Here is a 57,671-nt window from a genome sequence, read left to right on the forward strand (position 1 = left end):
ATGGAAAATATTTTGGATCTGTGGAATAAAGCACTTCAAAAAATAGAGACAAAATTGAGCAAACCTAGTTTTGAAACATGGATGAAGTCCACTAAAGCCCATTCTCTTCAAGGAGATACGCTGACTATTACTGCACCTAATGAATTTGCAAGAGACTGGCTCGAGTCAAGATACCTTCACTTAATTGCAGATACCATCTATGAACTGACAGGCGAAGAGCTCAGCATCAAATTTATCATTCCTCAAAATCAGGACGAAGAGGAAGCCATGCCAAAATCTCCAATCAAAAAAATGTCGAAAGAAGAACCCGTTGAAATTCCACAAAATATGCTGAATCCAAAATATACATTTGATACTTTTGTTATTGGTTCAGGCAACCGTTTTGCTCATGCCGCTTCACTTGCAGTCGCAGAAGCACCAGCAAAAGCATATAACCCGCTTTTTATTTATGGGGGCGTTGGTTTAGGAAAGACTCACTTAATGCATGCGATCGGTCATTACGTCATCGACCATAATCCATCAGCCAAAGTGGTCTATCTATCATCTGAAAAATTTACAAATGAATTTATCAACTCAATCCGGGACAACAAAGCAGTCGATTTCCGTAATCGCTATCGGAATGTAGATGTGCTTTTGATAGATGATATTCAATTTTTAGCAGGAAAAGAACAAACACAAGAAGAGTTTTTCCATACATTCAACACACTTCACGAAGAAAGTAAGCAAATCGTCATTTCTAGTGACCGGCCGCCAAAGGAAATTCCGACACTTGAAGACAGATTACGCTCTCGATTCGAATGGGGCTTAATTACAGACATTACCCCGCCAGATCTAGAAACGCGTATTGCGATCTTACGTAAAAAAGCAAAAGCAGAAGGTTTAGACATTCCGAATGAAGTCATGCTTTATATTGCCAATCAAATCGACAGCAACATTCGGGAACTGGAAGGTGCTTTGATTCGTGTCGTTGCTTACTCTTCTTTAATTAATAAAGACATCAATGCTGATCTAGCAGCTGAAGCCCTAAAGGACATCATTCCTTCATCAAAACCTAAGGTGATTACAATTAAAGATATTCAAAGAATTGTAGGGCAGCAATTTAATATTCGATTAGAAGATTTCAAAGCGAAGAAACGTACGAAATCAGTTGCTTATCCAAGACAAATTGCGATGTATCTCTCTAGAGAAATGACAGATTCCTCTCTACCTAAAATCGGAGAAGAATTTGGTGGACGAGATCATACGACCGTCATTCATGCTCATGAGAAAATTTCAAAATTAATCGTTGAAGATGAACAGCTTCAGCAGCATGTCAAAGAGATCAAAGAACAACTAAAATAATCAAGCTGATAAGATAAGTACGGGAAAATGTGAATAACTAGAGCATAGTCATACACAGTCTGTCCACATGTGGATAGGCTGTCTTTCCTTTCTTTCTACTGACTTATCCACATATTCACAAGCCCTACTAGTACTTCTACGATTTTTATTAAATAAATATATATACATGTCATTAAGAAAAATTAGGAGGACCACTATGAAATTCACGATTCAAAAAGATCGTCTTGTTGAAAGTGTCCAAGATGTATTAAAGGCCGTATCCTCTAGAACAACGATTCCTATTTTGACAGGGATTAAAATTGTTGCATCTGACGAAGGGGTTTCTCTCACAGGGAGCGATTCTGATATCTCAATCGAATCTTTTATTCCTCAAAGAGATGGAGATTTAGAAGTCATTACAATTGATCGACCAGGAAGTATTGTGCTGCAAGCCCGCTTCTTTAGCGAAATCGTTAAGAAACTGCCTATGTCTACTGTCGAAATTGAGGTAGAACAAAATCATCTAACCATCATCCGCTCTGGTTCAGCAGAATTTAATTTAAACGGCTTAGATGCTGAAGAATATCCGCATCTGCCACAAATTGAAGAGCATCATGCTTTTCAAATTCCAACAGATTTGCTTAAAAACCTTATCCGTCAAACGGTTTTCGCAGTGTCCACCTCAGAAACACGACCTATCTTGACAGGTGTAAACTGGAAGGTTGAAAAAGGTGAATTAATATGCACAGCAACGGATAGCCATCGCCTTGCTTTAAGAAAAGCGAAGTTGGATATTAACGAGGAAAGCTCGTACAATGTGGTCATTCCTGGAAAGAGTTTAACAGAGCTAAGTAAAATTCTTGATGATGGACAAGATCTTGTGAGCATCGTCATTACGGAGACACAGGTTCTCTTTAAAGCACAGAACGTGCTGTTCTTCTCAAGATTGCTGGATGGTAATTACCCAGATACAGCTCGCCTCATTCCGCAAGAAAGTAAAACGGATGTAGTGGTGAATACGAAAGAATTCCTTCAAGCGATTGATCGCGCGTCACTTTTAGCAAGAGAAGGTCGTAACAACGTTGTGAAGCTTTCTGCTGATCCTGCGCAAAGCCTTGAAATCTCTTCTAATTCGCCTGAAATCGGTAAAGTAGTTGAAACGGTGCAAGCAGATGACATTAAAGGGGAGGATCTCAAAATCTCTTTCAGTCCGAAATATATGCTTGATGCTTTAAAAGTATTAGAGGGAACAGAGATTCATGTCAGTTTCACTGGCGCAATGAGACCATTCCTATTGCGCACGCCAAATGATGATTCCATTTTGCAATTGATTCTTCCAGTTAGAACGTATTAATTTGGTCTAAAATGGCTGCTGTGTGAGCGCACAGCAGCTTTTTTCCTCATTTCCTCTGCTTTCTTTCATCCCAGTTCGCTTTCCCCCTTTCCTTCTGGTCTTGTTTTTTAGTACAATTAGATATTAGTGATATTGAAAGAGGTCGATACAATGCCTAATCTGATAACGATTGAAACAGAAATGATTACATTAGGGCAGTTTTTGAAATTAGCCGAAGTCATTCAATCTGGTGGAATGGCGAAGTGGTTTTTAAGTGAACATGAGGTGTTCATTAATCAAGAGCCAGATAATAGACGGGGACGCAAATTATACCCAGGAGATGTTGTCGAGATAGAAGGTCACGGCACATTTCAAGTTGTGAATTAGAAACGGGTGACAATACATGTACATTCAAAGTCTGGCGTTAACTTCATACCGAAACTATGAACACACCGAGCTTCAATTCGACAATAAGGTGAATGTAATGATCGGTGAGAACGCCCAAGGTAAAACGAACCTGATGGAAGCGATCTATGTATTGTCGATGGCAAAGTCTCATCGTACGTCAAATGATAAAGAACTTATCCGATGGGACGAAGACTATGCTAAAATAGAAGGTAGAGTCATCAAAAAAAATGGTCCACTCCCCATGCAGCTCGTGATCTCAAAAAAAGGAAAAAAGGGCAAGGTCAATCACATTGAACAACAGAAACTCAGTCATTATGTTGGTGCCTTGAACACCATCATGTTTGCACCAGAGGATCTCAGTCTTGTGAAAGGTAGCCCGCAAATCCGCAGAAGATTCCTCGACATGGAGATTGGACAAGTGTCTGCTGTCTACTTGCATGATTTATCGCTCTATCAAAAAATCCTCACTCAGCGAAATCATTACTTGAAACAATTGCAAACAAGAAAGCAAACGGATCAAGCGATGCTGGAGATTTTAACAGAGCAGTTGATTGATGCGGCAGCGAAGGTCGTCAAAAGAAGACTTACTTTTACGAAACAGCTCGAAAAATGGGCGCAGCCTCTGCATTTTGGGATTTCAAGAGAGCTGGAAACGCTCACGCTCCAATACCAGACGGCAATAGAGGTATCAGAAGCGTCAGACTTGTCGAAAATAAAGAATAGCTATGAAGAATCGTTTCAGAAACTAAGAGACAGAGAAATAGACCGAGGGGTGACGCTATGGGGGCCTCACAGAGATGATCTTCTTTTCTTTGTGAATGGTCGGGATGTTCAGACATATGGCTCTCAAGGGCAGCAAAGAACAACAGCTCTTTCACTAAAGCTGGCAGAAATTGATCTGATTCATGAAGAAATCGGTGAATACCCAATTCTTCTACTCGATGATGTTTTATCTGAACTTGATGATTACAGACAGTCTCATTTGCTCCATACCATTCAGGGACGTGTACAGACCTTTGTCACCACTACGAGTGTTGAAGGCATCGATCACGCCACCCTGAAAGAAGCGGAAATTTTCAGAGTAGCCAGTGGAAAAGTAATTGACTGATAAATGAGGTGTGAGTCTTGTATATTCATTTAGGTGATGATTGTGTTGTTTCTACACGAGAGATTGTCGCAATTGTTGATTACAAAATGAGGTCATCTTCTGTTGTAGAGGAATTTCTTCAAAAACAAGAAGAACAAATCATTTCGTTGTCACATGGGACACCCAAATCCATCGTCGTCACAACTGAATCCGTGTATTACTCTCCTCTTTCCTCAAGCACGCTCAAAAAACGTGCTTCATTTGTGATTGAAATTGAAGTCTAAAAGCTCAATTCATATAAATATATCGTTTAAGAAAAGTGTAGGTGAATGTACGTGGCAATGGAACAGCAACATAATAGTTATGATGAAAATCAGATACAGGTGCTCGAAGGACTAGAAGCGGTTAGAAAACGTCCAGGAATGTACATTGGGTCAACCAGTGCAAAAGGGCTTCACCATCTTGTATGGGAAATTGTCGACAACAGTATTGATGAGGCTTTAGCTGGTTATTGTACAGACATTACAGTGCAAATTGAAAAAGATAATAGCATCACAGTGAAAGATAACGGCCGCGGAATTCCTGTTGGGATTCACGAAAAAATGGGACGTCCTGCTGTAGAAGTGATTATGACGGTTCTTCACGCTGGTGGTAAATTTGACGGCAGCGGTTATAAAGTATCTGGCGGTCTGCATGGTGTAGGGGCATCTGTTGTTAATGCGTTATCTACGACCTTAGACGTGACCGTATACCGTGATGGAAAAATTCATTACCAGCAATTCAAACGCGGCGTTCCAGTTGGAGATTTAGAGGTCATTGGTGAAACAGATGTAACAGGGACAACGACTCATTTTGTGCCAGATCCAGAAATTTTCACTGAAACCATTGAATTTGATTACGACACACTTGCTAACCGTGTACGTGAGTTAGCTTTCTTAACAAAAGGCGTCAACATCATCATTGAAGACTTACGTGAAGGCAAAGAGCGAAGAAACGAATACTGCTATGAAGGCGGTATTAAGAGCTATGTAGAACATTTGAATCGCTCGAAGGAAGTCGTTCATGAAGAACCAGTTTACATCGAGGGTGAAAAAGACGGAATCACCGTTGAAGTGGCACTGCAATACAACGATTCCTATACAAGCAATATTTATTCTTTCGCCAACAACATCAACACATATGAAGGCGGAACACACGAAGCTGGCTTTAAAACCGGTCTGACGCGTGTCATCAATGATTATGCTCGTAAAAATGGCGTATTCAAAGATGGAGACTCGAATTTGAGCGGTGAAGATGTACGAGAAGGCTTAACAGCCATTATCTCTATCAAACATCCAGACCCTCAATTCGAAGGACAAACGAAGACAAAGCTCGGTAACTCAGAAGCAAGAACCATTACCGACTCCCTTTTCTCCGAAGCACTTGAGAAATTCCTCTTAGAGAACCCTGATGCTGCAAAGAAAATTGTGGAGAAAGGTGTGATGGCAGCTCGTGCAAGAATGGCTGCCAAAAAGGCACGTGAGCTGACAAGACGTAAAAGTGCACTGGAAGTCTCTAGCTTGCCTGGGAAACTGGCAGACTGTTCTTCTAAAGATCCTTCCATCTCTGAGCTTTATATCGTAGAGGGAGATTCTGCGGGCGGATCTGCTAAGCAAGGTCGTGATCGACATTTCCAAGCGATCTTACCGTTAAGAGGGAAGATCCTAAACGTTGAAAAAGCACGACTAGATAAAATTTTATCTAACAACGAGGTTCGTTCAATGATTACAGCGCTAGGGACTGGAATCGGAGAAGACTTCACTTTAGAGAAAGCACGTTATCACAAAATTGTGATTATGACTGATGCTGATGTTGATGGAGCGCATATTCGGACGCTACTCCTAACATTCTTCTATCGCTACATGCGTGAAATCATTGAAAACGGTTATGTGTATATTGCACAGCCGCCTTTATATAAAGTGCAGCAAGGAAAGCGTGTTGAATACGTGTATAACGATAAACAGCTAGATGAACTGTTAAAAACACTGCCTCAAACACCAAAACCTGGACTTCAGCGTTATAAAGGTCTTGGAGAAATGAATGCTACTCAGCTTTGGGAAACAACAATGGATCCTGATGCGAGAACACTTCTTCAAGTTACACTTGAGGATGCAATCGATGCTGATGAGACTTTTGAAATGCTAATGGGAGATAAAGTAGAGCCGAGACGTAACTTTATCGAAGAAAATGCACAATACGTAAAAAATCTTGATATTTAGATAGGTATCCCCCCTTGAGAGCAACCTTATTTCTTGTTTGGAATAAGGTTGTTTTTCAAGAAACAGGGGCGTGAAACGAATGTCCTGGTTTTCTGCGTTTCGTCGATTTTCTAGTAAATAAATGTGTATAAAGGCAAGATTATTGATATAATGGAGAATAGTCTTGTGAAGATAAATACATATTTTACTCCCACATAATTTATTTCATGTGATACGTAAAGGGAGGTTCTTATAGTGAGTGAACAACATACACCAAATGTACGCGAAGTAAATATTAGCCATGAAATGCGTACGTCCTTTTTAGATTATGCAATGAGTGTTATTGTTTCGCGTGCATTACCAGATGTGCGAGACGGATTGAAGCCCGTGCATCGAAGAATTTTGTATGCGATGAATGACCTAGGTATGACAAGTGATAAACCATTTAAGAAATCTGCACGTATCGTTGGGGAAGTTATCGGTAAGTACCACCCTCACGGTGATAGCGCTGTATATGAAGCGATGGTTCGGATGGCGCAAGATTTCAACTATCGTAATATGCTGGTTGAAGGACACGGGAACTTTGGTTCTGTCGATGGAGACGGCGCAGCAGCCATGCGTTATACCGAGGCACGTCTTTCTAAAATTTCGATGGAGATCCTGCGTGATATCACAAAGGACACCATTGATTATCAAGATAACTATGATGGCAGTGAAAGAGAGCCAGTCGTTATGCCTGCTAGGTTCCCGAACTTATTAGTGAACGGGGCAACAGGAATCGCTGTAGGGATGGCAACGAATATCCCGCCACACCAACTAGGTGAAGTGATTGATGGGGTATTGGCAATTAGTCAAAATCCTGAAATGACGACACAGGAACTAATGGACATCATTCCAGGTCCAGACTTTCCAACTGCAGGACAAATCATTGGCCGAAGCGGTATTCGTAAAGCGTATGAAACAGGACGCGGCTCTATTACATTACGTGCAAAGTCAAACATCGAAGAAACATCTAGTGGTAAGCAGCGCATTGTCATCAACGAGATTCCTTATCAGGTTAATAAAGCTCGTTTGATCGAAAAAATCGCTGATCTTGTTCGTGATAAAAAGATTGATGGCATTACAGATCTTCGTGATGAATCTGACCGTAATGGAATGAGAATTGTCATTGAACTGCGAAGAGACGCAAACGTCCATGTTCTATTAAACAATCTTTATAAACAAACGACACTTCAAACGTCCTTCGGTATTAACTTGCTTGCACTTGTGGATGGACAGCCGAAAGTGTTGTCTCTCAAACAATGTCTCGAATATTACCTTGAGCATCAGAAAGTGATCATTCGTCGAAGAACGGCGTATGAATTGCGTAAAGCAGAAGCAAGAGCTCATATTTTAGAAGGCTTAAGAATTGCGCTTGATCACTTAGATGAGGTCATTGCCTTAATTAGAGGCTCTCAAACTGCTGAAATTGCAAGAAATGGTTTGATGGAAAACTATAGCTTGTCTGAAAAACAAGCACAGGCCATTCTCGATATGCGACTCCAGCGTTTGACTGGTTTAGAAAGAGAGAAAATAGAAGATGAATACAAAGGGCTTGTTGACTTGATTGCTGAATTGAAAGCCATTCTAGCAGACAATGAGAAAGTTCTAGAAATCATTAGAGAAGAATTAACAGAAATCAAAGAACGCTTTAATGATACGCGTCGCACAGAAATTGTGACAGCGGGTATAGAAACAATCGAAGACGAAGATTTGATTCCTGTTGAAAATATTGTGATCACACTGACTCATAATGGTTATATTAAGCGCCTGCCTGCATCAACATACCGCAGTCAAAAAAGAGGCGGTAAAGGTGTACAAGGAATGGGAACCAACGAAGATGATTTCGTTGAACAGCTGATTTCAACATCGACGCACGATACGATTCTCTTCTTCTCTAATAAAGGGAAGGTCTATCGAGCGAAGGGCTATGAGATCCCTGAATTCGGACGAACAGCGAAAGGGATTCCGATTATTAACCTTCTTGAAGTAGAAAAGGGAGAGTGGATAAACGCCATTATTCCAGTCAGCGAATTTGATAAAGATTCGTATCTCTTCTTTACAACAAGACACGGTGTATCGAAACGAACGTCATTGTCTCAATTTGCAAACATCCGTAACAACGGTTTGATTGCACTCAGCCTGCGTGATGAAGATGAACTGATGGCTGTTCGTTTAACCAACGGTGAAAAACAAATCATCATCGGAACGAAAAAAGGAATGCTCATTCGTTTCGACGAGACAGATGTTCGTGAAATGGGACGTACAGCAGCTGGAGTTAAAGGGATTACACTTTCTGAGGATGACATCGTCGTTGGAATGGAAATCCTTGAGCCAGATGCAAACGTATTGATCGTAACTGAAAAAGGTTATGGTAAATTAACGCCTGAAAAAGAATATCGTGTCCAAAGCCGTGGTGGTAAAGGTCTGAAAACGTGCAAGATCACTGACAATAACGGTCCGCTTGTTGCGGTGAAGGCGACTAACGCTGAAGCTGAAGAAGACTTGATGATTATTACAGGCAGTGGTGTCATCATCCGTATGGCTGTTTCAGATATCTCCACAACTGGCCGAGTCACTCAAGGTGTCCGCCTGATCCGTCTAGGTGATGATGAACATGTCGCTACAGTGGCATTAGTAGAACAATCACCGGAAGACGATGAAGAGAATAGTGAAGAAAACGTAGAGTCAGATCAAGAGCAATCAGAGTAAAAATAAAGCCGGTTTTTCACCGGCTTTATTTTTTTATGAAAAAACATGATTTTTTTTGAAATTAATAATGCTTTTTTCATAGATATGTGTTAATCTTTCAAAGGAGCAAAAAGAGGCTCTATTTTTTATCTCTTTTACAACAAAACTTCTTAAAAAAATAAAATGTTTTTCAAGAAAAATGTTGACTGTTGATAGAGATATATGATATATTTAAGTGGTCGCTTTGAGAGAGTGACAAACAAGTTCTTTGAAAACTAAACAAGACAAAACGTACCTGTTAATTCGAGTTTTTATAAAAAATCCTATGATATTTCATAGGTAGTCAGTCAAACTGGCGAAAAACAAAACTTCGGTTTTGAACTTTTTCGGAGAGTTTGATCCTGGCTCAGGACGAACGCTGGCGGCGTGCCTAATACATGCAAGTCGAGCGGACAGAAGGGAGCTTGCTCCCGGATGTTAGCGGCGGACGGGTGAGTAACACGTGGGTAACCTGCCTGTAAGACTGGGATAACTCCGGGAAACCGGAGCTAATACCGGATAGTTCCTTGAACCGCATGGTTCAAGGATGAAAGACGGTTTCGGCTGTCACTTACAGATGGACCCGCGGCGCATTAGCTAGTTGGTGAGGTAACGGCTCACCAAGGCGACGATGCGTAGCCGACCTGAGAGGGTGATCGGCCACACTGGGACTGAGACACGGCCCAGACTCCTACGGGAGGCAGCAGTAGGGAATCTTCCGCAATGGACGAAAGTCTGACGGAGCAACGCCGCGTGAGTGATGAAGGTTTTCGGATCGTAAAGCTCTGTTGTTAGGGAAGAACAAGTGCAAGAGTAACTGCTTGCACCTTGACGGTACCTAACCAGAAAGCCACGGCTAACTACGTGCCAGCAGCCGCGGTAATACGTAGGTGGCAAGCGTTGTCCGGAATTATTGGGCGTAAAGGGCTCGCAGGCGGTTTCTTAAGTCTGATGTGAAAGCCCCCGGCTCAACCGGGGAGGGTCATTGGAAACTGGGAAACTTGAGTGCAGAAGAGGAGAGTGGAATTCCACGTGTAGCGGTGAAATGCGTAGAGATGTGGAGGAACACCAGTGGCGAAGGCGACTCTCTGGTCTGTAACTGACGCTGAGGAGCGAAAGCGTGGGGAGCGAACAGGATTAGATACCCTGGTAGTCCACGCCGTAAACGATGAGTGCTAAGTGTTAGGGGGTTTCCGCCCCTTAGTGCTGCAGCTAACGCATTAAGCACTCCGCCTGGGGAGTACGGTCGCAAGACTGAAACTCAAAGGAATTGACGGGGGCCCGCACAAGCGGTGGAGCATGTGGTTTAATTCGAAGCAACGCGAAGAACCTTACCAGGTCTTGACATCCTCTGACAACCCTAGAGATAGGGCTTTCCCTTCGGGGACAGAGTGACAGGTGGTGCATGGTTGTCGTCAGCTCGTGTCGTGAGATGTTGGGTTAAGTCCCGCAACGAGCGCAACCCTTGATCTTAGTTGCCAGCATTCAGTTGGGCACTCTAAGGTGACTGCCGGTGACAAACCGGAGGAAGGTGGGGATGACGTCAAATCATCATGCCCCTTATGACCTGGGCTACACACGTGCTACAATGGACAGAACAAAGGGCTGCGAGACCGCAAGGTTTAGCCAATCCCACAAATCTGTTCTCAGTTCGGATCGCAGTCTGCAACTCGACTGCGTGAAGCTGGAATCGCTAGTAATCGCGGATCAGCATGCCGCGGTGAATACGTTCCCGGGCCTTGTACACACCGCCCGTCACACCACGAGAGTTTGCAACACCCGAAGTCGGTGAGGTAACCTTTATGGAGCCAGCCGCCGAAGGTGGGGCAGATGATTGGGGTGAAGTCGTAACAAGGTAGCCGTATCGGAAGGTGCGGCTGGATCACCTCCTTTCTAAGGATATATGGAGCAGCGTACGTTTTTCGTCTTGTTTAGTTTTGAAGGAACTTGCAAAAGATCCTACAACATCATATCTTCGATATGAAAGATGGGCCTGTAGCTCAGCTGGTTAGAGCGCACGCCTGATAAGCGTGAGGTCGGTGGTTCGAGTCCACTCAGGCCCACCATCTTCTATTAAATCGGGGCCTTAGCTCAGCTGGGAGAGCGCCTGCCTTGCACGCAGGAGGTCAGCGGTTCGATCCCGCTAGGCTCCACCAACGTGTTCTTTGAAAACTAGATAACAATAAGTAATACATTCACATTGAATGCAATGCAAAGTTCATCACACATAGTGATTCTTTCTAAAGTAAGAAATGGTTAAGTTAGAAAGGGCGCACGGTGGATGCCTTGGCACTAGGAGCCGATGAAGGACGGGACGAACACCGATATGCTTCGGGGAGCTGTAAGCAAGCTTTGATCCGGAGATTTCCGAATGGGGAAACCCACTGCTCGTAATGGAGTAGTATCCATACTTGAATACATAGAGTATGAGAAGGCATACCCGGGGAACTGAAACATCTAAGTACCCGGAGGAAGAGAAAGCAAATGCGATTCCCTGAGTAGCGGCGAGCGAAACGGGAACAGCCCAAACCAAGAGGCTTGCCTCTTGGGGTTGTAGGACACTCTATACGGAGTTACAAAGGAACGATATAAGCGAAGAGGTCTGGAAAGGCCCGCCAAAGAAGGTAACAGCCCTGTAACTGAAATGTTGTTCTCTCCAGAGTGGATCCTGAGTACGGCGGAACACGTGAAATTCCGTCGGAATCCGGGAGGACCATCTCCCAAGGCTAAATACTCCCTAGTGACCGATAGTGAACCAGTACCGTGAGGGAAAGGTGAAAAGCACCCCGGAAGGGGAGTGAAATAGATCCTGAAACCGTGTGCCTACAAGTAGTCAGAGCCCGTTAACGGGTGATGGCGTGCCTTTTGTAGAATGAACCGGCGAGTTACGATCCCGTGCAAGGTTAAGCAGAAGATGCGGAGCCGCAGCGAAAGCGAGTCTGAATAGGGCGCATGAGTACGTGGTCGTAGACCCGAAACCAGGTGATCTACCCATGTCCAGGGTGAAGTTCAGGTAACACTGAATGGAGGCCCGAACCCACGCACGTTGAAAAGTGCGGGGATGAGGTGTGGGTAGGGGTGAAATGCCAATCGAACCTGGAGATAGCTGGTTCTCTCCGAAATAGCTTTAGGGCTAGCCTCAAGGTAAGAGTCTCGGAGGTAGAGCACTGATTGGACTAGGGGCCCCTACCGGGTTACCGAATTCAGTCAAACTCCGAATGCCGATGACTTATCCTTGGGAGTCAGACTGCGAGTGATAAGATCCGTAGTCGAAAGGGAAACAGCCCAGACCGCCAGCTAAGGTCCCAAAGTATACGTTAAGTGGAAAAGGATGTGGAGTTGCTTAGACAACCAGGATGTTGGCTTAGAAGCAGCCACCATTTAAAGAGTGCGTAATAGCTCACTGGTCGAGTGACTCTGCGCCGAAAATGTACCGGGGCTAAACGTATCACCGAAGCTGCGGACTGTTCTTACGAACAGTGGTAGGAGAGCGTTCTAAGTGCAGTGAAGTCAGACCGGAAGGACTGGTGGAGCGCTTAGAAGTGAGAATGCCGGTATGAGTAGCGAAAGACGGGTGAGAATCCCGTCCACCGAATGCCTAAGGTTTCCTGAGGAAGGCTCGTCCGCTCAGGGTTAGTCGGGACCTAAGCCGAGGCCGAAAGGCGTAGGCGATGGACAACAGGTTGATATTCCTGTACCACCTCCTCACCATTTGAGCAATGGGGGGACGCAGGAGGATAGGGTAAGCGCGGTATTGGATATCCGCGTCCAAGCAGTTAGGCTGGGAAATAGGCAAATCCGTTTCCCGTGAAGGCTGAGCTGTGATGGCGAGCGAAATTTAGTAGCGAAGTTCCTGATTCCACACTGCCAAGAAAAGCCTCTAGCGAGGTGAGAGGTGCCCGTACCGCAAACCGACACAGGTAGGCGAGGAGAGAATCCTAAGGTGATCGAGAGAACTCTCGTTAAGGAACTCGGCAAAATGACCCCGTAACTTCGGGAGAAGGGGTGCTTCTTAGGGTGTTAAAGCCCCGAGAAGCCGCAGTGAATAGGCCCAGGCGACTGTTTAGCAAAAACACAGGTCTCTGCGAAGCCGTAAGGCGAAGTATAGGGGCTGACGCCTGCCCGGTGCTGGAAGGTTAAGAGGAGCGCTTAGCGTAAGCGAAGGTGCGAATTGAAGCCCCAGTAAACGGCGGCCGTAACTATAACGGTCCTAAGGTAGCGAAATTCCTTGTCGGGTAAGTTCCGACCCGCACGAAAGGCGCAACGATCTGGGCACTGTCTCAACGAGAGACTCGGTGAAATTATAGTACCTGTGAAGATGCAGGTTACCCGCGACAGGACGGAAAGACCCCGTGGAGCTTTACTGCAGCCTGATATTGAATGTTGGTACAGCTTGTACAGGATAGGTAGGAGCCTTGGAAACCGGAGCGCTAGCTTCGGTGGAGGCATCGGTGGGATACTACCCTGGCTGTATTGACCTTCTAACCCGCTGCCCTTATCGGGCAGGGAGACAGTGTCAGGTGGGCAGTTTGACTGGGGCGGTCGCCTCCTAAAATGTAACGGAGGCGCCCAAAGGTTCCCTCAGAATGGTTGGAAATCATTCGCAGAGTGTAAAGGCACAAGGGAGCTTGACTGCGAGACCTACAAGTCGAGCAGGGACGAAAGTCGGGCTTAGTGATCCGGTGGTTCCGCATGGAAGGGCCATCGCTCAACGGATAAAAGCTACCCCGGGGATAACAGGCTTATCTCCCCCAAGAGTCCACATCGACGGGGAGGTTTGGCACCTCGATGTCGGCTCATCGCATCCTGGGGCTGTAGTCGGTCCCAAGGGTTGGGCTGTTCGCCCATTAAAGCGGTACGCGAGCTGGGTTCAGAACGTCGTGAGACAGTTCGGTCCCTATCCGTCGCGGGCGCAGGAAATTTGAGAGGAGCTGTCCTTAGTACGAGAGGACCGGGATGGACGCACCGCTGGTGTACCAGTTGTTCTGCCAAGGGCATCGCTGGGTAGCTATGTGCGGACGGGATAAGTGCTGAAAGCATCTAAGCATGAAGCCCCCCTCAAGATGAGATTTCCCATTCCGCAAGGAAGTAAGATCCCTGAAAGATGATCAGGTTGATAGGTCTGAGGTGGAAGCGTGGTGACACGTGGAGCTGACAGATACTAATAGATCGAGGACTTAACCTATATTCTAATGTGAAGCATGAACGTTGTTATCTAGTTTTGAGAGAACATTCTCTCCATCAGGTTTGGTGGCGATAGCGAAGAGGTCACACCCGTTCCCATACCGAACACGGAAGTTAAGCTCTTCAGCGCCGATGGTAGTTGGGGGTTTCCCCCTGTGAGAGTAGGACGCCGCCAAGCTTTTCAAAGGATCAGTTCCAATCGGAACTGGTCTTTTTTGTGTTTTCTTCTAGCAGCATCATGATATAAGCCGGAAACTTGTCCTCTGCAATCTCCATATAACGTTCAATCATGACATAATCATCACTAATGTATTGAGATAAAAGCTCGTACCACCATTCTGTTTCGTAGCGGGCAATCATACTGAGGTTATACATTAACAAGTAATGGCTGATGATCTCAGGAATCCCTAAAAAGGCATCTCGTGTTGATGGAATGAACCATTGATTCATTTCTAAATCATAATGAAGGTGAGTAGCAAGAGCAGGGTTTTCTTCTGAAAATACATCAAATGTTAGTTTTTTAGCCTCTCGTTGCTTAAGCTTCCAAGTTGTATGGAACTCAAAATATTCAATAAAACGTTCGGCAGACATGTTATAGAGCAAGGGAATATGATCTTGAATCAACATGCCATTTGCTTGTTCTACTTTCACTAAAGTAGAGGGTTGTTTTTGAAACTCCAGAATGTGACCCATTTCAGGTATTTTTGAAAGGAGATTGATCATCGTAAATCGCTCATCTTCAAGACCATTTAAACGAAATAAGTGCTTTAATACATGCATACATAATCCGTTTCGCTGAATCTTTACTTCATCCTCACTAAAACGATAATGTTGCTTCTTTCTTTTTCTTGAGGTTACACCGTGAGCTAAGACAGAGGTTTGAGATGGATAGTCGGGATCTACTGTCAGTAAACATGCCTTTAACAGCTGTGCCATTCCATAAAATAATAAAATCGGTTTTAGTTCAAGTGGAGCTGATGCGGCTTGGTCATAAAATGTATGGCCATGCTTTAAAAAGTAAATAAATCGTTCACAGTTTTTATAGGCTTGTTGATTTGCATCCTGAATGTTCCGTTTCTCGTACTGTTGAAATAGAAACTTTTGGGAAGTTTCTAGTGAGTAAAAACGTTTTAAATCCTTCCATCCTGAACTTTTCATCTTCTTCCTCAACTCTCTTTATATTTTCTAAAAATTGCAACTGTTTGTTGCTTCCTTGACATGCTGTTTCCTAGTTGATAATCTACATATAATATTTTGCCGAAAAGAGGGGGATTTACTAATGTGGGAAAGTAAATTTTCAAAAGAAGGTTTGACGTTTGACGACGTGTTGCTTGTTCCAGCAAAGTCTGAGGTGCTTCCGCGTGATGTCAATTTATCAGTTGAGTTAACAAGCACTTTAAAGTTGAACATTCCAATTATTAGTGCAGGAATGGATACTGTGACGGAATCACAAATGGCGATTGCAATGGCACGTCAAGGTGGTCTTGGAATCATCCATAAGAACATGTCTATTGAGCAGCAAGCTGAACAAGTGGACAAAGTAAAACGTTCAGAGCGTGGTGTTATTACAAATCCATTTTTCTTAACACCGGATCATCAAGTATTCGATGCGGAACATTTAATGGGTAAATATCGTATTTCTGGTGTACCAATTGTCAATAACGAACAAGATCAAAAGCTTGTTGGGATTATTACGAACCGTGACCTTCGTTTTATTTCGGATTATTCAATGAAGATTAGCGACGTGATGACAAAAGAGGAACTTGTGACAGCTTCTGTTGGAACAACATTAGAAGAAGCTGAAAAAATCCTTCAGCAATATAAAATTGAAAAATTACCTCTTTTAGATGACGAAGGAACATTAAAAGGTCTCATCACCATCAAAGATATTGAAAAAGTGATTGAATTCCCTAACTCCTCTAAAGATGCACATGGCCGTTTAATTGTTGGTGCCGCTGTAGGTGTCACTGGCGATACAATGACTCGTGTGAAAAAATTAGTAGAAGCCAATGTTGATGTGATCGTCATTGATACAGCACACGGTCATTCTCAAGGTGTTCTAGACACTGTATCGAAAATCCGTGAAACGTATCCTTCTCTTAACATCATTGCTGGTAACGTTGCAACAGCTGAAGCAACAAAAGCATTGTTTGAAGCTGGAGCAGATATTGTAAAAGTGGGTATTGGACCAGGATCGATTTGTACAACACGTGTTGTTGCAGGGGTCGGTGTACCACAAATCACAGCGATTTATGACTGTGCAACAGAAGCAAGAAAACATGGTAAATCTATTATTGCAGATGGTGGAATTAAATATTCAGGTGATATCGTGAAAGCATTAGCTTCTGGTGGACATGCTGTTATGCTGGGAAGTCTTCTTGCTGGTACATCTGAAAGCCCAGGAGAAACAGAAATTTTCCAAGGTAGACGTTTCAAAGTATATCGTGGTATGGGTTCTGTTGCTGCAATGGAAAAAGGAAGTAAAGATCGTTACTTCCAAGAAGATAATAAAAAATTCGTTCCAGAAGGTATCGAAGGACGTACACCATATAAAGGGCCAGTTGTTGATACTGTTTACCAACTCGTTGGCGGTATTCGCTCTGGTATGGGCTACTGTGGAACACAGGACTTACGTACTCTTAGAGAAGAAGCACAATTCATTCGCATGACAGGTGCAGGTCTTCGTGAGAGTCATCCACATGATGTACAAATTACAAAAGAATCACCAAACTACACAATTTCTTGATAAATTGTGACAATCAAATTACATTTGACAGGGTCTATGACTCTGTCTATTTTTTTTGTCTTTATTGTGATAAAATTTATACTGTTGTGTCGAAATAAGCCCTTGTGGATTAAATATATATGAAAAACGTCGAAAAAAGATGAATACGGAGGTATGACGATTGAACAGCAAGATGTTGAAACAGCTTATGGTCTCTATCCTTGCATTGGCATTGATTGTTACTGCATTTACCCCAATGTCCAAAGCAAAAGCGGCTGAAGATCCATTCAATGTGAATGCGAAAGCAGCCATCCTTATTGAAGCTTCTACAGGTAAAATTCTTTATAGTAAAAATGCAGAACAAAGACTGCCTATTGCAAGTATGGCAAAGATGATGACAGAGTATCTATTACTAGAGGCGATTGCTGAAGGCAAAGTGAAATGGGATCAAACATATACGCCAGATGATTATGTGTACGAAATTTCCCAGGACCGCAGTTTATCCAATGTTCCATTGAGAAAAGATGGTTCGTATACTGTCAAAGAACTTTATCAAGCAACGGCTATTTATTCAGCAAATGCAGCAGCAATTGGTCTAGCAGAGGTAATCGCTGGATCAGAATCGAAGTTTGTTGAAAAAATGAACGCAAAAGCAAAAGAACTTGGCTTAACCAATTACAAATTCGTGAATGCAACTGGATTAGAAAATAAAGACTTACATGGCAAACAGCCAAAAGGTACGGGCCCAGATGAAGAAAGTGAAGTTTCCGCAAAGGATATGGCATTGCTTGCGCAGCATCTCATCAAAGATCACCCAGAAATTCTTGAAACAGCAAGCATCGCGAAAACAAAGTTCAGAGAAGGCACAGATGATGAAATGGACATGCCAAACTGGAACTTTATGCTTAAAGGACTTGTGAAAGAATATGAAGGCGTAGACGGTCTGAAAACGGGCTCTACTGATTCAGCTGGTTCTAGCTTCACAGGTACAGCAAAACGTGGTGACATGCGTGTGATCGCAGTTGTCCTGAATGCTAAAGGGAATCTTCATACAGCTCGTTTCGATGTGGCGAAAAAATTGTTCGATTATGCCTTTAAAAACTTCACGATGAAAGAAATGTACAAAAAAGGCCAACAAATCAAGGGACATGAAAACATCGAAGTCGATAAAGGGAAAGATAAAGAAGTACCCGTCGTGACGAAAGAAGCTTTCTCTGTACCGGTTAAAAATGGTGATGAGAAGAGCTATAAAGCGAAAGTAAATATTGATAAAAAGAACCTAGAAGCTCCTATTAAAAAAGGAACAAAGGTTGGCATGCTGACGACTTCTTATTCTGGTGATGAGAAGGACTACGGCTATTTGAGTAAAGACCAATCAGGTGTTGAGCTTGTGACGAAAACAGGTGATGAAAAAGCAAACTGGTTCATCCTTGCAATGCGTGGTGTAGGTGGATTCTTCTCTGGCATTTGGGGCGGAATCGTTGACACAGTAAAAGGTTGGTTCTAATAAAAAACTGCTCTCACATATAGAGAGCAGTTTTTTTATCGTTAAAAGAAAAGAGATTGTTTGTGGTTTTGAGGTGTAGACAAGGCCTGCTGAAAAATACCACATAACTTTTCCATCCCTTCTGTCAGTGCCTTTTCGTTCACATAAGAAAAACTGAGACGTATATAATTCTGCTTCGGCTCGCCAGGATAGCAGACAGAGCCAGGAAGGAAGGTGATTTGCTGCTTCCGTGCCTCATGTAATAGGGCACGTGTATCGACCCAGGAAGGAAAGCTAAGCCACAAATTGAGCCCGCCCTGTGGGATTTGCCACGTGACGTCCTTTGGCGCATGCTTTGTCAACACATCCATCATCAAATCGCGTCTCACCTTCAAGGCAGTTCTTAATTTTTTCGTATGATCGATCATTTTCTTGGATGTGAGAAACGGTAAAATAGCCTTTTGGGTGAGAAGTGGGCTCCCTAAATCATTATTGGCCTTTGCTGCTAATAAACGGTTAAATATAGAGCCTGACGCTGTAATAATTCCAATTCTGCATCCTGGAGCCAGTGTCTTGCTTAATCCTCGTAAATAAATGACGTGTCCATCGTGATCCAGGCTTTTAATAGGTGCCGGCGGTTTCTTTTCAAAATAAAGCTCACGATAAGGATCATCTTCTACAATGAGACAATCAATGCTTTGTGCCAGTAAAAGTAGCTGTTTTCTTCGTTTCAACGACATACTGGCGCCTGTAGGACTGTGAAAAGTAGGAATGGTATAGATGAGCTTTGGTTTATATTTATCACAAATGCTTTGAAGCTGTTTCATGTTCATTCCTTCATGATCGACAGGAACCGTAATAATTCGAGCCCCTCTCCCCATAAAGACATCAATTGCGCCTGGATAGGTGGGCGCCTCCATGACAACTACATCATCCGGCCCGATAAATGTACGTGCTACTAAATCAAGTCCTTGCTGAGAACCGCTAGTGACAAGGATATTTTCAGGAGTAGAAGGGACATCTAATTTTTCTAGAAATGATTGAATGACCTGACGAAGCTGAAGGTCACCTTGTATTTCTCCGTATTTTGACATGATTTGAGGATGTCGGGCAAGGACATGCTGCATTTCTTTTTCTAAATACCGGTTAGGTAAAAGACCAGGATCAATCATAGAGGAAGAAAGATTAATGGCTTCTTCGACATAGTGATACTGAGCGAATTGAGACCTTGGTAAATAATCAGGGATCGATAACTGCCAATCGAAAGAAGTAGATGACTGAACCGGGATGTCAGTTTGCTCATGCTGCTCATTCACAAACGTACCTTTCCCTTGTACAGTCGTTAAAAATCCGTCGTCCTTAAGCCGTGTATATGCTTTTGCTGCTGTGACAAGACTCACATTGAGCTGTTTCGCTAGATCACGTACAGTCGGCAGCTTATCGCCTTGCTGAAGCAGACCTGATTGAATGTGATCAACGATGGAAAAGTAAATCTGATTCGAAAGAGATGTATCTGAATGTCGATGGATATCAATATGCATGAGAATCCTCCAATGAGCGTGAAATTGTTATACATGGTTTCAGATTGTTATAGTTACATTATAACATGTCAATTACTCTTAAAAGAGGTAATGATGCTTTTTTAACTATAAAACCTTGATGTATAAGGGTTTATCCTTTTTTGTGAGCTGATTGAATTGTTATACTATTCTCTTTATTGTTATACTCTATCGCTTGTATGATAAAGGTGTTGAATCAATCGAATAGACAAATGGGAGGAAACAATTGTGAGCAATAAGGGAACTGAACGAGTAAAACGTGGAATGGCAGAAATGCAAAAAGGTGGCGTCATTATGGATGTCGTCAATGCTGAGCAGGCAAAAATCGCAGAAGAAGCAGGCGCAGTGGCAGTGATGGCACTAGAACGAGTACCAGCTGATATCCGTGCAGCAGGCGGTGTTGCCCGTATGGCAGATCCAAGAATCGTAGAAGAAGTACAAAATGCAGTAACGATTCCAGTCATGGCAAAAGCACGTATCGGCCACATCGTGGAAGCTCGTGTTCTTGAAGCACTTGGTGTTGATTATATTGATGAGAGTGAAGTGCTGACGCCCGCAGATGAGGAATTCCATTTAAATAAAAATGAATACACGGTACCTTTCGTATGTGGATGTCGTGATCTAGGTGAGGCGACTCGCCGTATTGCAGAAGGCGCTTCAATGCTACGGACAAAAGGTGAGCCTGGTACAGGAAACATTGTAGAAGCTGTCCGTCATATGAGAAAGGTCAATGCTCAAATTCGTAAAGTGGCGGCAATGAGTGAAGATGAATTGATGACAGAAGCCAAAAATTTAGGCGCACCTTATGAATTATTGGTTCAAATTAAAAAAGAAGGCAAATTGCCAGTTGTAAACTTTGCAGCTGGAGGTGTTGCGACACCAGCAGATGCAGCATTAATGATGCAGCTTGGAGCAGATGGTGTATTTGTCGGCTCTGGTATCTTCAAATCAGACAATCCAGCTAAGTTTGCAAAAGCGATTGTAGAAGCAACGACTCATTTCACAGATTACCGTCTAATTGCAGAGCTTTCTAAAGAGCTTGGAACAGCGATGAAAGGAATTGAAATTTCAAATCTATTGCCAGAAGAGCGTATGCAAGAGCGTGGCTGGTAATTAAGGGAGCGCAAACGAACATGCTAACAATTGGTGTACTAGGGCTTCAAGGAGCGGTGAGAGAGCATATTCAATCGATTGAAGCTTGTGGCGCAGCGGGAAAGATCATCAAGCGGGTAGAGGAGTTAGAAATTGTTGACGGTCTCATTATCCCTGGTGGTGAAAGTACGACAATGAGAAGACTCATGGATACGTACCAATTCATTGAACCGATTAAAGCGTTCGCTGCTCAAGGTAAACCGATATTTGGGACTTGTGCCGGTTTGATTATGCTGGCAAAGCATATAGAAGATCGAGAAGATGCTCATCTTGGACTGTTAAATGTATCTGTTGCACGTAATTCGTTTGGCAGACAGGTAGACAGCTTTGAAGCAGATGTAGAAGTGAAAGGACTGGATGCGCCGTTTACAGGAGTGTTCATCCGTGCGCCTCATATCATCAGCGCAGATGAGAGCGTAGAGGTCATGGCTGAGTATGACGGCAGGATTGTGATGGCGAAAGAAAACAATATCTTAGGTTGTTCTTTTCATCCAGAGCTGACAGATGACCACCGGTTAACACAGCTGTTTGTTGAGATGGTGGAGTCCTATAAAACGAAGCTTGCTGTATAAAACGGTTGAAAAGAGATAAAACTTATAGTACATTAAAATCACAATCAAAGATCGAAAAAGCGTTGACGGGAAATAGTAAGAAGCCCCTCTTTCTCAGAGAGCCGATGGTTGGTGAGAATCGGTGAAAGATGCATTCTGAATCCATCCTTGAGCGAAATGCTGAAACACGAAGTAAGCATTTACGGTGATGCCGTTACAGAGGAAAGAGGAAAGCATGCTTTTGGCGTGTTTTCAATCAGGGTGGCAACGCGAGAGCTCTCGTCCCTTTCATGGGATGAGGGCTCTTTTTATTTTTCGATAAAAAAGGAGTGTTACACATGCTGGATATTAAACAACTGCGCACGGATTTTGATCAAATCAAAGAAAAATTAGCCCATCGAGGTGAAGATTTAGCGGATTTTGATAAGTTTGGTGAACTAGATCAAAAAAGAAGAGAATTAATCGGCAAAACAGAAGTATTAAAGAGCCGAAGAAATGAAGTATCACAGCAAGTGGCTGTTCTAAAAAGAGAAAAGAAAGCCGCTGATCACATTATTCAAGAAATGCGTGAGGTAGGCGATGAGATTAAGAAGTTGGATGATGAATTAAGAACAGTAGAGGAAAGCCTGCAAACCATCCTGTTCTCAATTCCAAACATCCCTCATGATTCTGTACCAGTCGGTGAAACAGAAGGTGACAACATTGAAGTGAGAAAATGGGGCGAACAGCCAGCCTTCTCATTTGAACCAAAGCCGCATTGGGATGTAGCGGATGAGCTGAAAATTTTGGATTTTGAACGTGCAGGAAAAGTGACAGGAAGCCGTTTCGTTTTTTATAAAGGGCTAGGCGCACGGTTAGAGCGTGCACTTTATAACTTTATGCTGGATTTACACGTAGATGAATTTGGTTTTACTGAAGTACTACCACCTTATATGGTCAACAGAGCAAGCATGACAGGAACTGGACAGCTTCCAAAGTTTGAAGAGGATGCTTTTAAAATTCGAGAAGAAGATTATTTTCTCATTCCAACGGCTGAAGTGCCAATTACGAACATGCACCGTGACGAAATTCTTGAAGGAGAGCAGCTGCCAATCAATTATGCAGCATTTAGTGCTTGTTTTAGATCAGAAGCTGGTTCTGCTGGCAGAGATACGCGCGGACTCATCCGTCAGCACCAATTTAACAAAGTAGAGCTTGTGAAATTTGTCAGACCAGAAGATTCTTATGAAGAATTAGAGAAACTAACAAACCAAGCAGAAAAAGTTCTTCAATTATTGAACCTGCCATACCGTGTCATGAGCATGTGTACAGGAGATTTAGGCTTTACGGCTGCGAAGAAATACGATATCGAAGTATGGATTCCAAGCCAAAATACGTATCGTGAAATTTCTTCTTGCAGTAACTTTGAAGCGTTCCAAGCGAGACGAGCAAACATTCGATTCCGCCCTGAGCCTAAAGCAAAGCCAGAACACGTCCACACATTAAATGGATCTGGTTTAGCAGTAGGAAGAACTGTTGCAGCCATTTTAGAAAACTATCAACAAGAGGATGGAACAGTGATCATTCCTGAGGTGTTACGTCCTTATATGGGAAATAAAGAAGTGATAAAATAAGATGCCGTCATGGCATCTTATTCTTTTTACCTAAACTTCTACAGTTTTTCTAAAATAAGCCGATAAAAGAACTAAAAGCATCTAGGAAAGAAGGAATAACCTTGAATAGGCTTGACTATTATGTTGAAATGGCTCAATTACTCAGAAAAGTTCTAGATGAAAGTGTCCTTTTCGGCATCACTGACACAGAGAAGGTACTTTGCTATTATCCATCGACCACAGTAGATTTTGGCATTAAAGTAGGGGACGCTTTAAACCCAGAGGACCAAAACGTGGCGACGACATTAAGAGGACAAGAATATGATGGGCATTTGCCAGAGTCTTTATATGGTTATGAAATTGCTGTAAAAGGTTATCCGATTTTTGATGAAGATAGAAATGTGATTGGTTCTTTTTTAGTGGCTTTTTCACATCATCGTGAGAAGAAATTAAGCGGCTATATGGAACATATCAATAAAGTAGCGAAAGAGTTACAAGGTGGAATTGAGCAAATTGCTGCTCATTCACAAGAACTGGCGGCTACAAGCTTAGAAATTAGTGAGCAGGCCGGAAGAGCAGAAGAGAAATCCGCAAACATTGAAGAAGTCGTCAAAACCATTGGCGGTATTGCGAGACAAACAAACCTGTTAGGACTCAATGCTGCAATTGAAGCGGCAAGAGCAGGTGAAAATGGAAAAGGCTTTGCTGTTGTTGCAGACGAGGTACGTAAGTTATCAGATGGATCAAAGGAAGCAGCTGAAACCATTAATGCATTTTTAAAAGAAATCCAAGACAGCATTGGCACTCTATCTGAAAATATATCACAAATCAGCAGTTCAACAAACGAACAAGCTAAACAAGTGACAGACTTTACAAAGATTATCGAATCATTAAATGATTTTAAAGAAGAGATGAATCTTTTTATTGAAGAAATTAGACAGGATACGTAATAGATGAAGAGCAGCCGATAATCGGCTGCTTTTTATAGGCTAAACTTCATACCAAAATCAAATGTTGAAATTTTTTTCGAAAAGATGTTGACTTAAAATAAGATGATATGATATATTAATTCTTGTCGATACGGAGGAATACCCAAGTCCGGCTGAAGGGATCGGTCTTGAAAACCGACAGGGGTGTCAAAGCCCGCGGGGGTTCGAATCCCTCTTCCTCCGCCATATTGATTTTACCTTAGTTGAATTGAAACGCATAAAAATTGGAAATTGTCAAACCGCTGCATTCGAGAAATGCAGCGGTTTTTTTTATTTTGTGTTAGAGCGATTTTTTTGAATAACAGAAGCAATTTCATGAAGAATAGGATCAAGTGAGCTTTCATCATGAAGTAAGTCGTAATCTTCAATATTAATTTTAATCACAGGGCACAGATCAAATTGTTCAATCCATTCCGTATATCGAGTGTACATTTCTTCCCAATATGCTCGATCGGTTTGAGTTTCCATCTCTCTCCCGCGCTCTTCAATACGATGTAATATATGATCTAAATCCCCATGTAAGTAAATGAGGACATCTGGGTGAGGGAAGTAAGGTGTCATCACCATCGCCTCAAATAGACTCGTATACGTTTCATAGTCTACCTCTGACATGGTACCTTTGTCTGCGTGCATTTTAGCAAAAATACCAGTGTCCTCATAAATGGACCGATCTTGTACATAACCTCCACCAGACTCGAAGATTCGTTTCTGCTCCTTAAAACGTTCAGCTAGAAAATAGACCTGTAAATGAAAGCTCCATCTTTGGAAATCTGAATAAAAAGGCTCTAAGTATGGATTATCATCTACTTTTTCAAGAGAAGTTTGAAACCCTAGCTTGTCCGCTATTGTTTTCGTCATGGTCGATTTTCCGACACCAACTGTCCCTGCAATTGTAATGACAGCATCCTTTGGTATATCAATATTTTTCATAGTACTTGCTCCTTTATGTTCTGTACAATTTGCTGGTAATCTTGCTGTGAGGAAACGAAGTCTGTATGATCGCCTTCAATTGTAATGATAGGAACCCTTGGGTCAGTTTGTTTTAAATGCTCGATGGCCAACTCATAATCTTCAATCAAGGTTTTTAAATAAGCTGGATCAATGTCTTCTTCAAAAGATCGGCCTCTCATCTTTATTCTATCAAGTAAGGTGGGAAGGCTGGCTTTTATATAGATCATGGCATTTGGTTTAGGAAGATCATCTGTCAGCAAGTGATAGATCTTTCTGTATTTATCCATGTGCTTTTTGGATAAGGTTCTTTCTGCAAATATCATATTTTTATAGACATGATAATCAGTGACAATCGGCTGCTGTTTTTTGACATAGTTCTCTTCAATAGATTCTAACTGTTTAAACCGATTACATAGAAAGAACATCTCAAGCTGAAAGCTCCATTGTTCCATATCTTCATAAAATTTATCTAAGAATGGATTTTCTTCTACAATTTCTTTTACTAAAGGAAATTGAAATTCCTTTGAAAGCATTGTAGCCAAGGTTGTTTTTCCGGCTCCAATTGGGCCTTCCACTGCAATAAAAGGGGCAGGATACATAGGCGTTCTCCTCTATCTATAAAGTTGTCAAACCAATGTATATTGTACCATACCCCTTCTGAGAGATAGAGCCAATGAATTACGATGTTGTTCTTTTTTCAATATTAAATTGATCTGATAACAACAACCAGTTTTGTGGGAAGGATAGACCTAATTTCCAGTAAGCAATTCCATTTAGGTTTAACTCTTTAATGAGATTAAATTTGGCTTGAATGGATCTTGCATCTTCAAACCAAACCTCGTGTTCTTTGTTGTTAGCATCTGTATAACGGAAATAAGGTGCTTGTGCTGTTTCGTCATATAAAATGGATACATTATTCTCTCTAGCAATGGCAATCGCTTGTTGAGGGCTGACGGCTTTGGCGATAGGGCCTCCTTGAACATAAGGAAGCGTCCAATCATAACCATATAAATTCTGCCCCATCACAATTTTATTGGCAGGTATGACAGTCAGTGCATATTCAATGACTTGGCGGACAGGGCCGATCGGAGAGACGGCTTGTGCAGGCCCGCCGCTGTAGCCCCACTCATAAGTCATCAGTACAACATGATCAACAATCTTACCAATTGCTTCATAGTCATGCGCCTCATACCACTTTCCTTTCTGTTCACTGCTTGTTTTAGGAGCGAGTGCCACAGAAATAGTCCAACCCTGTTGATGAAAACGAGTTGTTGCCTCTCTTAAAAATTGAAGGTAAGCTTCTTTATCAACAGGGCGTAAATATTCAAAGTCAAAATGGATTTCTTTTAATTGATACTTTTGAGCAACGCGGACGATTTCATTTAATAATGTCGTTTTGACAGATTGATTTGTTAAAAGGATTCGCCCGAGTTCATCACTAAATTTATCATTCTCTAGATTTGTGACTACCATGGTTAAAACCGTTCTGCTTTGAGCGGCAATCTGAGGTAATTGATCTAACGGTGGCTCGCGAAGTGTGCCGTCTCTTTGTGCTTGAAAACTAAAGGCACCGAGATGTGTTAAGTATGGAGATGCCTCTCTGGCTGCTTGCTTTAAATTTTCGCTGACTTGGTTTCCGCGAGGTTCTATATAAGCATTAGAATTAATATTTCTTTTCGGTCTTTGTGGAATATAAAGCAAAAAACGAATAGGCAATATGGCTTCAGGCCGAATCCGATTCACACGTGCCAATTCTTCTACCGAAATTTGAAATCTTCTTCCAATTTGATAAAGTGTATCATTTTGTTTGACCTCATAAAATTGACCTCTAATAGGGATGACAATTGTTTGTCCAACGACTAGTTGATTTGGTGTTTCGATGTCGTTGGTCCGAATGATTTCATTTGCCGTTGTTTTAAAACGCATGGCAATTTCATTTAATGTATCTCCTCTTTTGACAACATAAATTTGAATGGTCAACGCCCCCTTTGTTATTGCTAACAATTTATGAGGGTGATGGATAAATCATGTTTGATTTTCATCCGTGATCTCTTTAGTTGTTGTGATTTTGGCAAGAAGAACGTTCTCCATCATCGTTAAAGCGTACTCGTTGTCCCTATCATCATTTGAAGCAATACAATCTTTAGGTACAGTAAGGTTGTACTCTCGCATGTAAGCGTCATTTGCAGTGAACAGGACACAGATGTTTCCGGCAATTCCAGTTAAAATAAGATCTTGCACACCTAATTCATTTAGGAGTGTCTCTAGTGCTGTTCCGTAAAAGGCAGAGTGCTTAGGTTTAATTAAGAAGTAATCATCTTTAGATGGTGCCATTTGTTCTAAAATAGGGGTACTTCTTTCGTTTTTGCATGTTTCCATAACAGCTTTGATATCAGCCTTCCAGAGTCCATAGTGGTCGTTGATATAGATAATTGGCCAATTTTTCTTGAAAGCGTGTCGTTTAAGGGCTAAAATTTTATTGGTCATTTGCTCTGTTTTTTCAGCGAGCACATGTCCCATTTCGAAATCAAAATTATTGATCATGTCAATAATAAGTAGTGCCTTTTGTTGTTTTGGCAAATCAAGACCCCCTTTAAAAGATTGTGATAATATGTTAACCTCAATATCCTTTAAAAAAACATGAAAAGAGAGCCGTGCTATGACGAAAGATGAACAGTTTATGCAAGAAGCTATTTCTGAAGCTTTGAAAGCAAAACAAATAGGAGAAGTTCCAATCGGTGCCGTCATCGTTGTTGATGATCAAATTGTAAGCCGTGCTCACAATTTAAGGGAAAGTGAACAGCGATCAATTGCTCATGCGGAATTACTTGCTATTGATGAAGCGTGTAAAATGACTGGTAGCTGGCGTTTAGAAGATGCTGTACTTTATGTTACACTCGAACCGTGCCCAATGTGTGCAGGCGCTATTGTACTTTCAAGAGTGAAAAAGGTCGTTTTTGGTGCCTATGATCCTAAAGGTGGATGTGCTGGTACTTTAATGAATTTATTGGACGATGAGCGGTTCAATCATCAGTCTGAAGTCATTGGCGGTGTGCTTGAAAATGAGTGTGGTGAGCTGTTAAGTCAGTTCTTTCGAGACCTCCGTCAGCGTAAGAAGCAGGCGAAAAGTAAATGAATGGATGTCGTTTGCAATTTTATCACTTAGAAGGTATACTTATGTCTGCGTCACCAACAATTTAATATTTATTTTGCCGTGCTAAGCGGGGAGGTAGCGGTGCCCTGTACTCGCAATCCGCTCTAGCGAGGCCGAATCCCTTCTCAAGGTTCGTTTACTTCAAGGTCTGCCTTAAATAAGTGGTGTTGACGTCTGGGTCCTGCGCAATGGGAATTCATGAACCATGTCAGGTCCGGAAGGAAGCAGCATTAAGTGAAACCTCTCATGTGCCGCAGGGTTGCCTGGGCCGAGCTAACTGTTTAAGTAACGCTTGGGGTAGCGAATCGACAGAAGGTGCACGGTAAATCAATATTAAATGTAACTCATCTAGTTTATCTAGGTGAGTTTTTTGTTGCTATTGAAAGAATATATCAATTGTTTTGTTTATAACAAATAGCAAAAAAACCATTTTCGGGGTGAGGTATTTTTGAAGTAATTTATAAGTGGAACAAATGTTCTTGTTGATCTGGCAGACATTTTCAGAAAGTAGGAAAACACGTTTTTTAATCAAGAAAAGTAAAAAGTCTTTAAAGGAAATGCTCTTTTTCGTTTGTTAGAAAATAAAGGTGTACTTTTGAATTGATCGTTGCATCATGTATAATGAACATGATGATAAATGGAGGAGGGCGTATTTGTGAGTTATCAAGCTTTATACCGAGTGTTCAGACCTCAAGTTTTTGAGGATGTTGTTGGACAAGAACACATCACAAAAACGTTGCAAAATGCCCTTTTGCAGAAAAAGTTTTCTCATGCTTACTTATTTTCAGGTCCTAGAGGAACAGGTAAAACAAGTGCTGCCAAGATTTTTGCGAAAGCAGTGAACTGTGAAAAATCACCTGTTAGTGAACCGTGTAATGAGTGTGATGCCTGTAGAGGGATTACGACCGGTTCGATTTCAGACGTGATTGAAATAGATGCTGCCTCAAATAACGGGGTAGATGAAATTCGGGATATACGTGATAAAGTGAAATTTGCTCCTTCAGCGGTTACATATAAGGTTTATATTATAGATGAGGTACATATGCTCTCTATCGGGGCATTTAATGCACTTCTTAAAACGCTAGAGGAACCACCTGCTCATTGTATCTTTATTTTGGCTACCACAGAGCCTCATAAGATTCCTCTTACCATCATATCAAGATGTCAGAGATTTGATTTTAAACGGATCACGACAAAAGATATTGTTGGACGAATGGAGAAAATTGTAGATGCAGAAAGCCTAAATATACAAGAGGGTTCACTCGAGATTATTGCTAGTGCGGCAGATGGAGGCATGCGTGACGCACTCAGTCTCCTTGACCAAGCGATCTCATTTAGTGGTGAACAGCTCACAATTGATGATGCACTGCTCATTACAGGTGCTGTATCTCAGCATTTCATTAGTCAGCTTGCTGAAGCCATTTTTGAGCAAAATATTGCGATAGCGCTGGATACATTAAATGAATTGCTTCAACAGGGGAAAGATGCCGCTAAATTAATAGAGGATATGATCTTCTACTTTAGAGATATGCTTCTTTACAAAACAGCACCGGATCTTGAAGGTGTCCTTGAAAAAGTCAAAGTCGACGATAAGTTTGTGTCTCTTTCAGAACGTGTGGCACCTCAGTTTCTTTATGAAACGATTGAAGTTCTGAATAAAAGCCATCAGGAAATGAAATGGACAAACCATCCTAGAATTTTCTTTGAAGTAGCTGTGGTTAAGCTCTGTCAGTCAACGGCTGGTGCTGTATCATCTGAGGCTGATTCCGACCTAACAGCGTTAACGAATAAAATAGACAGGCTGGAACAGGAGCTATCTAGGCTAAAAGCTGAGGGTGTTCCAATGACTCAGTCTCAGAGTCCTCAAGCAAAAACGGAAGCACCTCGACCTCAAACGAGTAATAAAAATGGCTATCGTGCACCTGTCGGTCGAATTCATGAGATTTTAAAAGAAGCGAAGCGGCCGGAGTTAGAAAAAATAAAAGGCAAATGGGGAGAGCTTCTTGCCCAATTAAAACAGCAAAATAAGGTATCTCACGCTGCGCTATTAACAGATAGTGAACCAGTTGCGGCGGCAACTCATGCCTTTGTTTTAAAATTCAAATTTGAAATACATTGTAAGATGGTGGCCGAAGATAAAAGTGGTGTTCGAACCAATCTTGAGCAACTGCTAGAATCTATGCTAGGAAAAAGAGTGGAATTAGTTGGCGTTCCTGACGCTCAATGGGGTAAAATAAGAGAAGAATTTTTAAGAGATCATCAGCCTGAAGAACAAGCAGATGGTCAGGCAGCTTCTGCTGAAGAAGATCCATTAATTGCAGAAGCAAAGAAGTTAGTAGGAACCGATTTAATTGAAATTAAAGATTAACAATTTGAAAGAGAGTGGTGTTCATATGCGCGGTGGAATGGGAAATATGCAAAAAATGATGAAACAAATGCAAAAAATGCAGAAGGATATGGCTAAGGCTCAAGAAGAGCTTGCAGAAAAAGTCCTTGAAGGTACGGCAGGTGGCGGTATGGTCACTGTAAAAGTAAATGGACAAAAAGAAGTCGTTGATGTGGCAATTAATGAAGAAGTTGTTGATCCTGAAGACATCGATATGCTTCAAGACCTAGTACTTGCAGCAACAAATGATGCATTGAAAAAAGTGGATGAATTAACGAATGAAACAATGGGTCAATTCACAAAAGGAATGAACATGCCAGGTTTATTCTAGGAGGAATAACTGAAGATGCAATATCCTGAACCAATATCAAAGCTGATTGACAGCTTTATGAAATTGCCAGGAATCGGACCTAAAACTGCGGTCCGTCTGGCTTTTTTTGTTCTTAGTATGCAGGAAGACGTCGTGCTGGATTTTGCGAAGGCACTTGTTAATGCAAAGCGTAATTTAACTTATTGTTCTGTTTGCGGACATATCACTGATCAGGATCCTTGCTATATTTGTGAAGATACAAGAAGAGATCAATCTGTAATCTGTGTCGTGCAGGATCCAAAAGATGTGATTGCAATGGAAAAAATGAAAGAATACAACGGCTTATATCATGTGCTTCATGGAGCTATTTCTCCAATGGACGGAATAGGACCAGAGGATATTAAAATTCCTGACTTATTAAAAAGATTACAAGACGATCAAGTCACAGAGGTCATTCTTGCAACCAACCCAAACATTGAAGGAGAAGCGACAGCCATGTATATCTCTAGATTGTTGAAACCATCAGGAATTAAACTCTCTCGCATTGCTCACGGACTCCCAGTAGGTGGAGATTTAGAGTATGCGGATGAAGTCACACTTTCTAAGGCTCTAGAAGGCAGACGTGAGATGTAGGAAGGAGAAGTACGGTACATGGGTTTTCTTCGCAGAAAATCAATTCGAAAAGAATTCGATGAGATATTAATTCAACAGCTTTTTAAGCAAAAGGAAGAATGGAACAGACAAAAAAAGCTTGTCGCAAATAGCGTTGAGCCTTCACCGGACATTCTATTCGAATTAAAGCTTGCTCAAGCGAAGTACTTTTTCTATCTGAGAGAAGCGAAAAAGAGAAATTTACGTTTAAACAACTGGAGGTAGCAGGTCTATTTTCCATAATCCTCTCATATGCTTGTACTATTCATATGAAGAGGAGATGAGAGGATTATGGAACCTGTTATTGTGATTGGTTCAATTTTGTTAGCTGTTTTATTGTTGTTTATGTCAGGTGTTCAAGCGAATCCATTCAAATGGTTAGGGCTTATTGGAGTTAAGTTTGTCGCAGGTGCTCTTTTTTTATTTTGTCTCAATTTATTCGGTGAGAGTTTAGGGCTTCATGTTTCCATTAACCCTGTAACGAGTGGAATTAGTGGTTTGTTGGGCATTCCAGGTGTAGCAGCTTTAGTCGTAATTGAAAAGTTTATTATTTAATGCAAAATATTGTTGACTTTGATTATATATGGTGGTAAATTAATATACGTCGCTGATGACGAAGAAACGAAAAAACATAATAACAAAAAAGTTGTTGACACTAACAACTTGGACGTGATAAGATGTTCTAGTCGCTTCTGAAGCGGTAAACAAGTTCTTTGAAAACTAAACAAGACAAAACGTACCTGTTAATTCGAGTTTTTATAAAAAATCCTATGATACTTCATAGGTAGTCAGTCAAACTGGCGAAAAACAAAACTTCGGTTTTGAACTTTTTCGGAGAGTTTGATCCTGGCTCAGGACGAACGCTGGCGGCGTGCCTAATACATGCAAGTCGAGCGGACAGAAGGGAGCTTGCTCCCGGATGTTAGCGGCGGACGGGTGAGTAACACGTGGGTAACCTGCCTGTAAGACTGGGATAACTCCGGGAAACCGGAGCTAATACCGGATAGTTCCTTGAACCGCATGGTTCAAGGATGAAAGACGGTTTCGGCTGTCACTTACAGATGGACCCGCGGCGCATTAGCTAGTTGGTGAGGTAACGGCTCACCAAGGCGACGATGCGTAGCCGACCTGAGAGGGTGATCGGCCACACTGGGACTGAGACACGGCCCAGACTCCTACGGGAGGCAGCAGTAGGGAATCTTCCGCAATGGACGAAAGTCTGACGGAGCAACGCCGCGTGAGTGATGAAGGTTTTCGGATCGTAAAGCTCTGTTGTTAGGGAAGAACAAGTGCAAGAGTAACTGCTTGCACCTTGACGGTACCTAACCAGAAAGCCACGGCTAACTACGTGCCAGCAGCCGCGGTAATACGTAGGTGGCAAGCGTTGTCCGGAATTATTGGGCGTAAAGGGCTCGCAGGCGGTTTCTTAAGTCTGATGTGAAAGCCCCCGGCTCAACCGGGGAGGGTCATTGGAAACTGGGAAACTTGAGTGCAGAAGAGGAGAGTGGAATTCCACGTGTAGCGGTGAAATGCGTAGAGATGTGGAGGAACACCAGTGGCGAAGGCGACTCTCTGGTCTGTAACTGACGCTGAGGAGCGAAAGCGTGGGGAGCGAACAGGATTAGATACCCTGGTAGTCCACGCCGTAAACGATGAGTGCTAAGTGTTAGGGGGTTTCCGCCCCTTAGTGCTGCAGCTAACGCATTAAGCACTCCGCCTGGGGAGTACGGTCGCAAGACTGAAACTCAAAGGAATTGACGGGGGCCCGCACAAGCGGTGGAGCATGTGGTTTAATTCGAAGCAACGCGAAGAACCTTACCAGGTCTTGACATCCTCTGACAACCCTAGAGATAGGGCTTTCCCTTCGGGGACAGAGTGACAGGTGGTGCATGGTTGTCGTCAGCTCGTGTCGTGAGATGTTGGGTTAAGTCCCGCAACGAGCGCAACCCTTGATCTTAGTTGCCAGCATTCAGTTGGGCACTCTAAGGTGACTGCCGGTGACAAACCGGAGGAAGGTGGGGATGACGTCAAATCATCATGCCCCTTATGACCTGGGCTACACACGTGCTACAATGGACAGAACAAAGGGCTGCGAGACCGCAAGGTTTAGCCAATCCCACAAATCTGTTCTCAGTTCGGATCGCAGTCTGCAACTCGACTGCGTGAAGCTGGAATCGCTAGTAATCGCGGATCAGCATGCCGCGGTGAATACGTTCCCGGGCCTTGTACACACCGCCCGTCACACCACGAGAGTTTGCAACACCCGAAGTCGGTGAGGTAACCTTTATGGAGCCAGCCGCCGAAGGTGGGGCAGATGATTGGGGTGAAGTCGTAACAAGGTAGCCGTATCGGAAGGTGCGGCTGGATCACCTCCTTTCTAAGGATATATGGAGCAGCGTACGTTTTTCGTCTTGTTTAGTTTTGAAGGAACTTGCAAAAGATCCTACAACATCATATCTTCGATATGAAAGATGGGCCTGTAGCTCAGCTGGTTAGAGCGCACGCCTGATAAGCGTGAGGTCGGTGGTTCGAGTCCACTCAGGCCCACCATCTTCTATTAAATCGGGGCCTTAGCTCAGCTGGGAGAGCGCCTGCCTTGCACGCAGGAGGTCAGCGGTTCGATCCCGCTAGGCTCCACCAACGTGTTCTTTGAAAACTAGATAACAATAAGTAATACATTCACATTGAATGCAATGCAAAGTTCATCACACATAGTGATTCTTTCTAAAGTAAGAAATGGTTAAGTTAGAAAGGGCGCACGGTGGATGCCTTGGCACTAGGAGCCGATGAAGGACGGGACGAACACCGATATGCTTCGGGGAGCTGTAAGCAAGCTTTGATCCGGAGATTTCCGAATGGGGAAACCCACTGCTCGTAATGGAGTAGTATCCATACTTGAATACATAGAGTATGAGAAGGCATACCCGGGGAACTGAAACATCTAAGTACCCGGAGGAAGAGAAAGCAAATGCGATTCCCTGAGTAGCGGCGAGCGAAACGGGAACAGCCCAAACCAAGAGGCTTGCCTCTTGGGGTTGTAGGACACTCTATACGGAGTTACAAAGGAACGATATAAGCGAAGAGGTCTGGAAAGGCCCGCCAAAGAAGGTAACAGCCCTGTAACTGAAATGTTGTTCTCTCCAGAGTGGATCCTGAGTACGGCGGAACACGTGAAATTCCGTCGGAATCCGGGAGGACCATCTCCCAAGGCTAAATACTCCCTAGTGACCGATAGTGAACCAGTACCGTGAGGGAAAGGTGAAAAGCACCCCGGAAGGGGAGTGAAATAGATCCTGAAACCGTGTGCCTACAAGTAGTCAGAGCCCGTTAACGGGTGATGGCGTGCCTTTTGTAGAATGAACCGGCGAGTTACGATCCCGTGCAAGGTTAAGCAGAAGATGCGGAGCCGCAGCGAAAGCGAGTCTGAATAGGGCGCATGAGTACGTGGTCGTAGACCCGAAACCAGGTGATCTACCCATGTCCAGGGTGAAGTTCAGGTAACACTGAATGGAGGCCCGAACCCACGCACGTTGAAAAGTGCGGGGATGAGGTGTGGGTAGGGGTGAAATGCCAATCGAACCTGGAGATAGCTGGTTCTCTCCGAAATAGCTTTAGGGCTAGCCTCAAGGTAAGAGTCTCGGAGGTAGAGCACTGATTGGACTAGGGGCCCCTACCGGGTTACCGAATTCAGTCAAACTCCGAATGCCGATGACTTATCCTTGGGAGTCAGACTGCGAGTGATAAGATCCGTAGTCGAAAGGGAAACAGCCCAGACCGCCAGCTAAGGTCCCAAAGTATACGTTAAGTGGAAAAGGATGTGGAGTTGCTTAGACAACCAGGATGTTGGCTTAGAAGCAGCCACCATTTAAAGAGTGCGTAATAGCTCACTGGTCGAGTGACTCTGCGCCGAAAATGTACCGGGGCTAAACGTATCACCGAAGCTGCGGACTGTTCTTACGAACAGTGGTAGGAGAGCGTTCTAAGTGCAGTGAAGTCAGACCGGAAGGACTGGTGGAGCGCTTAGAAGTGAGAATGCCGGTATGAGTAGCGAAAGACGGGTGAGAATCCCGTCCACCGAATGCCTAAGGTTTCCTGAGGAAGGCTCGTCCGCTCAGGGTTAGTCGGGACCTAAGCCGAGGCCGAAAGGCGTAGGCGATGGACAACAGGTTGATATTCCTGTACCACCTCCTCACCATTTGAGCAATGGGGGGACGCAGGAGGATAGGGTAAGCGCGGTATTGGATATCCGCGTCCAAGCAGTTAGGCTGGGAAATAGGCAAATCCGTTTCCCGTGAAGGCTGAGCTGTGATGGCGAGCGAAATTTAGTAGCGAAGTTCCTGATTCCACACTGCCAAGAAAAGCCTCTAGCGAGGTGAGAGGTGCCCGTACCGCAAACCGACACAGGTAGGCGAGGAGAGAATCCTAAGGTGATCGAGAGAACTCTCGTTAAGGAACTCGGCAAAATGACCCCGTAACTTCGGGAGAAGGGGTGCTTCTTAGGGTGTTAAAGCCCCGAGAAGCCGCAGTGAATAGGCCCAGGCGACTGTTTAGCAAAAACACAGGTCTCTGCGAAGCCGTAAGGCGAAGTATAGGGGCTGACGCCTGCCCGGTGCTGGAAGGTTAAGAGGAGCGCTTAGCGTAAGCGAAGGTGCGAATTGAAGCCCCAGTAAACGGCGGCCGTAACTATAACGGTCCTAAGGTAGCGAAATTCCTTGTCGGGTAAGTTCCGACCCGCACGAAAGGCGCAACGATCTGGGCACTGTCTCAACGAGAGACTCGGTGAAATTATAGTACCTGTGAAGATGCAGGTTACCCGCGACAGGACGGAAAGACCCCGTGGAGCTTTACTGCAGCCTGATATTGAATGTTGGTACAGCTTGTACAGGATAGGTAGGAGCCTTGGAAACCGGAGCGCTAGCTTCGGTGGAGGCATCGGTGGGATACTACCCTGGCTGTATTGACCTTCTAACCCGCTGCCCTTATCGGGCAGGGAGACAGTGTCAGGTGGGCAGTTTGACTGGGGCGGTCGCCTCCTAAAATGTAACGGAGGCGCCCAAAGGTTCCCTCAGAATGGTTGGAAATCATTCGCAGAGTGTAAAGGCACAAGGGAGCTTGACTGCGAGACCTACAAGTCGAGCAGGGACGAAAGTCGGGCTTAGTGATCCGGTGGTTCCGCATGGAAGGGCCATCGCTCAACGGATAAAAGCTACCCCGGGGATAACAGGCTTATCTCCCCCAAGAGTCCACATCGACGGGGAGGTTTGGCACCTCGATGTCGGCTCATCGCATCCTGGGGCTGTAGTCGGTCCCAAGGGTTGGGCTGTTCGCCCATTAAAGCGGTACGCGAGCTGGGTTCAGAACGTCGTGAGACAGTTCGGTCCCTATCCGTCGCGGGCGCAGGAAATTTGAGAGGAGCTGTCCTTAGTACGAGAGGACCGGGATGGACGCACCGCTGGTGTACCAGTTGTTCTGCCAAGGGCATCGCTGGGTAGCTATGTGCGGACGGGATAAGTGCTGAAAGCATCTAAGCATGAAGCCCCCCTCAAGATGAGATTTCCCATTCCGCAAGGAAGTAAGATCCCTGAAAGATGATCAGGTTGATAGGTCTGAGGTGGAAGCGTGGTGACACGTGGAGCTGACAGATACTAATAGATCGAGGACTTAACCTATATTCTAATGTGAAGCATGAACGTTGTTATCTAGTTTTGAGAGAACATTCTCTCCATCAGGTTTGGTGGCGATAGCGAAGAGGTCACACCCGTTCCCATACCGAACACGGAAGTTAAGCTCTTCAGCGCCGATGGTAGTTGGGGGTTTCCCCCTGTGAGAGTAGGACGCCGCCAAGCTTTTCAAAGGATCAGTTCCAATCGGAACTGGTCTTTTTTGTATTTTAAAAAAGGAACAAACACTCGATCTGGCATGGATACATATACTAAACTATCATCTAAAACATTCTTAATTTTGTATACAATTGAAAGCGCTAGGGCATACTGAAGCTATAAGTGGAGGTGTCACAATGAGCAAAAAAGAGCGAGAAGCAATTTGTTTGATTTGTGAAGAGAAAAAAACAAAGGGAATTTATTTATATCATCAGTTTTTATGCCGAGATTGTGAACGAAAGTTAATTTCTACATCAACCTCGGATCCTAGTTATGCTGATTATGTAAGAAAGCTTAAAAATCTTCATACGCCGCCTTTGTATTCATAGACCATTAGATGGTCTTTTTTTATGGGCAATCGGGGATTGGACCTGTTTTTTGGAACTTAGTTTGGACATCAACCGTAATAAATAATAAGATAAACAGAGAGCCTGATTATTCATAGGAGTCGATGAACATGAAATCAATTTTTTACACATTTGTATGGGCCGTTCTCTCTACTCTTTTTTCGCTGGTGATTTTAACTGTCAGTATTGGTGTTTTCCATCATCATGTTGGATTGTCGATACTGTATGCGATGATTGGGTGGGGTGTGATGTTTGCAGGAAGCCGATGGGCTGCCTTCCAGTTGTTTTTGAAGAAACACGGACTGTCTCGCAGTGATTATGTATATATTAAACAGCATTTAAAAGAAGCCGGGCAAAAGCTGGTTCGTTTGAAGAAAGCTTTATTTGCTGTGAAGAACGTACAGACGATCAAGCATAATTATGAAATTCTTCGGCTTGCACGACGCATCTATACGATAACAAAAAAGGAACCGAACCGGTTTTATGATGCACAGCGGTTTTATTTTGAGAGTTTGGATTCTGTTGTTGAATTAACTGAGAAATATGCACTGCTGTATAATCAGCCGAATCGTAGCCATGAGCTTGAAATGACATTAAGCCAAACTCGAGTCACGCTGACTGAACTGCAAAAGCAATTAACGATTGATTTACAGCAAGTTTTAGGAAGAGATATAGAAGCACTTCATATTGAACTTGAAGTGGCCGATAAAATGATTAAAAAATAGATATGAAAGGAGTCAAACTCGATGAAACCAGAAGATCCAGTCATACCAACAGCCCCATCTACTACAGATCTTCCGTTTCGGGTGTTTGATACCTTATCTGATGAGGAAAAGCAGGAGGCGCTACAGCGAGCTGAGAAGATCCCTGACCATCCACAAAAACTGCTTTTCTATGGCACACGTGTGCAGGAACGATTGTTAGAACAATCAAAACAAATGATGCAATATGTGGAGAAAAAAGATATTGACCAAATCGGAGACGTTCTAGAAGCTTTTTTGCAGCAACTGCATTTAGTGGAGCCAGAGGATTTATTGCCAAAGAAGCGAGGCTTTTTTTTAAGGTTGTTTCAGCGAGAAAAGCGTTCTACTCAGGAGATCATATCTCGTTTTAAACAAGCAGAAGCACAGATAGAGAGATTGTCAGCAAGGCTTCGTTACGCCAGAGGCGTGTTAATTTCGGACCATAAGTTATTGGAGCGTTTATTTGAAGAAAATCAATCATACTTTCAAGAGATGACGTTACAGGTTGCAGCAGTTGAAGCAAAATTGACGCTGTTAGAGCGACATGCCCTAACAGAATCAACACAGTCACATGATCGGACATTAGAGGAGCAATTGATGAATCGGGAAGTCGATGAAGAAGAATATATGGAGAGATTAAAAGAACGGAAGTATGATTTGCTGTTGAGCCGTCAAATTGCACTGCAATGTAATGCCCAAATTCGAATGATTCAGCATACAAACCATACATTAGCCAATCATATTCAATCAACTGTTTCCGCATCAATTCCTTTATGGATCAACCAAATGTCGATTGCGTTCAATCATATTCAGCAGCGAGCCAATTCAGCGCTTGAGCAGCGTATCCAGCAAACATATGAACAGGTATCGAAGCAGCAAGGACAGCTTCTTGAAGATGCATCCTTAACGCCTATAGATACGTTGAAAAAGGTTCAGCGCCAATTGGCCGAAACATTGCAAGAAACGTTGCAGGTAAAAGAACATGGGAGCCAAGAACGAGCTCAATTAAAAAGCAGCATGTATGAGGCAGAGCAGAAGCTGGTGAATCATAAACCAATAAAGGAATGAGAATCCATCTTTCAGTTCACTTGTTTGAACGTTATAATAGATATAAGATATCGTTTAAGTGAAAAGGGTCGATTTGTTTGAAAACACCTTTATATACAGCATTATCACAACATGCGGAAAAGAAGCCCTATTCTTTTCACGTTCCGGGACATCACAATGGAGATGTCTTTTTTGATGAGGCACGGTCCTATTATGCATCCATTCTTCAGCTGGATGTGACAGAACTTGAAGGTCTAGATGATCTTCACCATCCGACTGGGGTGATTCAAGAGGCAGAGGATTTATTGGCAAAGCTATATGGAGCTAAACAAAGTTTTTTCCTTGTGAATGGCACAACCGTTGGCAATTTGGCAATGGTGATGTCTGCGTGTCAGGCTGGGGGGGGCATTTTCGTTCAGCGAAATTGTCATAAGTCTGTGTTCCATGCGATTGAGCTTGCGGGAGCGACGCCTATTATGTTAGAAACTGAGAGTGATCCGTACTTGCACGTCCCAACTCATGTGACGGAGGAAACAGTCAAACAAGCTATGGCGACACATCCTAACTGCCGGGCAATCGTTTTGACATATCCGAACTACTACGGACATGCAGCGGATTTATCAGGGCTCATTCAAATGTGTCATGAAGCTGGCATCATTGTATTAGTTGATGAGGCACATGGTGCTCATTTTGTATTAGGCGGTGCCTTTCCTCCATCTGCCCTTTCCTATGGAGCAGACGTGGTGGTACAATCAGCACATAAAACCCTTCCGGCAATGACGATGGGGTCTTATCTTCATCTTCAAGGAGACCGAATTGATGTGAAGCGGATAAAGACGTTATTAACGATGCTTCAAAGCAGTTCACCTTCCTATCCAATTATGGCTTCGTTAGATGTGGCGAGAGCTTATGTGGAGGAGTTGAAGGGAAAAGGGTTAATGGACGAAATCATGAGAGACTTGGCAAATCTGAAAGCACAGTTCAATATGATCTCCAATCTCGAAGTGGTTGAGTCTGACTCTTTACCTATGGATCCATTAAAATGTGTCATTCGTTCAACAAAAGGGCTGACAGGCTATGAACTAAAAAAGGTGCTTGAGTCGGTGGAGGTTCACCCAGAACTTGCGGATGAACATCAAGTCTTACTCGTTTTTGGTCTAGGACAGACAAAGGACGTTCCTTTTACAGCTATAGAGCAGGCTCTTCAGCAAAGTGATTCATTGCTTATAAAAAAAGAGCCTCAAACGGGATCGCTCTTCTTAGAGCACGATCAGCAAAAGCGAGATGTAGAAGCTGTTCCATTCGAAAAAGCAGCTGGCCGGATTAGTGCAGAATCGGTCATTCCCTATCCGCCTGGCATTCCTTTGATGATCAAAGGAGAACCTATTGAATCAGATCAAGTTGAGACGTTAAGCCGTTTGCTTGGGCATCAAGTTCATGTGCAAGCAAGTCAGGTGATTCACCAGAGAAAATTATATGTTTATATAGAAGAGGAGACACTATGAGCGGTATGTTTATTACGTTTGAAGGGCCAGAGGGTGCTGGAAAAACGACAGTGATTCGAAAAGTGTACGAAGAAATGGAACGTCAAGGCTATGCAGTGATGGCGACACGTGAGCCCGGAGGCATTGATATTGCAGAGCAAATTCGTGAAGTCATTTTAAATGAAAAAAATACAAAAATGGACGCAAAAACAGAGGCATTGCTTTATGCAGCAGCTAGAAGGCAGCATTTGGCTGAGAAAGTAGAACCGGCATTGAAGCGGGGGGAAACTGTTTTATGTGATCGTTTTGTAGACAGCTCCCTTGCTTATCAGGGCTATGCGAGAGGGCTTGGGATTGAAGAAGTCAAATCCATTAATGATTTTGCCATTAATGGCACGATGCCGCAAATGACCATTTACTTTTCCATTACACCAGAGGAAGGTCTAAAGCGAATTGATGCCAATCAAGGAAGAGAAAAAAATCGATTAGACATGGAAACACTGAATTTTCATCAAATGGTCAGAGAAGGATATGAGCAGCTTATTGCGCAATCACCAGAACGATTCCGTGTAGTAGATGCGTCTCAGCCTGTTCAGGATGTCTTTAATGAAGTGTTTCAGCTGATTCAGGACACATTAAAGAAAAATCAAATATGACCTCATTCCCAATCGTTGTTATAATATAGAGGAAGACATCGGCATGTCACCTGTGCCTAAAATGAAGGAGGCCAATCAAATGAAATTAATTGTTGCCGTTGTACAGGATCAAGATAGCAGCAAGTTATTGAAAATATTGACCGAACATCAATTCGGCGTGACAAAATTAGCTTCGACTGGTGGATTTTTAAAGTCTGGGAATACGACTTTTATCATTGGTTGTGATGATGTCCGAGTGGATAAAGCGTTACAGCTAATCAAGGAAAATTGCCGTAAACGTGATCAAATGATCGCGCCTGTATCACCAATGGGTGGAAATGCAGATTCATATGTACCATACCCTGTTGAGGTTGAAGTTGGTGGAGCTACCGTCTTTATTCTGCCAGTTGAACAATTTCATCAATTTTAAGGATGGGTTGCTGTGAAAATTAATCAAGATATGCGGCTGCTTTTAGAAAAGCGTGAACTTCAAGCGATGAAAGGAAGCCAAACTTCAGCATCGTTTAAATCATCGATGGAGACACAAAGTGGTAAAATGCGTTTAGAGCAGCTGACAGTCATGCTGAGCGATATCGAAGTCTTCGGCAAGAAACTGACAAAGTCACGAAACCTTAAAGATTTGGCTAGGTTTAAAGGACTTGTGAAACGCTTTGTAAAAGAAACAGTCGATAATGGATTAAATATAGAGACATCAAGGAGCTTTGACATTTATGGCAACACACGAACACTCGCTTTAGTCAAAGCATTAGATGAAAAGCTGATTGAGTTAACAGAGGATATGATGAATCAGGAGAAACCCTCGATTGATTTACTTGAACGTATTGGAGAAATAAAAGGTTTATTGATTAACCTTTACACATAGAGAGTGATAACATGGCAATTAGCTGGGATGACATGAATGAGTTGCAGCCGCGCGTCATGCGGCTGATTTTTAATAGTATTGATAAAGACCGACTGGCTCATGCTTACTTATTTGAAGGAAAAAAAGGGACCGGAAAGCTAGATGCTGCGATGCTTTTAGCGAAGAGCTTTTTTTGTTTGGAAGCAGGAGTGAAACCATGCGAGTCCTGTCAAAACTGCAAAAGAATTCAGTCTGGCAACCATCCAGATTTACATCTAGTGCAGCCTGACGGTCAATCAATTAAGAAGGCGCAAGTGCAGGCTTTGCAGGAGGAATTTACAAAAGCAGGCGTAGAATCGCATCGGAAAATGTATATCATTCTCCATGCGGACAAAATGACGGTCAATGCTGCGAACAGTTTATTAAAGTTCCTAGAGGAGCCCAACCGGGAAACGATGGCAGTTTTAATCACTGAACAATCGCATAAAATGCTGGATACGATTATTTCAAGATGTCAGATGCTTAGCTTTCAGCCGCTGCAGCCGCAATCTTTGGAGCAGCAGCTTTTACAAGAAGGCGTGTCTCAGGACCTCGCAAGGCTTTTGTCGAATTTAACCAATAATTTAGCAGAAGCACTCGAATTAAGTCGAAATGATCAGTTTGCAGAGTCTAGAGCGAAAGTGATAAAATTGTATGAAGTCTTACACCAGCGAAAAGAACATGCATTTTTTTATATACAAGATCAATGGATGCCTTTTTTCAAAGAGAAAGACCTTCAAGAAACTGGTCTTGATATGCTTTTATTTATATATCGTGATGTATTGTCGATTCAAATAGGAAATGAAGATAAAGTCATTTATCAAGACTTATTCCAGACAATGAAGCAGCACGCGCTGCATTCCACACAGCAGATGGTGACGAATCAGATCCTTGCTGTATTAGAAGCGAAAAAGAGACTTCAATCCAACGTGAATGCCCAAGGGCTAATGGAGCAATTGGTGTTGATGTTGCAGGAGGGATAAGCTTGTACAACGTAATTGGTGTTCGCTTTAAAAAAGCGGGCAAAATCTATTATTTCGATCCTAATGGATTTCATATAGAAAATGATAGTTGTGTCATTGTAGAAACGGTTAGAGGTGTTGAGTACGGGCAAGTGGTCATCGCCAATAAAAAAGTAGATGAACACGATGTGGTTCTCCCTTTGCGTAAGGTGATTCGCGTCGCAGACGAACGAGACCGGCTCATCGTTGAGGAGAACAAAGAAGCAGCGATGGCAGCCTTTGACACATGTCTTCAGAAAGTAAGTGAACACGGCCTGGAAATGAAGCTGGTCGATGTCGAATTTACATTCGACCGCAACAAGGTCATCTTCTATTTTACAGCGGATGGCAGAGTAGATTTCCGTGAGCTGGTCAAGGATCTTGCATCTATTTTTAAGACGAGAATTGAACTTCGTCAAATCGGTGTAAGAGACGAGGCAAAAATGCTAGGCGGCATTGGTCCGTGTGGACGTATGCTTTGCTGTTCAACTTTCTTAGGAGATTTTGAACCTGTGTCCATTAAAATGGCAAAAGATCAAAACCTCTCGTTAAACCCTACCAAAATTTCAGGGCTTTGCGGCCGTTTAATGTGCTGCTTGAAATATGAGAATGATGAGTACGAAACAGCAAAAGAACAATTACCGGACATCGGTGAAACGATTCAGACGTCTAATGGCTCTGCAAAGGTAGTAGGGCTTAATATTTTAGAACGAATTTTGCAAGTTGAATTAACCGGGCAAGAAAAAGTGATAGAATATACTTGGGAAGAATTATTACAAGAAGGCGTTGTATCTGCACAAACAACTGAGTAACGAGGTGTGCCACCTTGGATAAAAAGGAACTATTTGATACGGTGATTAATTTAGAAGAACAAATCGGTTCTCTTTATCGCCAGCTAGGTGATTTGAAAAATCATATCGGTGAAGTGATTGAAGAAAATCATCAGCTGCAGATGGAGAATCAGCACTTGCGTGAACGTCTGGATCAATCCGATCGAGATAAATCGTCTGAGGCAGAGCATGATTCTGCCCAGAAGCCAAGTCATTCTGATATAGGAGAAGGTCATGATAACCTAGCTCGTTTATATCAGGAGGGCTTCCATATTTGTAATGTACATTATGGGAGCATTCGGAAAGAGGGAGACTGTTTGTTCTGTCTGTCATTTTTAAATAAAAAATGAGAAAAGGCTTCCGCTGAATCGGGAGCCTTTTTCACAGGAAAAGAAAGGATACATCATGGTTTCGTTAAGAGAAGATGAACGTTTAGACTACTTGCTTGCAGAAGATATGAAAATTATTCAAAGTAAAACGGTGTTCGCCTTTTCATTGGATGCAGTGTTATTAGCAAAATTTGCGTATGTGCCGATTCAAAAAGGGGAGATTATTGATCTTTGTACGGGAAATGGCATCGTTCCATTGCTGCTTTCGACGAGATCTAAAGCCTCTATTACAGGGGTTGAAATTCAAGAACGCCTATATGATATGGCAAAGAGAAGTGTGGCGCATAATCAACTGGAGCAGCAGATTGAGTTGATCCATGGTGATTTAAATGATATGCCTAAACGGTACGGAAACCACAAAGTAGACGTGATTACTTGTAATCCGCCATATTTTAAGACTCCTTCTAAGGATGAAATCAATGAAAATGAGTATTTGGCGATCGCACGTCATGAGATTCATTGTACATTAGAAGATGTCATTCGTGTTTCTTCCACTTTGCTAAAGCAAGGAGGCAAACTGGCAATGGTTCACCGTCCTGGACGGCTGCTTGAGATTGTTGAAATGATGAAGAAATACCGAATTGAGCCAAAACGAATTCAATTTGTATATCCGAAACAAGGAAAAGAAGCGAATACCATTTTAGTGGAAGGCATGAAAGATGGAAAGCCGGATTTGAAAATTCTCCCGCCGCTTTTTGTTTATGGAGAAGACCAAGAGTATACAAAAGAAATCAGGACGATACTGTATGGAGAAGCATAGTCATTATTTCTATGTATTGAAATGTGCAGATGGTAGTTTGTACGCTGGGTATACAAATGATTTACAAAAAAGGCTGACTGCCCATAATAGTGGGAAGGGTGCAAAGTATACGAGAGCCAGACGACCGGTGGAACTTTATTATCACGAATGTTTTTCAACCAAAAGAGAAGCCATGCAACAGGAATATCGTTTCAAAACATGGACACGTCGAAAAAAGGACATGTATATAGAAGAAAAGCGAATCAAAAAGGAGGCGGCACATGAAAAAGACACAGAAAAGCTTTGATGGTCAATCAGAAATGGGTATTCTTTATCTCGTACCAACCCCGATTGGAAACTTAGAAGATATGACATTTCGAGCGATACAAACGTTAAAAGATGTAGACTATATTGCCGCAGAAGATACGAGACAAACGAAAAAGCTTTGTCATGTCTATGAAATTGATACCCCATTAACGAGTTATCATGAACATAACAAAGATAGCAGTGGTCACAAGTTAATCGAATGGTTAAAAGAAGGAAAGAATATTGCACTCGTGAGCGATGCGGGTTTACCGACGATCTCTGATCCAGGAGCCGAAGTGGTTCGCGACTTTACGAACATCGGAGGCTATGTCATTCCGTTACCTGGTGCAAACGCAGCACTTACGGCGCTTATTGCGTCAGGAATCGCACCACAGCCATTTTTCTTTTACGGTTTTCTTGATCGTCAAAAAAAGGAAAAGAAAAAACAGCTGGAAGCATTGAAGAAACGCCAAGAAACAATTATTTTCTATGAAGCGCCCCATCGGTTAAAAGAAACGCTGACTGTGATAAAAGAAGTGTGGGGGAACCGGAATATTGCCATTACGAGAGAACTGACAAAGAAATTTGAAGAGTTTATTCGTGGAGATTTAGAATACGCGCTGACTTGGGTGACAGAACAACAAATCCGTGGTGAGTTCTGTCTCGTCGTACAAGGAAATGATCAGGATGAAGAAGAACTGAATGAAGAAGCTTGGTGGAATTCTTTATCTGAAAAAGAGCACGTGATCCATTACATAGAGGAAGGGTTAACGTCAAAAGAGGCTATTAAACGTACTGCGGTCGAACGTGGTGTGCCAAAGCGGACGATCTATGATGCGTATCATATTGAACAATAAAGAAAGGTTCTTGCAAACGGTGCAAGAACCTTTTTATATAAAACTTATTTTTGTGATTGAAGTTGGTTTTGGATTTCGTTAATGATTTGCTCTGCACCTTCACGGCTAAGAACTAATTTACCATTAGCAAGTTTAAGGTTATCGTCTGATACTTCACCTGTTACTTGGCAAGTCATGTTTGGTTTATATTTTTTTAGGATAATTTTTTCATCATCAACATAAATTTCCAAAGCGTCTTTTTCTGCGATTCCTAACGTACGGCGAAGCTCGATTGGAATCACCACGCGTCCTAATTCGTCAACTTTACGTACAATACCTGTAGATTTCATCTTCATTCTCCTCCCAAAAAGTTCTTATTCTTAATATAATATTATCTTCGTCATTATTCGACAAATTCCTTACATTCCTAGCATAACAAGGTTTCCATAAATCGTCAATCATTTTGTTTACTATTGTTTGTAAAATATGACTCTTAAAGTCAAAGGACCTTGAAACTACCGGTGTATAAGGATTTTTCAGAATTTATCTATAAAAATATGAAAAATGACGATAACAGATTAACAAGACTTTTGCCCTAATTTAGCCAATTGTAAATCTGGAAATAGATTTCATACGACAATATTCGACAAAATGTCGAGCGGTTTGTCGTTTTTTTCGAAAAACTCATCTTTTTCATTCATTTCATTCTGTTCTATGTATATATGCTTGATCTTAAAGGCTAAGATGGTATCATAGAGAAAGCACAAGTGCAAAACATAATGAAATGATCTGACACATTTTAATGAAGTATGATGACCGCTCTCGTCCATTGGGCGGGAGTTTTTGACATTTACACACAAGCAGGAGGTTCCGACATGCCGGAAAAGAAAAAAACGTTTTATCTGACTACACCAATTTACTATCCGAGCGGAAAATTACATATTGGACATGCTTATACGACAGTGGCAGGGGATGCCATGGCTCGTTATAAACGTCTGCAAGGCTATGATGTGATGTATTTAACGGGTACTGATGAGCACGGACAAAAAATTCAGCAAAAAGCTGAAGAACAAAATATTACACCGATTGAGTATTTAGATCCGGTCGTTGCTGACATTAAATCATTATGGAAGAAACTCGACATTTCAAACGATGATTTCATTCGTACAACGGAAAAAAGACATACGAAAATCATTGAGCAAGTCTTTCAAAAGCTGCTTGATCAAGGAGATATTTATTTAGATCAATATGAGGGCTGGTACAGTATTCCTGATGAAACATTCTATACGGAAACACAGCTTGTTGATGTTGAGCGAAATGAGAAAGGGGAAGTCATTGGAGGGAAAAGCCCAGACAGTGGACACCCTGTTGAATTGATTAAAGAGGAATCATATTTTTTCCGTATGAGTAAGTATGCTGATCGCTTACTAGACTATTACGAAAAGAACCCGTCGTTCATTCAGCCTGAATCAAGAAAGAATGAAATGATTAATAACTTCATTAAACCGGGGTTAGAGGATTTAGCTGTATCAAGAACAACTTTTGATTGGGGCATTAAAGTACCTAATAATCCGAAGCACGTCATCTATGTATGGATTGATGCGTTATTCAACTACTTAACAGCGATTGGCTACGGAACCGATCAAGATGAAAAATATAAAAAATATTGGCCTGCCAACGTACACCTAGTTGGGAAAGAAATTGTACGATTCCATACAATTTACTGGCCAATTATGCTTATGGCACTTGATCTGCCGTTGCCAAAACAAATTTTTGCACATGGCTGGCTGCTCATGAAAGATGGCAAAATGTCTAAATCAAAAGGGAACGTAGTAGATCCTGTTACGTTAATTGATCGCTATGGTCTTGATGCTCTTCGTTATTATCTGCTACGCGAAGTACCATTTGGTGCAGACGGTGTGTTTACACCAGAAGGATTCGTGGAACGTGTAAACTATGACCTTGCCAATGATTTAGGAAACTTGCTTAATCGTACAGTGGCGATGGTGCAAAAATACTTCGACGGTACATTAAGCAGCTATAAGGGACCAGTCAATGAGTTTGATGAGGAACTAAAAGCTGTAGCTGAACAAACGGTGAAAGCCTATGAAGAAGCGATGGAAAACCTCGAATTCTCAGTGGCTCTTTCAAATGTTTGGACATTAATCAGCAGAACAAATAAATATATTGATCAAACAGCTCCATGGGTGTTAGCAAAGGATGAAACAAAACGAAAAGAACTGCATTCGGTGATGTACCATTTAGCAGAATCACTCCGAATCACAGCTGTATTGTTAACACCATTCTTAACAAAAACACCTGAGAAAATTTTCTTCCAGCTTGGAATTGAAGAAGAGAAACTCAAAAGTTGGGAAAGCATTCTTTCTTTCGGTGCGATTCAAAAAGCGACGGTACAAAAAGGTGAGCCATTGTTCCCTCGTTTAGAGGTTGAAGAAGAAGTGGCATACATTAAAGAGAAGATGCAGGGAAGTGCGCCTAAGGTAGAAGAAGAGACAGTTGAAATAGAAGAAACTGAATTACCTGAGCTGGGTGCCGAAATCGCCTTCGATGATTTTTCGAAAGTTGACCTTCGTGTAGCACAAGTATTGGAAGCAGCACCAGTGAAAAAAGCTGACCGTCTCTTAAAGCTTCAGCTTGATTTTGGATTTGAAAAGAGACAAATTGTCTCAGGGATTGCCAAGCACTATCAACCAGAAGAATTGGTAGGGAAGAAGCTCGTCTGCGTAGCGAATCTCACACCAGTTAAACTAAGAGGGGAAATTTCCCAGGGAATGATTTTAACTGGAGAAACTGGTGGTAAATTGCAGGTTCTTGAAGTAGATCAATCTCTAGCAAATGGAACAAAAATTTTATAATTCAACAAAGGTGTTCCACGTGTAACATTTCGTCGAACACCTTTTGTTTTTCAGAAGAATTGTCGAAAGGAGCAATCAACCATGTTATTTGATACACATGCCCACTTAAATGCTGAACAATATAATGAAGACTTAGAGCAGGTGATTGAAAGAGCCAAAAGTGAAAAGGTAGAGAAGATTGTGGTGGTCGGGTTTGATCGTGCAACCATTACGAGAGCGATGGAGCTAATTGAAGCATATGATTTTATTTATGCAGCCATCGGCTGGCATCCTGTTGATGCCATTGATATGACAGATGAAGATTTGGCTTGGATCAAAGAATTATCTCAACATGAAAAGGTTGTTGCCATTGGAGAAATGGGTCTAGATTACTATTGGGACAAGTCGCCAAAAGATGTGCAAAAAGAAGTCTTTAGACGTCAAATTGCTCTTGCGAAAGAAGTGAATCTGCCAATTATCATTCATAACCGTGACGCTACGGAAGATGTAGTGACGATCTTAAAAGAAGAAGGAGCGGCAGAAGTCGGAGGAATTATGCACTGCTTTACTGGCAGCCTCGAAATTGCAAAAGCGTGTATGGAAATGAACTTTTATATCTCATTCGGTGGACCTGTGACATTTAAAAATGCGAAAAAACCGAAAGAAGTTGTAAAGGATATTCCAAGTGATCGTCTTCTGATTGAGACAGACTGCCCGTATTTAACTCCAGCGCCATTTAGAGGGAAACGAAATGAGCCGAGCTATGTGAAATATATCGCAGAACAAATTGCTGAATTGCGAGAAATAAGCTTTGAAGAGCTTGCTGCATTGACAACAGAAAATGCGAAAAAAGTTTTCCGTATAAACTGACAGTATATGATGTCAATCCTTGTTTAAGCTTGTCCAATTGTGAAACATAACGAAAAAGTTCTACACGTTTGCGCCTCCTCATAGGATAAGTTGTCGATAAGTCTTTCTTCCCTTACTTCCAAAAATCTCCCATAATAGGTTTACAATCGAGCATTTTTGTACAGTGGGTGGAAGGGTTGACAGGTTTTGAGATACTCTATATAATCTCTCCGAGGAGAAGGAGGCGTTTTTCATCGTACAAAAAATGAAAAATCTGTTTTCTGTCAAGCTAGGAAAAGGCAAGGTTTTATTTCTAGTCACTTGCTTGCTTTTAGCTGGAACTGGGACGGCTTACGGTGCGCATGAGCTCACTAAGCAGTCTATTACCATTTCAATCAATGGCAAAGAGAAGACAATTCGTACACATGAAGAGACAGTAGCACAGCTGCTTTCAGACCTTGGAATAAGGACCAAGGCGGAGGATCATATCTCTCCAAGTCTAAATACAAAGATTCAAGACAACATGAACATTGTGTATGATGCGGCTATACCGGTTCATCTCACCCTAGATGGGAAAGAGAAAACGATATGGACAACAGATCAGACGGTTGGAGCATTATTGAAGAATGAGAAGATAGATATTGGGAAGCACGATCAAGTAACTCCAGGAAAGAATGACAAGATTAAAAAGAATATGGATCTTGTGGTTCAGCAGGCCTTCCAGGTCAGCTTAAACGATGGAGGAAAGGATAAGAAAGTGTGGACCACTTCGACTACGGTCGCTGACTTTTTAAAGCAACAAGAGCTGAAGCTCAAGAAGCACGATAAGATCAAACCTGCGTTACATAGTCACCTTTCTAAAAAAAGCGCAGATGTGAAGATCACTCGGGTGGAAAAAGTCACCGATGTAGTGGAAGAGAAAATTGCTTTTGATACCAAACATAAAAAGGATCGATCTCTTGAAAAAGGAAAAGAGAAGGTGCTTGAAAAAGGTGAAGAAGGTAAATTAAAGAAGCACTATGCCCTTGTGAAAGAAAACGGCAAAGTGGTGTCTAAAGAATTAATTAAAGAGGTTACTGCAAAAGACAGCAAGGATCGTTTAGTGGCCGTTGGTACACAAGTGTCCAAGAAGGAACCTAAAGCGTCACCTGCGGTTTCAAGAAGTAATGAATCTTCAGGAAAAGAGTTCTATGTGACGTCTACAGCCTATACAGCGAGCTGTGCTGGATGTACGGGCAGAACGTCTACAGGCTTTAATTTAAAAGCAAATCCAGATGCAAAGGTCATAGCAGTAGATCCGAGTGTCATTCCGCTGGGCTCTAAAGTGTATGTGGAAGGCTATGGGTATGCCGTTGCATCAGACACTGGATCTGCTATAAAAGGGAATAAAATTGATGTGTTCGTCCCAAGTAAGTCGGCAGCTTATCAATGGGGAAATAAACGAGTGAAAATTAGAGTGCTCAAATAAACACATCAAATCATTTATATGAACAGAGGGCTTTGCGCACCCTCTGTTTTTTTGGTTATAATAGAAGCACTGTTTTCTAATTAATTAGACGCAAAAACAGCATGGAAGGTTTCATTTTTTGACAAAAAAATGTAGATTGTTTTTGCAAGCGGAGGAATACATGAAAATCAAAGAAATCATTGTGGTGGAGGGTCGTGACGACACTGCTAGAGTAAAGATGGCAGTTGATGCAGATACGATTGAAACGAATGGATCTGCCATTGGCGATACAGTCATTCAACAAGTGCGTCTTGCTCAGGAGACGAGGGGGGTTATCATTTTAACTGATCCTGATTTCCCTGGGGAAAAGATCCGTAAAACCATCGCAGAGGCTGTCCCTGGCTGTAAGCACGCCTTTTTACCAAAACACCTTGCGAAAGCGAAGCGGGACAAAGGAATTGGTGTTGAGCATGCTTCCTTGGATAGTATTCGAGCATGCCTTGCTCATGTCCATGAGGAAATGGAAGAATCAGAAAGCGAGATTACGTTAGATGATTTATTTGACGCAGGCCTTATCGGAGGCGAAGCATCAAAACGCCGCCGCGAACGATTAGGTGTGCTTTTAAATATAGGATATACAAATGCGAAGCAGCTGCAAAAGCGTCTTCACATGTTCCAAATAACGAAAGAGGATTTTATTGCGGCCTTAAAGACCGTCATGCAGGAGGAAGCCGATGAATAAAGATATTGCGACGCCCATCAGAACGAAGGAAATACTGAAGAAGTACGGTTTCTCTTTTAAAAAGAGCTTAGGGCAAAACTTTTTAATTGATACGAATATTTTAGATCGCATTGTCGATCATGCAGAGATTACGGATGAGACAGGTGTGATTGAAATTGGCCCTGGTATCGGTGCGTTGACTGAACAGCTCGCTAAACGGGCAAAGAAAGTCACGGCTTTTGAAATCGACCAGCGCCTATTGCCGATTTTAAACGATACGCTTTCTCCATACGATAATGTCACCATTATACATCAAGACGTATTGAAGGCAGATGTAAGAAAGGTGATTGAAGAACAGTTTGCTGACTGTAAAGAAGTAATGGTCGTAGCAAACCTTCCTTACTATGTGACGACACCAATTATTATGAAATTGCTTGAAGAAAACCTTCCATTGAAAGGAATCGTTGTCATGCTGCAAAAAGAAGTAGCAGATCGCATGGCTGCTGTTCCTTCATCAAAAGAATACAACTCTTTGTCGATTGCGGTGCAATTTTATACAGAAGCGAAGACGGTAATGGTTGTGCCGAAAACGGTTTTCGTCCCACAGCCAAATGTGGATTCAGCCGTGATCAAACTAACTGTTCGTGAAACACCTGCGGTCTCAGTAGACAATGATACGTTTTTCTTTCAACTGATTCGTGCGAGTTTTGGCCAGCGCCGGAAGACATTGATGAATAACTTGATGAACAATCTGCCAGATGGCAAGAAACATAAAGCCATCATTGAAGAAGCCCTTGTAACAGCTGAGGTTGATGGGAAACGCCGCGGTGAATCATTGTCAATCGATGAATTTGCCCGTTTGTCCAATGTTTTACACAAAGCCCTTTCATAAGGGCTTTTCAGCGTGTAGACAAACCCTCGCATTCTTTGTCAGTCCTGCGCTCTGGTGCTCACGAATGCCAAATTCGCTCCGCTCCAGTGCTCGTCCTTCCTAGACTGCAAAGGTTTTCTATCACGCTGAAAAGAAGACAAAGCCCTTTCATAAGGGCTTTTTTCTTTTGGTTTTCACCACTTCACCTGTTCAGGCATAGGCTAGAAAGAACAACACACCTGAAAGAAGAACAAGTGTAGCGTAAGACGATACCAACAGGATAAGAGCCTGATTGTGGAGTGAAAAGCATGCAATTTCAAATAGGAGATATGGTGACGAGGGCATCCTATCAGATGGATATTATGTTTCGTATCATTCGAATTGATGAGACAGACCAGCACGAAGCCACCGCCATTTTGCATGGGAATGAAGTGAGGCTGATTGCCGATGCGAAGATGTCAGATTTGGTCTTGATTCAAAAAGAGGAGCAGCTGACAAGAGAGAAGGACGATGAACGGAAAATTAACGAATCGCTCGACTTACTCAGGCAAGATTATCAGCTGCTTCGTGAAAAACAAGAGTATTATACGTCTGGACAATATCAGCATCAGGAGCAGTATTTTCATATGCCCGGAAAGGTTCTGCATTTAGATGGAGATGCTTCATACTTAAAGAAATGCTTGGATGTATATGAAAGAATCGGTGTACCTGTGTATGGTGTGCATTGCCACGAGAAGAAAATGCCAAGCATGATTGATTCATTAATTGATCAATATCGGCCTGATATTTTGGTCATCACAGGACATGATGCGTATTCTAAACAAAAGGGCGGTGTACACGATATCGGTGCATATCGTCATTCTCGTCATTTCGTTGAAACGGTTCAAAAGGCAAGAAGAAAGGTTCCGCATTTAGATCAGCTCGTGATCTTTGCAGGTGCCTGCCAATCTCATTTTGAATCATTAATTCAAGCAGGTGCTAATTTTGCAAGCTCACCCTCACGTGTCAACATTCATGCACTTGACCCCGTCTATATTGTTGCCAAGATCAGCTTCACTCCATTTGTAGATCGAATCAACGTGTGGGATGTGCTCCGAAATACACTGACGAGAGAAAAAGGTCTCGGAGGAATTGAAACAAGGGGTGTTTTAAGGGTAGGTATGCCATATAAAAGAGACCATGAATCGACATAACCCGACTGATTTCAGTCTGGTTTTTTTTATGCTCAAAAAGAAATTTCATATGAATACATAATTCACCGGAATTTGAGAAAAATAGGGAGGAGAAAAGGTAGAAGTTTGTCAAAATTATTTTGTTGACAATGGCTCGTGTTGGTTGATATAATTTAATTTTTATTTGACAAAAATGGGCCGTTGTTGTATAATTATCTCAGTGAGGTGGATGCAATGGCGAAGACTTTGTCCGACATCAAAAGATCGCTTGATGGTAACTTAGGTAAACGTTTGACGTTAAAGGCTAACGGAGGCCGCCGAAAAACAATTGAGCGTTCGGGCATTTTAGCTGAAACGTACCCTTCTGTTTTTGTGATTCAATTAGATCAAGATGAGAATTCGTTTGAAAGAGTTTCTTACAGTTATGCAGATATACTGACTGAGACGGTCGAATTAACGTTCGATGATACCGCTAGCTCAGTCGCCTATTAATGGGCAGTGAACTTTTTGTTTACTGCTTTTTGTTTTGCCTTTTTTCTGTATGGGAGGCTGTCCATTATTTGAAAGGGGTAAAAGGCAGGAATCGATGCAAAATAAGAAAGCCACAAACGAGTGGCAATGATTCGAATTCTCGACCAAAGGGGCTGTTTCGTTTGGGTAGACGCCGAGGCATTATGTCAGATGAGTTCAAATACGAGCTGGCGAAGGATCTTGGATTTTATGATACCGTCAAAAATGGAGGCTGGGGAGAGATTCGTGCGCGTGACGCAGGAAATATGGTCAAACGTGCCATTGAATTAGCTCAACAGCACATGGCTCAAGAAGAGAATCAACGATAAAGAAATGATCAGGGATACCTCGGGTGTCTCTGGTCTTTTTTGCTTGAAAAAGTGAGTGTGCTGGGGGCAAAAGCCAATATTCATCAGATCCATCAAATGTGATACAATATTGATACTTATGTTTAGATGGAGAAGTAGGTGAAATGTTTGCGTATTTTAGAAAAAGCACCGGCAAAAATTAATCTCTCACTTGATGTTCATGGAAAAAGACCGGATGGATATCACGAAGTGGAGATGGTGATGACAACAATAGATCTTGCAGATCGACTAGAGCTGACGGAGCTGGACAAAGACGAAATCCGTGTATCATCTCATAATCGTTTTGTGCCAGATGATCAACGGAATTTGGCTTATCAGGCAGCTAAATTATTAAAAACAAGATTCGGTATTCAAAAAGGCGTATCGATTGTCATCACAAAAGCAATTCCCGTCGCAGCAGGTTTAGCTGGAGGCAGCAGTGATGCCGCAGCAGCGCTTCGCGGCTTAAACCGTTTGTGGAAGTTAAATCTCACGTTAGATGAACTAGCTGAGCTTGGAGCGGAGATCGGCTCAGATGTCTCTTTTTGTGTACACGGAGGGACAGCGCTAGCGACAGGACGTGGAGAGAAACTAAAGCACATTGCGACACCGCCGCATTGCTGGGTGATTTTAGCGAAGCCGGTGATTGGGGTATCTACAGCTGAGGTCTACAGACAATATGACGCAAGCAAAGTAGAACACCCAAATGTACAGCGTATGATTGAAGCAATTGAAGCGAAAGATTATAAAGAGATGTGCGGCTCACTCGGTAACGTGTTGGAATCTGTGACATTAAAGATGTATCCAGAAGTCGATATGATTAAGAGACAGATGAAGCGTTTCGGAGCAGATGCTGTATTAATGAGCGGCAGCGGGCCAACTGTATTTGGCTTGATTCAATATGAATCGAAGGTACAAAGAATATATAACGGACTGAGAGGATTTTGTGATCAGGTTTACGCTGTCCGCATGATCGGCGAACAAAATGCCCTTGATTAAATCCGTATATTAAGTTATATTATTCATAAATTATTCGGGTTCTGGGGGTAAGTTCATGAAGTTTCGTCGAAGCGGCAGATTGGTGGACTTAACAAATTATTTGTTAACCCACCCGCACGTACTAGTACCTTTAACTTTTTTTGCAGAGCGATATCAATCTGCGAAGTCCTCTATTAGTGAAGACTTAACGATTATCAAACAGACCTTCGAACAGCAGGGAATAGGGACTTTACTTACTGTACCTGGCGCTGCTGGCGGAGTGAAATATATTCCAAAGATTCATCTAAAAGAAGCAGACGAAGTCGTAAACGATATCGGAGAGGCATTATCAACTCCTGAACGTGTGCTTCCTGGCGGCTATTTATATTTAACTGATGTTTTAGGCAATCCATCGATTCTTGCGAAAATCGGTAAGCTTTTTGCGACCATTTTTGCGGATCGACCGATTGATGTTGTCATGACTGTTGCGACGAAAGGTATTCCGATTGCCTATTCTGTTGCAGGTTATTTAAATGTGCCTGTTGTGATCGTTAGAAAAGATAATAAGGTAACAGAAGGATCAACTGTGAGTATTAATTATGCATCAGGTTCTTCTAACCGAATTCAAACCATGTCACTTGCAAAGCGGAGCTTAGATAAAGGATCCAATGTGTTGATTATTGATGACTTTATGAAAGCAGGCGGAACCATTAATGGCATGATGAATCTTCTAGAGGAATTTAATGCAAATGTTGCAGGGATCGGTGTTTTATTAGAAGATGAAGGCGTAGATGAACGCCTTGTCGATGAATATGTATCGCTTTTAAAGCTTTCAACCATTGATATGAAGCAGAAAATCATTGAGATTAATGAAGGCAATTTCCACGAGTTTTTTCATTCGAAAGCTTAAGCTTTGATCAAACATGTATTTGAATGGGAG

At 42.5% G+C, this 57,671-nt stretch carries 49 protein-coding genes, 5 tRNA genes, 6 rRNA genes, 1 other RNA gene and 1 other annotated feature; of the genes, 54 read left to right on the top strand and 7 right to left on the bottom strand.

The genetic code is table 11. The annotated features are described in order from the left end of the window. The 12 genes from dnaA to rrf (ABG082_RS00060) all read left to right on the top strand — a co-directional run bounded on the left by dnaA (position 1) and on the right by rrf (ABG082_RS00060) (position 14,516). Entirely contained in the window at positions 1-1,341 is a 1,341-nt protein-coding gene (dnaA, locus tag ABG082_RS00005; RefSeq protein ID WP_008347594.1) for a chromosomal replication initiator protein DnaA, read from the top strand. Positions 1,342-1,537: 196 nt separating this feature from the next. After that, entirely contained in the window at positions 1,538-2,674 is a 1,137-nt protein-coding gene (gene dnaN, locus ABG082_RS00010; RefSeq protein WP_008347596.1) for a DNA polymerase III subunit beta, read from the top strand. A 150-nt stretch (positions 2,675-2,824) separates the two neighbouring features. After that, a complete protein-coding gene (yaaA, locus tag ABG082_RS00015) occupies positions 2,825-3,040 on the top strand; it encodes a S4 domain-containing protein YaaA (protein ID WP_008347598.1) in 216 nt (71 codons plus the stop codon). A gap of 16 nt (positions 3,041-3,056) precedes the next feature. Further along, positions 3,057-4,169, top strand: coding sequence for a DNA replication/repair protein RecF (gene recF / locus ABG082_RS00020; RefSeq protein WP_007497487.1), 1,113 nt, complete (start codon positions 3,057-3,059; stop codon positions 4,167-4,169). 17 nt (positions 4,170-4,186) lie between these two features. Beyond that, positions 4,187-4,432 (top strand): extracellular matrix/biofilm biosynthesis regulator RemA family protein, encoded by a 246-nt coding sequence (locus ABG082_RS00025; RefSeq protein ID WP_008347601.1) that lies wholly within the window; start codon positions 4,187-4,189, stop codon positions 4,430-4,432. 57 nt (positions 4,433-4,489) lie between these two features. Beyond that, complete coding sequence (gyrB, locus tag ABG082_RS00030; protein WP_029575421.1) at positions 4,490-6,406, top strand: DNA topoisomerase (ATP-hydrolyzing) subunit B; 1,917 nt, start codon at positions 4,490-4,492, stop codon at positions 6,404-6,406. 234 nt (positions 6,407-6,640) lie between these two features. Further along, a complete protein-coding gene (gene gyrA / locus ABG082_RS00035) occupies positions 6,641-9,136 on the top strand; it encodes a DNA gyrase subunit A (protein ID WP_348936418.1) in 2,496 nt (831 codons plus the stop codon). Positions 9,137-9,498: 362 nt separating this feature from the next. After that, positions 9,499-11,047 (top strand): 16S ribosomal RNA (locus ABG082_RS00040). A gap of 96 nt (positions 11,048-11,143) precedes the next feature. Further along, positions 11,144-11,220: transfer RNA gene (locus tag ABG082_RS00045), tRNA-Ile, on the top strand. A 14-nt stretch (positions 11,221-11,234) separates the two neighbouring features. Beyond that, a tRNA-Ala gene (locus tag ABG082_RS00050) sits at positions 11,235-11,310 on the top strand. A gap of 98 nt (positions 11,311-11,408) precedes the next feature. After that, positions 11,409-14,339: ribosomal RNA gene (locus ABG082_RS00055) — 23S ribosomal RNA — on the top strand. Between the two features lie 61 nt (positions 14,340-14,400). Further along, a 5S ribosomal RNA gene (rrf, locus tag ABG082_RS00060) occupies positions 14,401-14,516 on the top strand. Together the 16S, 23S and 5S rRNA genes with 2 tRNA genes alongside form the textbook arrangement of a ribosomal RNA operon. Positions 14,517-14,527: 11 nt before the next feature. Here rrf (ABG082_RS00060) and ABG082_RS00065 read toward each other — a convergent pair. Continuing rightward, entirely contained in the window at positions 14,528-15,496 is a 969-nt protein-coding gene (locus tag ABG082_RS00065; protein ID WP_008342041.1) for a YaaC family protein, read from the bottom strand. Between the two features lie 121 nt (positions 15,497-15,617). Here ABG082_RS00065 and guaB point away from each other — a divergent pair, with 121 nt between their 5' ends. Beyond that, entirely contained in the window at positions 15,618-17,084 is a 1,467-nt protein-coding gene (gene guaB / locus ABG082_RS00070) for an IMP dehydrogenase (protein WP_008342039.1), read from the top strand. A 160-nt stretch (positions 17,085-17,244) separates the two neighbouring features. After that, positions 17,245-18,570 carry a D-alanyl-D-alanine carboxypeptidase family protein gene (locus tag ABG082_RS00075; RefSeq protein ID WP_348936419.1) on the top strand — a complete coding sequence of 442 codons (1,326 nt, stop codon included), beginning with the start codon at positions 17,245-17,247 and terminating at the stop codon, positions 18,568-18,570. A gap of 41 nt (positions 18,571-18,611) precedes the next feature. On the opposite strand, the gene ABG082_RS00080 is transcribed toward ABG082_RS00075, so the two are convergent. Next, a complete protein-coding gene (locus ABG082_RS00080; protein ID WP_017359016.1) occupies positions 18,612-20,090 on the bottom strand; it encodes a PLP-dependent aminotransferase family protein in 1,479 nt (492 codons plus the stop codon). Between the two features lie 246 nt (positions 20,091-20,336). Here ABG082_RS00080 and pdxS point away from each other — a divergent pair, with 246 nt between their 5' ends. The 5 genes from pdxS (at position 20,337) to ABG082_RS00105 (ending at position 24,578) form a co-directional block, all read left to right on the top strand. Next, a complete protein-coding gene (gene pdxS / locus ABG082_RS00085) occupies positions 20,337-21,221 on the top strand; it encodes a pyridoxal 5'-phosphate synthase lyase subunit PdxS (protein WP_025206589.1) in 885 nt (294 codons plus the stop codon). 20 nt (positions 21,222-21,241) lie between these two features. Then, positions 21,242-21,832 carry a pyridoxal 5'-phosphate synthase glutaminase subunit PdxT gene (pdxT, locus tag ABG082_RS00090; RefSeq protein ID WP_008342030.1) on the top strand — a complete coding sequence of 197 codons (591 nt, stop codon included), beginning with the start codon at positions 21,242-21,244 and terminating at the stop codon, positions 21,830-21,832. Between the two features lie 53 nt (positions 21,833-21,885). Beyond that, positions 21,886-22,101 (top strand) — a binding site (T-box leader). A 48-nt stretch (positions 22,102-22,149) separates the two neighbouring features. Further along, complete coding sequence (gene serS, locus ABG082_RS00095; protein WP_348936420.1) at positions 22,150-23,424, top strand: serine--tRNA ligase; 1,275 nt, start codon at positions 22,150-22,152, stop codon at positions 23,422-23,424. 101 nt (positions 23,425-23,525) lie between these two features. After that, entirely contained in the window at positions 23,526-24,353 is an 828-nt protein-coding gene (locus ABG082_RS00100; RefSeq protein ID WP_326849164.1) for a methyl-accepting chemotaxis protein, read from the top strand. A gap of 132 nt (positions 24,354-24,485) precedes the next feature. Beyond that, positions 24,486-24,578: transfer RNA gene (locus tag ABG082_RS00105), tRNA-Ser, on the top strand. 84 nt (positions 24,579-24,662) lie between these two features. Here the strand turns inward: ABG082_RS00105 and ABG082_RS00110 are convergent. The 4 genes from ABG082_RS00110 to ABG082_RS00125 all read right to left on the bottom strand — a co-directional run bounded on the left by ABG082_RS00110 (position 24,663) and on the right by ABG082_RS00125 (position 27,923). After that, positions 24,663-25,322 (bottom strand): deoxynucleoside kinase, encoded by a 660-nt coding sequence (locus ABG082_RS00110; RefSeq protein ID WP_008342023.1) that lies wholly within the window; start codon positions 25,320-25,322, stop codon positions 24,663-24,665. Further along, positions 25,319-25,942: a deoxynucleoside kinase gene (locus ABG082_RS00115; protein ID WP_007496058.1), complete on the bottom strand. Its 624-nt coding sequence runs from the start codon at positions 25,940-25,942 to the stop codon at positions 25,319-25,321. Before ABG082_RS00115 ends, ABG082_RS00110 begins: the two co-directional genes overlap by 4 nt. A 79-nt stretch (positions 25,943-26,021) precedes the next feature. Continuing rightward, a complete protein-coding gene (locus tag ABG082_RS00120) occupies positions 26,022-27,323 on the bottom strand; it encodes a glycoside hydrolase family 18 protein (protein WP_060780816.1) in 1,302 nt (433 codons plus the stop codon). A 45-nt stretch (positions 27,324-27,368) separates the two neighbouring features. Continuing rightward, complete coding sequence (locus ABG082_RS00125; protein ID WP_113747071.1) at positions 27,369-27,923, bottom strand: isochorismatase family cysteine hydrolase; 555 nt, start codon at positions 27,921-27,923, stop codon at positions 27,369-27,371. Between the two features lie 79 nt (positions 27,924-28,002). On the opposite strand from ABG082_RS00125, the gene tadA reads away from it, so the two are divergent. From tadA to rsmI, 25 genes are all read left to right on the top strand, one after another. Continuing rightward, positions 28,003-28,479, top strand: coding sequence for a tRNA adenosine(34) deaminase TadA (tadA, locus tag ABG082_RS00130; RefSeq protein WP_008342015.1), 477 nt, complete (start codon positions 28,003-28,005; stop codon positions 28,477-28,479). A 76-nt stretch (positions 28,480-28,555) separates the two neighbouring features. After that, an RNA gene (ffs, locus tag ABG082_RS00135) (signal recognition particle sRNA large type) lies at positions 28,556-28,820 on the top strand. A gap of 332 nt (positions 28,821-29,152) precedes the next feature. Continuing rightward, entirely contained in the window at positions 29,153-30,865 is a 1,713-nt protein-coding gene (gene dnaX, locus ABG082_RS00140) for a DNA polymerase III subunit gamma/tau (RefSeq protein ID WP_212047539.1), read from the top strand. A 25-nt stretch (positions 30,866-30,890) separates the two neighbouring features. Beyond that, positions 30,891-31,214 carry a YbaB/EbfC family nucleoid-associated protein gene (locus tag ABG082_RS00145; protein ID WP_008342011.1) on the top strand — a complete coding sequence of 108 codons (324 nt, stop codon included), beginning with the start codon at positions 30,891-30,893 and terminating at the stop codon, positions 31,212-31,214. Between the two features lie 15 nt (positions 31,215-31,229). Continuing rightward, a complete protein-coding gene (recR, locus tag ABG082_RS00150; RefSeq protein WP_003218094.1) occupies positions 31,230-31,826 on the top strand; it encodes a recombination protein RecR in 597 nt (198 codons plus the stop codon). An 18-nt stretch (positions 31,827-31,844) separates the two neighbouring features. Further along, the gene (locus ABG082_RS00155) at positions 31,845-32,069 is read left to right on the top strand and encodes a YaaL family protein (protein WP_008342008.1); all 225 of its coding nucleotides are present in this window, start codon (positions 31,845-31,847) and stop codon (positions 32,067-32,069) included. 66 nt (positions 32,070-32,135) lie between these two features. Then, a complete protein-coding gene (locus ABG082_RS00160; protein WP_008342006.1) occupies positions 32,136-32,399 on the top strand; it encodes a pro-sigmaK processing inhibitor BofA family protein in 264 nt (87 codons plus the stop codon). 273 nt (positions 32,400-32,672) lie between these two features. Next, a 16S ribosomal RNA gene (locus tag ABG082_RS00165) occupies positions 32,673-34,221 on the top strand. 96 nt (positions 34,222-34,317) lie between these two features. Continuing rightward, a tRNA-Ile gene (locus ABG082_RS00170) sits at positions 34,318-34,394 on the top strand. Positions 34,395-34,408: 14 nt separating this feature from the next. Beyond that, positions 34,409-34,484 (top strand) — tRNA-Ala (locus tag ABG082_RS00175). A 98-nt stretch (positions 34,485-34,582) separates the two neighbouring features. Next, positions 34,583-37,513 (top strand): 23S ribosomal RNA (locus tag ABG082_RS00180). A gap of 61 nt (positions 37,514-37,574) precedes the next feature. Continuing rightward, positions 37,575-37,690, top strand: a 5S ribosomal RNA gene (gene rrf / locus ABG082_RS00185). A gap of 170 nt (positions 37,691-37,860) precedes the next feature. Further along, complete coding sequence (locus ABG082_RS00190; protein ID WP_017359334.1) at positions 37,861-38,052, top strand: sigma factor G inhibitor Gin; 192 nt, start codon at positions 37,861-37,863, stop codon at positions 38,050-38,052. A 128-nt stretch (positions 38,053-38,180) separates the two neighbouring features. Continuing rightward, a complete protein-coding gene (locus tag ABG082_RS00195) occupies positions 38,181-38,795 on the top strand; it encodes a 5-bromo-4-chloroindolyl phosphate hydrolysis family protein (RefSeq protein ID WP_046342403.1) in 615 nt (204 codons plus the stop codon). A gap of 21 nt (positions 38,796-38,816) precedes the next feature. Beyond that, the gene (locus tag ABG082_RS00200; protein WP_250027120.1) at positions 38,817-39,881 is read left to right on the top strand and encodes a toxic anion resistance protein; all 1,065 of its coding nucleotides are present in this window, start codon (positions 38,817-38,819) and stop codon (positions 39,879-39,881) included. A gap of 77 nt (positions 39,882-39,958) precedes the next feature. Continuing rightward, entirely contained in the window at positions 39,959-41,365 is a 1,407-nt protein-coding gene (locus ABG082_RS00205) for an aminotransferase class I/II-fold pyridoxal phosphate-dependent enzyme (RefSeq protein ID WP_348936421.1), read from the top strand. Beyond that, positions 41,362-42,000 (top strand): dTMP kinase, encoded by a 639-nt coding sequence (gene tmk / locus ABG082_RS00210; RefSeq protein ID WP_041091583.1) that lies wholly within the window; start codon positions 41,362-41,364, stop codon positions 41,998-42,000. The genes ABG082_RS00205 and tmk overlap by 4 nt, the downstream gene beginning before the upstream one ends. A 79-nt stretch (positions 42,001-42,079) precedes the next feature. After that, positions 42,080-42,409: a cyclic-di-AMP receptor gene (locus ABG082_RS00215; protein WP_012008640.1), complete on the top strand. Its 330-nt coding sequence runs from the start codon at positions 42,080-42,082 to the stop codon at positions 42,407-42,409. Between the two features lie 12 nt (positions 42,410-42,421). Continuing rightward, positions 42,422-42,862: a YaaR family protein gene (locus ABG082_RS00220; protein WP_008341898.1), complete on the top strand. Its 441-nt coding sequence runs from the start codon at positions 42,422-42,424 to the stop codon at positions 42,860-42,862. Between the two features lie 11 nt (positions 42,863-42,873). After that, entirely contained in the window at positions 42,874-43,863 is a 990-nt protein-coding gene (holB, locus tag ABG082_RS00225; protein WP_007496231.1) for a DNA polymerase III subunit delta', read from the top strand. A gap of 2 nt (positions 43,864-43,865) precedes the next feature. Next, entirely contained in the window at positions 43,866-44,693 is an 828-nt protein-coding gene (locus tag ABG082_RS00230; protein WP_007496230.1) for a stage 0 sporulation family protein, read from the top strand. Positions 44,694-44,707: 14 nt separating this feature from the next. Continuing rightward, complete coding sequence (gene yabA / locus ABG082_RS00235; protein WP_007496228.1) at positions 44,708-45,061, top strand: DNA replication initiation control protein YabA; 354 nt, start codon at positions 44,708-44,710, stop codon at positions 45,059-45,061. Positions 45,062-45,116: 55 nt separating this feature from the next. Beyond that, on the top strand, positions 45,117-45,860 hold the full coding sequence (locus tag ABG082_RS00240; RefSeq protein ID WP_046527641.1) for a tRNA1(Val) (adenine(37)-N6)-methyltransferase: 744 nt from the start codon (positions 45,117-45,119) through the stop codon (positions 45,858-45,860). Further along, complete coding sequence (locus ABG082_RS00245; RefSeq protein ID WP_017359327.1) at positions 45,847-46,146, top strand: GIY-YIG nuclease family protein; 300 nt, start codon at positions 45,847-45,849, stop codon at positions 46,144-46,146. The genes ABG082_RS00240 and ABG082_RS00245 overlap by 14 nt, the downstream gene beginning before the upstream one ends. Continuing rightward, the gene (gene rsmI, locus ABG082_RS00250; protein ID WP_317328423.1) at positions 46,121-47,002 is read left to right on the top strand and encodes a 16S rRNA (cytidine(1402)-2'-O)-methyltransferase; all 882 of its coding nucleotides are present in this window, start codon (positions 46,121-46,123) and stop codon (positions 47,000-47,002) included. The genes ABG082_RS00245 and rsmI overlap by 26 nt, the downstream gene beginning before the upstream one ends. Before the next feature lie 44 nt (positions 47,003-47,046). Here rsmI and ABG082_RS00255 read toward each other — a convergent pair whose 3' ends face one another. Continuing rightward, the gene (locus ABG082_RS00255; protein WP_087975202.1) at positions 47,047-47,337 is read right to left on the bottom strand and encodes an AbrB/MazE/SpoVT family DNA-binding domain-containing protein; all 291 of its coding nucleotides are present in this window, start codon (positions 47,335-47,337) and stop codon (positions 47,047-47,049) included. A 519-nt stretch (positions 47,338-47,856) separates the two neighbouring features. Here ABG082_RS00255 and metG point away from each other — a divergent pair. The 10 genes from metG to purR all read left to right on the top strand — a co-directional run bounded on the left by metG (position 47,857) and on the right by purR (position 57,641). Then, the gene (metG, locus tag ABG082_RS00260; RefSeq protein WP_008341884.1) at positions 47,857-49,857 is read left to right on the top strand and encodes a methionine--tRNA ligase; all 2,001 of its coding nucleotides are present in this window, start codon (positions 47,857-47,859) and stop codon (positions 49,855-49,857) included. Between the two features lie 81 nt (positions 49,858-49,938). Beyond that, a complete protein-coding gene (locus tag ABG082_RS00265) occupies positions 49,939-50,706 on the top strand; it encodes a TatD family hydrolase (protein WP_348936422.1) in 768 nt (255 codons plus the stop codon). Positions 50,707-50,950: 244 nt separating this feature from the next. Beyond that, positions 50,951-52,153 (top strand): G5 and 3D domain-containing protein, encoded by a 1,203-nt coding sequence (locus tag ABG082_RS00270; RefSeq protein ID WP_272512064.1) that lies wholly within the window; start codon positions 50,951-50,953, stop codon positions 52,151-52,153. Positions 52,154-52,313: 160 nt separating this feature from the next. Then, positions 52,314-52,874, top strand: coding sequence for a ribonuclease M5 (gene rnmV, locus ABG082_RS00275; RefSeq protein WP_041091579.1), 561 nt, complete (start codon positions 52,314-52,316; stop codon positions 52,872-52,874). Next, positions 52,867-53,745: a 16S rRNA (adenine(1518)-N(6)/adenine(1519)-N(6))-dimethyltransferase RsmA gene (gene rsmA, locus ABG082_RS00280; protein WP_008341873.1), complete on the top strand. Its 879-nt coding sequence runs from the start codon at positions 52,867-52,869 to the stop codon at positions 53,743-53,745. The genes rnmV and rsmA overlap by 8 nt, the downstream gene beginning before the upstream one ends. Before the next feature lie 287 nt (positions 53,746-54,032). Then, a complete protein-coding gene (gene yabG, locus ABG082_RS00285) occupies positions 54,033-54,917 on the top strand; it encodes a sporulation peptidase YabG (protein WP_007496216.1) in 885 nt (294 codons plus the stop codon). A gap of 213 nt (positions 54,918-55,130) precedes the next feature. Continuing rightward, entirely contained in the window at positions 55,131-55,388 is a 258-nt protein-coding gene (locus ABG082_RS00290; RefSeq protein ID WP_003217979.1) for a Veg family protein, read from the top strand. A gap of 161 nt (positions 55,389-55,549) precedes the next feature. Next, positions 55,550-55,735, top strand: a complete 186-nt coding sequence (locus ABG082_RS00295; RefSeq protein WP_017366434.1) for a small, acid-soluble spore protein, alpha/beta type — start codon at positions 55,550-55,552, stop codon at positions 55,733-55,735. A 147-nt stretch (positions 55,736-55,882) separates the two neighbouring features. After that, complete coding sequence (gene ispE, locus ABG082_RS00300) at positions 55,883-56,752, top strand: 4-(cytidine 5'-diphospho)-2-C-methyl-D-erythritol kinase (RefSeq protein ID WP_019743558.1); 870 nt, start codon at positions 55,883-55,885, stop codon at positions 56,750-56,752. A gap of 55 nt (positions 56,753-56,807) precedes the next feature. Further along, positions 56,808-57,641 carry a pur operon repressor gene (purR, locus tag ABG082_RS00305; protein WP_008341862.1) on the top strand — a complete coding sequence of 278 codons (834 nt, stop codon included), beginning with the start codon at positions 56,808-56,810 and terminating at the stop codon, positions 57,639-57,641. The last annotated feature ends 30 nt before the right edge of the window (positions 57,642-57,671 follow it).

Origin of the sequence: Bacillus sp. BS1807G30 (assembly GCF_040047675.1) — a bacterium.
Taxonomy (GTDB): Bacteria; Bacillota; Bacilli; order Bacillales; family Bacillaceae; genus Bacillus; species Bacillus altitudinis.

Coding starts and splice junctions, on each gene's coding strand:
- dnaA (WP_008347594.1), top strand. CDS start 1: ATGGAAAATATTTTGGATCTGTGGAATAAAGCACTTCAAAAAATAGAG.
- dnaN (WP_008347596.1), top strand. CDS start 1,538: ATGAAATTCACGATTCAAAAAGATCGTCTTGTTGAAAGTGTCCAAGAT.
- yaaA (WP_008347598.1), top strand. CDS start 2,825: ATGCCTAATCTGATAACGATTGAAACAGAAATGATTACATTAGGGCAG.
- recF (WP_007497487.1), top strand. CDS start 3,057: ATGTACATTCAAAGTCTGGCGTTAACTTCATACCGAAACTATGAACAC.
- gyrB (WP_029575421.1), top strand. CDS start 4,490: ATGGAACAGCAACATAATAGTTATGATGAAAATCAGATACAGGTGCTC.
- ABG082_RS00065 (WP_008342041.1), bottom strand. CDS start 15,496: ATGAAAAGTTCAGGATGGAAGGATTTAAAACGTTTTTACTCACTAGAA.
- guaB (WP_008342039.1), top strand. CDS start 15,618: ATGTGGGAAAGTAAATTTTCAAAAGAAGGTTTGACGTTTGACGACGTG.
- ABG082_RS00080 (WP_017359016.1), bottom strand. CDS start 20,090: ATGCATATTGATATCCATCGACATTCAGATACATCTCTTTCGAATCAG.
- pdxT (WP_008342030.1), top strand. CDS start 21,242: ATGCTAACAATTGGTGTACTAGGGCTTCAAGGAGCGGTGAGAGAGCAT.
- serS (WP_348936420.1), top strand. CDS start 22,150: ATGCTGGATATTAAACAACTGCGCACGGATTTTGATCAAATCAAAGAA.
- ABG082_RS00110 (WP_008342023.1), bottom strand. CDS start 25,322: ATGAAAAATATTGATATACCAAAGGATGCTGTCATTACAATTGCAGGG.
- ABG082_RS00115 (WP_007496058.1), bottom strand. CDS start 25,942: ATGTATCCTGCCCCTTTTATTGCAGTGGAAGGCCCAATTGGAGCCGGA.
- tadA (WP_008342015.1), top strand. CDS start 28,003: ATGACGAAAGATGAACAGTTTATGCAAGAAGCTATTTCTGAAGCTTTG.
- ABG082_RS00145 (WP_008342011.1), top strand. CDS start 30,891: ATGCGCGGTGGAATGGGAAATATGCAAAAAATGATGAAACAAATGCAA.
- recR (WP_003218094.1), top strand. CDS start 31,230: ATGCAATATCCTGAACCAATATCAAAGCTGATTGACAGCTTTATGAAA.
- ABG082_RS00155 (WP_008342008.1), top strand. CDS start 31,845: ATGGGTTTTCTTCGCAGAAAATCAATTCGAAAAGAATTCGATGAGATA.
- ABG082_RS00160 (WP_008342006.1), top strand. CDS start 32,136: ATGGAACCTGTTATTGTGATTGGTTCAATTTTGTTAGCTGTTTTATTG.
- ABG082_RS00190 (WP_017359334.1), top strand. CDS start 37,861: ATGAGCAAAAAAGAGCGAGAAGCAATTTGTTTGATTTGTGAAGAGAAA.
- ABG082_RS00195 (WP_046342403.1), top strand. CDS start 38,181: ATGAAATCAATTTTTTACACATTTGTATGGGCCGTTCTCTCTACTCTT.
- ABG082_RS00200 (WP_250027120.1), top strand. CDS start 38,817: ATGAAACCAGAAGATCCAGTCATACCAACAGCCCCATCTACTACAGAT.
- tmk (WP_041091583.1), top strand. CDS start 41,362: ATGAGCGGTATGTTTATTACGTTTGAAGGGCCAGAGGGTGCTGGAAAA.
- ABG082_RS00215 (WP_012008640.1), top strand. CDS start 42,080: ATGAAATTAATTGTTGCCGTTGTACAGGATCAAGATAGCAGCAAGTTA.
- holB (WP_007496231.1), top strand. CDS start 42,874: ATGGCAATTAGCTGGGATGACATGAATGAGTTGCAGCCGCGCGTCATG.
- ABG082_RS00240 (WP_046527641.1), top strand. CDS start 45,117: ATGGTTTCGTTAAGAGAAGATGAACGTTTAGACTACTTGCTTGCAGAA.
- ABG082_RS00245 (WP_017359327.1), top strand. CDS start 45,847: ATGGAGAAGCATAGTCATTATTTCTATGTATTGAAATGTGCAGATGGT.
- rsmI (WP_317328423.1), top strand. CDS start 46,121: ATGAAAAAGACACAGAAAAGCTTTGATGGTCAATCAGAAATGGGTATT.
- ABG082_RS00255 (WP_087975202.1), bottom strand. CDS start 47,337: ATGAAGATGAAATCTACAGGTATTGTACGTAAAGTTGACGAATTAGGA.
- metG (WP_008341884.1), top strand. CDS start 47,857: ATGCCGGAAAAGAAAAAAACGTTTTATCTGACTACACCAATTTACTAT.
- ABG082_RS00265 (WP_348936422.1), top strand. CDS start 49,939: ATGTTATTTGATACACATGCCCACTTAAATGCTGAACAATATAATGAA.
- ABG082_RS00270 (WP_272512064.1), top strand. CDS start 50,951: ATGAAAAATCTGTTTTCTGTCAAGCTAGGAAAAGGCAAGGTTTTATTT.
- rnmV (WP_041091579.1), top strand. CDS start 52,314: ATGAAAATCAAAGAAATCATTGTGGTGGAGGGTCGTGACGACACTGCT.
- rsmA (WP_008341873.1), top strand. CDS start 52,867: ATGAATAAAGATATTGCGACGCCCATCAGAACGAAGGAAATACTGAAG.
- yabG (WP_007496216.1), top strand. CDS start 54,033: ATGCAATTTCAAATAGGAGATATGGTGACGAGGGCATCCTATCAGATG.
- ABG082_RS00290 (WP_003217979.1), top strand. CDS start 55,131: ATGGCGAAGACTTTGTCCGACATCAAAAGATCGCTTGATGGTAACTTA.
- purR (WP_008341862.1), top strand. CDS start 56,808: ATGAAGTTTCGTCGAAGCGGCAGATTGGTGGACTTAACAAATTATTTG.